Source organism: Dermabacter sp. HSID17554 (genome assembly GCF_003989295.1).
Taxonomy (GTDB): Bacteria; Actinomycetota; Actinomycetes; order Actinomycetales; family Dermabacteraceae; genus Dermabacter; species Dermabacter vaginalis.
The window spans coordinates 57,672-115,342 of sequence record NZ_RBLW01000004.1 but is presented as its reverse complement, the minus strand read 5'-3'; the positions used below and the strand labels follow the sequence as shown (position 1 = coordinate 115,342).

Annotated in this window: 49 protein-coding genes and 1 tRNA gene (2 of these 50 cut by a window edge); 23 read left to right on the top strand and 27 right to left on the bottom strand. The window is 63.8% G+C overall.

The genetic code is table 11. The features are described from left to right. Positions 1-1,599, bottom strand: the 5' portion of a protein-coding gene (locus tag D8M36_RS08305; RefSeq protein WP_065247211.1) for a helicase-associated domain-containing protein. The gene continues 624 nt to the left of window position 1, outside the view; 1,599 of the gene's 2,223 nt are visible here — the first part of the coding sequence; the start codon lies at positions 1,597-1,599; the stop codon falls past the left edge of the window. A 42-nt stretch (positions 1,600-1,641) separates the two neighbouring features. Here D8M36_RS08305 and D8M36_RS08300 point away from each other — a divergent pair. The 4 genes from D8M36_RS08300 (at position 1,642) to D8M36_RS08285 (ending at position 5,000) form a co-directional block, all read left to right on the top strand. Next, positions 1,642-1,717, top strand: a tRNA-Leu gene (locus tag D8M36_RS08300). A 110-nt stretch (positions 1,718-1,827) separates the two neighbouring features. Then, on the top strand, positions 1,828-2,535 hold the full coding sequence (locus tag D8M36_RS08295) for a YggS family pyridoxal phosphate-dependent enzyme (protein WP_065247212.1): 708 nt from the start codon (positions 1,828-1,830) through the stop codon (positions 2,533-2,535). A 63-nt stretch (positions 2,536-2,598) separates the two neighbouring features. Then, complete coding sequence (locus D8M36_RS08290; protein WP_126848166.1) at positions 2,599-3,978, top strand: MFS transporter; 1,380 nt, start codon at positions 2,599-2,601, stop codon at positions 3,976-3,978. A 77-nt stretch (positions 3,979-4,055) separates the two neighbouring features. Continuing rightward, positions 4,056-5,000: a Bax inhibitor-1/YccA family protein gene (locus D8M36_RS08285; protein ID WP_161970239.1), complete on the top strand. Its 945-nt coding sequence runs from the start codon at positions 4,056-4,058 to the stop codon at positions 4,998-5,000. A 77-nt stretch (positions 5,001-5,077) separates the two neighbouring features. Here D8M36_RS08285 and D8M36_RS08280 read toward each other — a convergent pair whose 3' ends face one another. After that, positions 5,078-6,073, bottom strand: coding sequence for a hypothetical protein (locus tag D8M36_RS08280; RefSeq protein ID WP_126848162.1), 996 nt, complete (start codon positions 6,071-6,073; stop codon positions 5,078-5,080). 202 nt (positions 6,074-6,275) lie between these two features. Between D8M36_RS08280 and thiM the strand changes: the two genes are divergently transcribed. Genes thiM through D8M36_RS08250 form a run of 6 tightly spaced genes read left to right on the top strand, consistent with a single transcriptional unit; the run spans position 6,276 to position 12,911 of the window. Then, positions 6,276-7,154 carry a hydroxyethylthiazole kinase gene (thiM, locus tag D8M36_RS08275; protein WP_161970238.1) on the top strand — a complete coding sequence of 293 codons (879 nt, stop codon included), beginning with the start codon at positions 6,276-6,278 and terminating at the stop codon, positions 7,152-7,154. Beyond that, positions 7,151-7,846 (top strand): thiamine phosphate synthase, encoded by a 696-nt coding sequence (thiE, locus tag D8M36_RS08270; protein ID WP_126848159.1) that lies wholly within the window; start codon positions 7,151-7,153, stop codon positions 7,844-7,846. The genes thiM and thiE overlap by 4 nt, the downstream gene beginning before the upstream one ends. A gap of 46 nt (positions 7,847-7,892) precedes the next feature. Then, a complete protein-coding gene (gene thiD, locus D8M36_RS08265) occupies positions 7,893-8,735 on the top strand; it encodes a bifunctional hydroxymethylpyrimidine kinase/phosphomethylpyrimidine kinase (RefSeq protein WP_065247217.1) in 843 nt (280 codons plus the stop codon). 2 nt (positions 8,736-8,737) lie between these two features. Continuing rightward, positions 8,738-9,436 (top strand): TenA family protein, encoded by a 699-nt coding sequence (locus tag D8M36_RS08260; RefSeq protein ID WP_126848157.1) that lies wholly within the window; start codon positions 8,738-8,740, stop codon positions 9,434-9,436. Positions 9,437-9,494: 58 nt separating this feature from the next. After that, on the top strand, positions 9,495-11,564 hold the full coding sequence (locus D8M36_RS08255) for a prolyl oligopeptidase family serine peptidase (RefSeq protein WP_126848155.1): 2,070 nt from the start codon (positions 9,495-9,497) through the stop codon (positions 11,562-11,564). Between the two features lie 9 nt (positions 11,565-11,573). Continuing rightward, the gene (locus tag D8M36_RS08250; protein ID WP_065247220.1) at positions 11,574-12,911 is read left to right on the top strand and encodes an alpha/beta fold hydrolase; all 1,338 of its coding nucleotides are present in this window, start codon (positions 11,574-11,576) and stop codon (positions 12,909-12,911) included. Here D8M36_RS08250 and D8M36_RS08245 read toward each other — a convergent pair. The 5 genes from D8M36_RS08245 to D8M36_RS08225 all read right to left on the bottom strand — a co-directional run bounded on the left by D8M36_RS08245 (position 12,898) and on the right by D8M36_RS08225 (position 19,571). Continuing rightward, the gene (locus D8M36_RS08245; RefSeq protein ID WP_161970237.1) at positions 12,898-14,553 is read right to left on the bottom strand and encodes a DUF2079 domain-containing protein; all 1,656 of its coding nucleotides are present in this window, start codon (positions 14,551-14,553) and stop codon (positions 12,898-12,900) included. The two genes, D8M36_RS08250 and D8M36_RS08245, sit on opposite strands and share 14 nt — an antisense overlap. A gap of 442 nt (positions 14,554-14,995) precedes the next feature. Continuing rightward, complete coding sequence (locus tag D8M36_RS08240; RefSeq protein ID WP_126848152.1) at positions 14,996-17,233, bottom strand: copper-translocating P-type ATPase; 2,238 nt, start codon at positions 17,231-17,233, stop codon at positions 14,996-14,998. Between the two features lie 50 nt (positions 17,234-17,283). Next, positions 17,284-17,610: a heavy-metal-associated domain-containing protein gene (locus D8M36_RS08235; protein ID WP_126848150.1), complete on the bottom strand. Its 327-nt coding sequence runs from the start codon at positions 17,608-17,610 to the stop codon at positions 17,284-17,286. Positions 17,611-17,724: 114 nt separating this feature from the next. Next, the gene (locus D8M36_RS08230) at positions 17,725-18,852 is read right to left on the bottom strand and encodes a sensor histidine kinase (protein ID WP_126848148.1); all 1,128 of its coding nucleotides are present in this window, start codon (positions 18,850-18,852) and stop codon (positions 17,725-17,727) included. After that, positions 18,849-19,571 carry a response regulator transcription factor gene (locus D8M36_RS08225; RefSeq protein ID WP_126848146.1) on the bottom strand — a complete coding sequence of 241 codons (723 nt, stop codon included), beginning with the start codon at positions 19,569-19,571 and terminating at the stop codon, positions 18,849-18,851. The genes D8M36_RS08230 and D8M36_RS08225 overlap by 4 nt, the downstream gene beginning before the upstream one ends. Positions 19,572-19,975: 404 nt before the next feature. Between D8M36_RS08225 and D8M36_RS08220 the strand changes: the two genes are divergently transcribed. The 3 genes from D8M36_RS08220 (at position 19,976) to msrA (ending at position 23,174) form a co-directional block, all read left to right on the top strand. Next, positions 19,976-20,554 carry a CueP family metal-binding protein gene (locus tag D8M36_RS08220; protein WP_126848138.1) on the top strand — a complete coding sequence of 193 codons (579 nt, stop codon included), beginning with the start codon at positions 19,976-19,978 and terminating at the stop codon, positions 20,552-20,554. Between the two features lie 311 nt (positions 20,555-20,865). Beyond that, on the top strand, positions 20,866-22,437 hold the full coding sequence (locus tag D8M36_RS08215; protein WP_238638429.1) for an aspartate:alanine exchanger family transporter: 1,572 nt from the start codon (positions 20,866-20,868) through the stop codon (positions 22,435-22,437). A gap of 56 nt (positions 22,438-22,493) precedes the next feature. Then, positions 22,494-23,174, top strand: a complete 681-nt coding sequence (msrA, locus tag D8M36_RS08210) for a peptide-methionine (S)-S-oxide reductase MsrA (protein ID WP_126848134.1) — start codon at positions 22,494-22,496, stop codon at positions 23,172-23,174. Here msrA and larC read toward each other — a convergent pair. Both larC and D8M36_RS10420 read right to left on the bottom strand, forming a co-directional pair. Beyond that, complete coding sequence (gene larC / locus D8M36_RS10425) at positions 23,171-23,629, bottom strand: nickel insertion protein (protein WP_161970236.1); 459 nt, start codon at positions 23,627-23,629, stop codon at positions 23,171-23,173. The two genes, msrA and larC, sit on opposite strands and share 4 nt — an antisense overlap. Further along, positions 23,622-24,587, bottom strand: a complete 966-nt coding sequence (locus tag D8M36_RS10420; protein WP_148110245.1) for a LarC family nickel insertion protein — start codon at positions 24,585-24,587, stop codon at positions 23,622-23,624. The genes larC and D8M36_RS10420 overlap by 8 nt, the downstream gene beginning before the upstream one ends. Positions 24,588-24,613: 26 nt before the next feature. Here D8M36_RS10420 and D8M36_RS08200 point away from each other — a divergent pair, with 26 nt between their 5' ends. From D8M36_RS08200 to larB, 3 genes are read left to right on the top strand one after another with little or no spacing between them, the layout of a single operon-like run. Continuing rightward, a complete protein-coding gene (locus tag D8M36_RS08200) occupies positions 24,614-25,948 on the top strand; it encodes a lactate racemase domain-containing protein (protein WP_126848132.1) in 1,335 nt (444 codons plus the stop codon). Next, positions 25,945-26,814, top strand: a complete 870-nt coding sequence (larE, locus tag D8M36_RS08195) for an ATP-dependent sacrificial sulfur transferase LarE (RefSeq protein WP_126848130.1) — start codon at positions 25,945-25,947, stop codon at positions 26,812-26,814. Before D8M36_RS08200 ends, larE begins: the two co-directional genes overlap by 4 nt. Beyond that, positions 26,811-27,554: a nickel pincer cofactor biosynthesis protein LarB gene (gene larB, locus D8M36_RS08190; RefSeq protein WP_446717766.1), complete on the top strand. Its 744-nt coding sequence runs from the start codon at positions 26,811-26,813 to the stop codon at positions 27,552-27,554. The genes larE and larB overlap by 4 nt, the downstream gene beginning before the upstream one ends. A gap of 17 nt (positions 27,555-27,571) precedes the next feature. On the opposite strand, the gene D8M36_RS08185 is transcribed toward larB, so the two are convergent. Genes D8M36_RS08185 through D8M36_RS08155 form a run of 7 tightly spaced genes read right to left on the bottom strand, consistent with a single transcriptional unit; the run spans position 27,572 to position 36,105 of the window. Next, positions 27,572-28,882, bottom strand: coding sequence for a TRAP transporter large permease (locus D8M36_RS08185; RefSeq protein WP_126848124.1), 1,311 nt, complete (start codon positions 28,880-28,882; stop codon positions 27,572-27,574). A gap of 3 nt (positions 28,883-28,885) precedes the next feature. Further along, a complete protein-coding gene (locus D8M36_RS08180; RefSeq protein ID WP_126848122.1) occupies positions 28,886-29,521 on the bottom strand; it encodes a TRAP transporter small permease in 636 nt (211 codons plus the stop codon). Next, positions 29,518-30,600: a TRAP transporter substrate-binding protein gene (locus D8M36_RS08175; protein ID WP_126848120.1), complete on the bottom strand. Its 1,083-nt coding sequence runs from the start codon at positions 30,598-30,600 to the stop codon at positions 29,518-29,520. Before D8M36_RS08175 ends, D8M36_RS08180 begins: the two co-directional genes overlap by 4 nt. A gap of 44 nt (positions 30,601-30,644) precedes the next feature. After that, entirely contained in the window at positions 30,645-31,946 is a 1,302-nt protein-coding gene (locus D8M36_RS08170; protein WP_126848118.1) for a TRAP transporter large permease, read from the bottom strand. After that, the gene (locus tag D8M36_RS08165; protein ID WP_126848116.1) at positions 31,943-32,524 is read right to left on the bottom strand and encodes a TRAP transporter small permease; all 582 of its coding nucleotides are present in this window, start codon (positions 32,522-32,524) and stop codon (positions 31,943-31,945) included. Before D8M36_RS08165 ends, D8M36_RS08170 begins: the two co-directional genes overlap by 4 nt. Positions 32,525-32,528: 4 nt before the next feature. Continuing rightward, positions 32,529-33,554 (bottom strand): TRAP transporter substrate-binding protein, encoded by a 1,026-nt coding sequence (locus D8M36_RS08160; RefSeq protein WP_126848114.1) that lies wholly within the window; start codon positions 33,552-33,554, stop codon positions 32,529-32,531. A 34-nt stretch (positions 33,555-33,588) separates the two neighbouring features. Next, positions 33,589-36,105: a TIM-barrel domain-containing protein gene (locus tag D8M36_RS08155; protein ID WP_126848112.1), complete on the bottom strand. Its 2,517-nt coding sequence runs from the start codon at positions 36,103-36,105 to the stop codon at positions 33,589-33,591. 152 nt (positions 36,106-36,257) lie between these two features. Here D8M36_RS08155 and D8M36_RS08150 point away from each other — a divergent pair, with 152 nt between their 5' ends. The 3 genes from D8M36_RS08150 to D8M36_RS08140 are packed head-to-tail and all read left to right on the top strand — an operon-like array spanning position 36,258 to position 40,137. Continuing rightward, on the top strand, positions 36,258-37,295 hold the full coding sequence (locus tag D8M36_RS08150) for a LacI family DNA-binding transcriptional regulator (protein ID WP_126848110.1): 1,038 nt from the start codon (positions 36,258-36,260) through the stop codon (positions 37,293-37,295). Beyond that, positions 37,292-38,734 (top strand): glucuronate isomerase, encoded by a 1,443-nt coding sequence (gene uxaC, locus D8M36_RS08145; RefSeq protein ID WP_126848108.1) that lies wholly within the window; start codon positions 37,292-37,294, stop codon positions 38,732-38,734. The genes D8M36_RS08150 and uxaC overlap by 4 nt, the downstream gene beginning before the upstream one ends. Continuing rightward, on the top strand, positions 38,734-40,137 hold the full coding sequence (locus D8M36_RS08140; RefSeq protein ID WP_126848106.1) for a mannitol dehydrogenase family protein: 1,404 nt from the start codon (positions 38,734-38,736) through the stop codon (positions 40,135-40,137). Before uxaC ends, D8M36_RS08140 begins: the two co-directional genes overlap by 1 nt. A gap of 59 nt (positions 40,138-40,196) precedes the next feature. On the opposite strand, the gene D8M36_RS08135 is transcribed toward D8M36_RS08140, so the two are convergent. From D8M36_RS08135 to D8M36_RS08120, 4 genes are all read right to left on the bottom strand, one after another. Continuing rightward, the gene (locus tag D8M36_RS08135; protein WP_126848104.1) at positions 40,197-41,489 is read right to left on the bottom strand and encodes a class I SAM-dependent methyltransferase; all 1,293 of its coding nucleotides are present in this window, start codon (positions 41,487-41,489) and stop codon (positions 40,197-40,199) included. A gap of 22 nt (positions 41,490-41,511) precedes the next feature. Next, a complete protein-coding gene (locus D8M36_RS08130; protein ID WP_126848102.1) occupies positions 41,512-42,435 on the bottom strand; it encodes a carbohydrate ABC transporter permease in 924 nt (307 codons plus the stop codon). Beyond that, the gene (locus tag D8M36_RS08125) at positions 42,432-43,415 is read right to left on the bottom strand and encodes a carbohydrate ABC transporter permease (RefSeq protein ID WP_126848100.1); all 984 of its coding nucleotides are present in this window, start codon (positions 43,413-43,415) and stop codon (positions 42,432-42,434) included. The genes D8M36_RS08130 and D8M36_RS08125 overlap by 4 nt, the downstream gene beginning before the upstream one ends. 87 nt (positions 43,416-43,502) lie before the next feature. Then, positions 43,503-44,810, bottom strand: a complete 1,308-nt coding sequence (locus tag D8M36_RS08120) for an ABC transporter substrate-binding protein (protein ID WP_126848098.1) — start codon at positions 44,808-44,810, stop codon at positions 43,503-43,505. A gap of 182 nt (positions 44,811-44,992) precedes the next feature. On the opposite strand from D8M36_RS08120, the gene D8M36_RS08115 reads away from it, so the two are divergent. The 3 genes from D8M36_RS08115 to D8M36_RS08105 are packed head-to-tail and all read left to right on the top strand — an operon-like array spanning position 44,993 to position 47,258. Further along, positions 44,993-46,279: a molybdopterin molybdotransferase MoeA gene (locus D8M36_RS08115; protein WP_126848096.1), complete on the top strand. Its 1,287-nt coding sequence runs from the start codon at positions 44,993-44,995 to the stop codon at positions 46,277-46,279. Between the two features lie 41 nt (positions 46,280-46,320). Beyond that, complete coding sequence (locus D8M36_RS08110; protein WP_065247245.1) at positions 46,321-46,614, top strand: DUF6457 domain-containing protein; 294 nt, start codon at positions 46,321-46,323, stop codon at positions 46,612-46,614. Continuing rightward, entirely contained in the window at positions 46,611-47,258 is a 648-nt protein-coding gene (locus D8M36_RS08105) for a hypothetical protein (protein ID WP_126848094.1), read from the top strand. Before D8M36_RS08110 ends, D8M36_RS08105 begins: the two co-directional genes overlap by 4 nt. A gap of 99 nt (positions 47,259-47,357) precedes the next feature. Here D8M36_RS08105 and D8M36_RS08100 read toward each other — a convergent pair whose 3' ends face one another. The 5 genes from D8M36_RS08100 to D8M36_RS08080 all read right to left on the bottom strand — a co-directional run bounded on the left by D8M36_RS08100 (position 47,358) and on the right by D8M36_RS08080 (position 55,137). Further along, entirely contained in the window at positions 47,358-49,064 is a 1,707-nt protein-coding gene (locus D8M36_RS08100; protein WP_126848092.1) for an ABC transporter family substrate-binding protein, read from the bottom strand. 193 nt (positions 49,065-49,257) lie between these two features. Next, complete coding sequence (locus D8M36_RS08095; RefSeq protein WP_126848090.1) at positions 49,258-50,991, bottom strand: ABC transporter family substrate-binding protein; 1,734 nt, start codon at positions 50,989-50,991, stop codon at positions 49,258-49,260. A 76-nt stretch (positions 50,992-51,067) separates the two neighbouring features. Beyond that, positions 51,068-53,143, bottom strand: a complete 2,076-nt coding sequence (locus tag D8M36_RS08090) for a dipeptide ABC transporter ATP-binding protein (RefSeq protein ID WP_126848088.1) — start codon at positions 53,141-53,143, stop codon at positions 51,068-51,070. Continuing rightward, the gene (locus D8M36_RS08085) at positions 53,136-54,137 is read right to left on the bottom strand and encodes an ABC transporter permease (RefSeq protein ID WP_126848086.1); all 1,002 of its coding nucleotides are present in this window, start codon (positions 54,135-54,137) and stop codon (positions 53,136-53,138) included. Before D8M36_RS08085 ends, D8M36_RS08090 begins: the two co-directional genes overlap by 8 nt. Positions 54,138-54,141: 4 nt before the next feature. After that, the gene (locus D8M36_RS08080; protein WP_126848084.1) at positions 54,142-55,137 is read right to left on the bottom strand and encodes an ABC transporter permease; all 996 of its coding nucleotides are present in this window, start codon (positions 55,135-55,137) and stop codon (positions 54,142-54,144) included. 369 nt (positions 55,138-55,506) lie between these two features. On the opposite strand from D8M36_RS08080, the gene D8M36_RS08075 reads away from it, so the two are divergent. Next, entirely contained in the window at positions 55,507-56,676 is a 1,170-nt protein-coding gene (locus tag D8M36_RS08075; RefSeq protein ID WP_126848082.1) for a ThiF family adenylyltransferase, read from the top strand. On the opposite strand, the gene D8M36_RS08070 is transcribed toward D8M36_RS08075, so the two are convergent. Beyond that, on the bottom strand, positions 56,673-56,969 hold the full coding sequence (locus D8M36_RS08070; RefSeq protein ID WP_238638428.1) for a MoaD/ThiS family protein: 297 nt from the start codon (positions 56,967-56,969) through the stop codon (positions 56,673-56,675). The genes D8M36_RS08075 and D8M36_RS08070 overlap by 4 nt on opposite strands. Before the next feature lie 4 nt (positions 56,970-56,973). Next, positions 56,974-57,671, bottom strand: partial view of a GTP 3',8-cyclase MoaA gene (locus D8M36_RS08065; RefSeq protein ID WP_126848081.1) — the 3' portion only. The gene runs 532 nt beyond the window's last position; 698 of the gene's 1,230 nt are visible here — the last part of the coding sequence; its start codon lies beyond the right edge, outside the window; it ends in the stop codon at positions 56,974-56,976.

The following is a 57,671-nucleotide window of genomic DNA, read 5'->3' as shown; positions in this document are numbered from 1 at the left end:
GTCGAGAAGGGCATCGGCGGAGCCGCCCGCACTGAGCCCCCGCGCGATCGAGTCACCCGTCACGCGAGCCACGACTCCCGCCCCGCGCGAGGTCACGTCAGTCCACTCGAGCACCGCTGCCACTCGCGGGCCGGGAAGCCCCGGAACGGTCACGGTGAGGTCGGAATCGAGGAGCACGTGCTCAACGGGCTCCGGCAGTCGCTCGGCAAGAACAGATTCGAGATACTCGAGAGCTTCGACTTCCTCGCACGCGAGAGCCTCGAGCGCCGCGGGAGCGAGGGCGCTCGGCACACCATCCACGAGCAGCCCGAAAGCCTCTGTCTCGCGCGTGAACGCATACGCCTCCTCGATGATCGCCGCGCGCTGCACCGTGGGAAACGCCCACGCGAGCGACTCCGCAAGGCTCGCCGCCCTCGCCTCCCGCTCGGGATAGTCCGCAAGGTGGCGCAGCATGTGGCGCCGCCTCACCTTCACCCCTTTTCTTCCGACGCTTGCCGAGAGCGCAGCGCGCGGACTTTCGCCCGTGCGGGCCTCTCCCTCATGAAGACCATCGAGGCTCACGTCTCCGAAGCGCGTCCCGGCGAGGGAGCCGAGGTAGTTGGAGCGCAAATACGCCAGGCAAAGGTCGGCCCAGCGGCGTGCCGGGGAGGCGTCGGAAAACTCCTCGAATTCGCGCGTGACCTGCCACGTTTCGCCGTCGTTGCCAATGAGCCCGCCCACCCACGAGGCGTGAATGATGCTCGTCCACGTTTCGTGGCTCGTGTGTGCGGCGGCGGCGAGGCGGCGCGCCTCTCGCAGGGGGATGCCGCCGCGCTTGAGCACCGACGGGGGGTCGGCGTGCCACGTGGCGATCGTTGCGGCGATGCGGCTTGCCTCGAGTGCGGCCTCGAGCGCTTGGGCGTCGCGAGCGCCCTCGAATCGTTCGGGCGAAGCTTCGGGGCCAGGGGTTGGGGCGTGCGCGAAAGTGCGGTGAACGACGCCGCTGCGAAGGGCGAGGTGAACAGTGCGGGGAATGAGGAGGCGCGGGCCTTCGGGCCCGTTGACTTTGGTGACGAGGCGCGCTTTGGTGAGCTGCCGTGCGAGCGAGGAATCGGGAGAGCCCGTGAGACGCGCGGGGGCGAACGCGAGAGAGTCGGCGATCTCGCGAAGTTCAGCGGGGAGGCTCTCGACTATTTCACGCGCGTCGTCCGGTGTGGGGTCGCTCGAGAGGCGAGGGGCGAGGCCAGCCGGGTGGGGGAGAGCTTCGGAGAGTGCCCGAACGGGGATCAGAGCTCGGCCGTTTTCGTCCGTGTACACGAGGGCAAGGGTCGCAAGCCGGTACACGTGAGGCGCGATCTGCTCGGTTGAGGCGTTCACGGCATGCGCGAGCTGTTCCGGGGCAACGGGTCCCGCGTAGGCGGCAAAGACTTCGGCAAGCTGAAGTTCGGGAAGAACGAGACTGCCGATCGCTTTGTGGACGCTCCCGGGCTGCGCGGCTCGCGCGGCAAGTGGGCCGATCCCGTGGGGGATCGGGGAGGTGAGATCTTGGCGTGCACGCAGAAGCTCGATGAGCCGTGCATCATCGAACTCTCTCAGGGCATCGGCAAGAGTGCGGGCCATGCCTTCAGCCTATCCCCTAGGATGGAGGGGCCCTTCGGGCACGCCCCCATAGCCCAATGGCAGAGGCAGAAGACTTAAAATCTTTTCAGTGTGGGTTCGAGTCCCACTGGGGGTGCCATGCATGCAGGTCCCGCCCCGTGCATGCGCTCGCGTGATATGACGGAGGCGTGGGCTTATTACGGTCGATGACCCACGCACTAAGCAACGGTGAAAGGGACGTGAACGGTCATGATGAGCGAAAAGATCGACGAGCTTCTTCCTCGGATCGAGGCGGCGCTCGCGCGAGGCGGGCGGTCGATGGACGGCCTCCTCATTTTGCTTGCGACTAAGACGCGCACCGCGCAAGAGATTCGCGAGGCCGTGGAGCTTTTCGAGAAGCGGGGCGTAAAGGTGGATGTGGGCGAGAACCGCCAGCAGGAATTCGCGAAGCACGCCGAGCTCGAGGATCTGCACGAGGCTGGAGTCATGCGCCACTACATCGGCACGATCCAGTCGAACAAGGCACGCGACATTTCGCGCTTTGCGGATCTCGTGCATTCGATCGATCGCGAGAGCGCCCTCACGAGCATCGAGAAGCGCGCAGCGAATGACGGGAAGGTGCAGCGAGTCCTCATCCAGGTGAACACCTCGGGCGAGGATTCGAAGGGCGGCTACGACCCGGATCTCGGCCTGCTCACGGAGATCGCGCAGCGCTGCGACGAGAGCGAGTCGCTTGCTCTCGAAGGCCTCATGACGATCGGGACCAACACGGACGACGAAGTGGAGATTCGTCGCTCGCTGCGACAGTTGAGGGAGCTTCGCGATGGGCTCGGCATCGAGGCTGTCAAGGAGTTGTCGATGGGCATGAGTAACGACCTCGAGATCGCGATCGAGGAAGGCGCCACTATTGTTCGCGTTGGTTCGGCGGTATTCGGCCCGAGGGACTATTCTCACTAGTACATCCGGGCCCGAGGGCGCGCAGCGGATTGGCCCACCCGCCACTTCCGAAGAAGGATCCTCGTGCGCCCTACCTCCTATGACACCTTGACGCCCCTCCAGCGTGCCTTCGCGCTTTTCGCCATTGCGATCGGCGGCTTCGGCATCGGCTCGAGCGAGTTCGTGTCGATGGGGATTCTGCCCGACATCGCCCACTCGCTTCTTCCAGAGCAGATGGCGGCGAATCCCGAGCACGCGATCGCGCAGGCCGGTTGGGCAGTGAGCGCCTATGCGTTCGGCGTTGTCGTGGGTGCCCCCACGGTGTCGCTTCTCGGGGTGAAGATCGCGCGGCCAAAACTCATCATGCTGCTCGCGCTCGGGCTGCTCGTGGGGTCGGTTCTTTCCGCAACGATGCCGGTCTTTGGTCTGCTTGTGCCCGCGCGTTTCCTCGCGGGTCTTCCGCATGGCGCATTTTTTGGCGTGGCCGCCCTGCTCGCTGCCGATGTCATGGGCCCCGGCAATCAGGGCAAGGGCATTGCGCTCGCTCTCATGGGCCTCACCGTCGCGAACCTCGTGGGCGTCCCGCTCCTCACGGCGTTCGGTCAGCAGCTTGGCTGGCGCACGGCGTACTGGATCGTCGCGGGAGTGTTTGCCCTGTCGATCCTCCTCCTGTTCCTCGCGATCCCGCCGCAAGAGGCTCCGAAGGGCCGCAGTGCAAAGGATGAGCTCGCCGCGTTCAAGCAGCCACGCATGTGGATGGTCATCGTGATTGAATGCGTGGGATTCACGAGCTTCTTCGCGATGTATGGTTACATCGCCGACGTCACGGTGAGCGTGGCGGGCATCGATAAGCACCTCATTCCCGTGATTCTCGCGCTCGCGGGCGCCGGGATGACCCTCGGCAATTGGATCGCGGGGCACCTCACGGACTGGTCGTATCGCGCGAGCCTGTTCATCGTGTTCCCGATTTTCATCGTGATGTTCATCGTGCTCATTGCATTCCGCGAGAATCCCGTGGGCTTCGGCATCGGCGTGTTCCTCGTGAGCGCCACGAGCTCGATCACGAGCCCTCTCATGCAGGCCTGGCTCATGACGAATGCCGGCAAATCCGTCACCCTCGCCGCTGCCTCGCACCATGGTGCGTTCAACGTCGCCAACTCCCTCGGAGTGATGTTCGGCGGTTTCGTTTTAAGTGCTGGTCTTGGCTTTTCCTCGGTGCTCTCCCTCGCGGGTGGCCTCGCCCTGTTCGGCATGGTGGTCACGTTCGCAGGCCTGTGGATCGACCGCGACGGTGTGCACGACATCAATGCGCTCAATGAGGAGAGCGAGGATCAGACTTTCGGCGTGAGCATTCTGCGCACGGAAACGGGGGAGATGCTCGCGATCGCGGCGGGTGCGGGCGGCGAGAGCGTTGCGCTCGAGGCCGACGACTCTTATCTGGAATCGCACCACCGCAAGGAATAGTGCGTCCCTGAAAGTCGTTGAAAGAGGTGTAACTAGACTGTGGGCTCGTAGTGATGCCCTCGAGAAAAGGACACCCCGTGGCGAGAAACAACGGAATTTTGAAGAACAGCCCGGCTTTCAGCAATTCGGGCGGATACGCTCCCGCTCCCGAGTACAACCAGGCACCGGGCGCCCAGCAGCAGTGGGGTCAGCCCCAGCAGCAGTGGGGTCAGCCCCAGCAGCAGGCCCCGCAGTACCAGGCACCCCAGTATCAGCAGGACAACTACAGCCAGGCTGATCTCGAGGCGATGTACAACCGCCCGGCCGCCACGGGCTTTGACACGGGCCGCATGACGTGGCGCAACACGATGAATGCGATCACGGCGACCTTCGGCGTGATCATCGCCGTGGCGTTTGTGGTCATGATGCTTCCCACCGTTGCCTCTCTCGTGATCGGCACGGAAGAAGGCCGCCAGATTGGTTTCGCCCTCTCGTCGATCCTCGCGATCGTGGGCGCGATCGGCTCGTTCGTGGCCGTCATTGTGAATGCGTTTAAGAAGCAGCCGAGCATGATCGTCACGCTTGCCTACGCCTTCTTTGAAGGTCTTCTGCTCGGCGGCATCAGCGTGTTCTTCGAGAGTGTGTATCCCGGCATCGTGTTCCAGGCCGTGATCGCGACGCTGGCCGTCGCCGGCGCGATTGCTGTGCTGTTCCGCATGGGGAAGCTGCGCACGAGCCCGAAGCTCACGAAGATCTTCTTCGTGGCGTTCGGTGCATATTTCGTCTTCACGCTCGTGAACCTCGTGCTGGTTCTTCTCGGCGTCACGAATATGCGCACGGGCATGCTCGGAATCGTCATTGGCCTCGTCGCCGTGGCCCTCGCGAGCTACAGCCTCGTGATGGATCTTGAGCAGGTCAAGAACGGGATCGACAACGGTGCCCCGAAGGAGTTCGCCTGGACGGCGGCGCTCGGCCTCGCCGTGACGGTCGTGTGGATGTACACGGAGATCCTCCGCATCCTCGCGATCCTGCGCGACAACTGACCGCGCACAGCCACTACCGGCCCGGGCCTCGCTTTGGAGGTCCGGGCCGGTCCTTTTTGAGGGGCGAGGTCAAATGCTCAGTCGGTGACCTCGAGCGAGGCGATTGCCTCCTCGAGACCTTTCACGTGGTCGGGGTGATCGGCGGCTACGTCGGAAACGAGGGCGCTCGGCCCCTTCGGGGTTTCCACGACAATCGCCGTGACGATTGACGCGTCCGTTGTTTCAAGTGGCATACTCTGGCTGTTCTCATCGAAGCCGTAGGTGGCTTGGACGATCCACGCGGGGTAACCATCGACCGTGAGTGACTCGCTCTTGTAGTTGGTCACGGTGGGGTTCTTGCCGAACTGCTCAACGACATTAAAGTGGGTCGCGTAGCACTGGAACATCGTGACCGCCATCTGCTCGGTGCCGGGGTATGTGCCCTCGATATCTTCCTGCCATTGAACGCGGCCAACGGTCACAACGCTGTACCAAAACGACTCGACCTGCTTCGCGTAAGCGCCCGTGTCATAGAGGTAGGGCACGTTCTCGTTCTGGTACCACGGCGCGTCCCATCCCTTGGGCGTCGTGAATTGAAGCCCGCCGCCCTTGATCCTGCTGCCACGTTGGTCGCGTGACACCGTTGGTTTCGTGGACATGAGGCACTGGCTGGTGGGTGCCTCGGTGAAGATCTCGGGTGGCGGCTCGTTCGGGGCTGCCGGCGTTGGCTGCTCTTCCTTTTTGTTCGGGTCACCCTTGGTGTTGACGCCAACCGTGGAGTCGTGCCCCGCGAGGGGTTCTTGTTCGATGCTGCGCATGGCGACTTGTGAAACGAACAAACCGAGTGCGGCAATGAGTGCGATGCCGCCAATCACCACACCGATGACGACCTTGCGAGAGTTGCTCTCCTCATCACCGTCGTGCATCTGCGCATTGAGTGCAGCGCCCGATTCGGCTCCGAATGATGATTCGCCGGGAGCGCGAGAGGCGTCGGACCCCTGCCCGCCCATGCCGGCCGAGCCTGCGGAAAAATCGGGGAGCCGGGGCTCCGTGGAGCCTTCTGAGCCGGGGCCCTCGTGATCGGGTGTGCTCACGCGCGTCCCTTTCCTTTTCGCCGAGCGTTGTCGTGTGTGCCCTTATTCTCACACCCCGCGCCCATAGGAACATTCAGAAGGCGTCGACCCAGGTCGCGATAGGGTTGAGCACTGTGACTCGGGGTGCCCCGGGCCCAATCGTGGGCCGCGAGGGCTGAGATCAAACCCGTCGAACCTGCTCTGGAAACCTACCTGCGAAGGGATGTCACTCGTGACACAGTCATACTCTGCTGGAATCGAAAAAGCCGTGAGCGCCGCGCGCGAGACCACGCCGCTCGTGCACTGCATGACCAATACGGTCGTTCAAAACATCACCGCGAACGTGCTGCTCGCAGCGGGCCAGGCCCCCGCGATGGTCGATCATCCCGGAGAGGCCGCGACGTTCGCGCAAATTGCGAGTGGCGTGCTTCTCAATACGGGAACGGTCGCGCCGCACCAGGTCGAGTCGATGCCACTTGCCGCCGAAGCTGCGGTAAAGGCCGGTGTCCCGTGGGTTCTCGACCCGGTCGCGATCGGCGCCCTGGAAGTGCGCACCGCTCTCGCGCATCGCCTCCTCGAGCTCGCCCCTACGGCGATCCGCGGTAACGCCTCGGAAATTTCCGCGCTCGCGGGCCTCGGCGCCGGTGGGCGAGGCGTGGATGCGACCGACTCCGTCGAGGAATCCTTGCCGGCTGCCGCGTCCCTTGCGGAGCGCACGGGCGCGGTTGTCGCCGTGTCGGGCAAGCGCGACCTGATCGTGTGGGATCGCGATGGCGAGACGCGTGCGCTCTGGCTCGAATCGGGCCACGACCTTATGCCGCGCGTGATCGGTACGGGCTGCGCGCTCGGCGCCACGATGGCCGGTTATGTCAGCATCGCTCCCGCGCTCGAGTCTCTTTTTTCCGACGCCACCTTCGCCCCCATCGATGCGAAGGCTCTCGCGGTGCTGACTGCCCATGCACACTTCGGCGCGGCCGGTCAGCTCGCAGGTGAGCGCGCGGAGCGTCCCGGCTCGTTCGCGGTCGCCTGGATCGATGCCCTTGATGAGCTCAGCGGCGCCGACATCGCCTCGCGCGTGAGCGTGACCGAGGCGTCGGCATGAGTGTTTCCGCTTCGTGCGAGCGCGCGGCGAAAGCCGATTGGGCGCTTTACTTCGTGACAGATTCGGCGATGGCGGGCGGTGCCGAGAAGGTTCCCGCCCAGGTCGCCGAGGCGATCGAGGGCGGCGCCCACGTGATCCAGGTGCGCGATAAGGACCTCGACGACGCTGCCTACCTCGCGCTCGCGCGCCGGGTGCGCGATGTTGCCCGCGAGGTGGGTGAGCAGCACGGCCGCGACATCATCGTCATCGCGAATGACCGTGTGGAGGCAGCACGCGAGCTTGGCCTCGACGTTCACGTGGGACAGGGCGACATGCCGGCCTCCCAGGTGCGTGGGCTCCTCGGCGCCGAGGCGATTATTGGCGTGAGCGTGTCGAACGCTGAACAGCTCGAGAGCGTCATCGCCGAGGGCTTCGCCGATGTCGTGGGGATCGGCCCGATCTGGAACACCGCGACGAAGACCGATACCGACCCGGCCGTGGGGCTCGAGGGCCTCGCCGCTCTCACCGCACGTGCACATGAAGCCGGTATCGTGGCGGTCGCGATCGGCGGGATTTCGATCCGCAATGCTGGCGAGGTTGCGGCGACGGGTTGCGACGGTATTTGCGTCGTCTCGGCGATCGCCGCCTCTGACGATCCAGCGACCTCGGCGACGTTCCTTCGCCGCGAATTCGTGATGAACCAGCCACTGTAGTTTCGTATCGCTCTGAACAGCGAGCTTTTTCGAGGAGGAAAATCCCATGCGCCCACCCATTGCCCTCACGATTGCCGGAAGCGACCCGAGCGGTGGCGCAGGCATCCAGGCCGATCTCAAGACCTTCACGGCACTTGGAACCTATGGCTGCGCCGTTCTCACGTCACTCACCGCGCAGAATACGCAGGGCGTTGACGGTGTGTTCACGCCGCCCGCGTCGTTTGTGCGCGATCAGCTCACGACCCTGCTCGACGATGTGTACGTTGACGCGACGAAAATCGGCATGATCCCGAACGCGGAGATCGCCGGGGTGATCGCCGATGTCATCGAGGAACGCCGAAGCGATTTTGGCAAGATCGTTCTCGACCCCGTCATGGTCGCGACCTCGGGCGACATGCTCATGGGCGAGGATGCAATGTCGATTCTCCATGATCGCCTGCTTCCGCTCGCCGACGTGCTCACTCCCAATATTCCTGAAGCGGCCCTCCTGCTTGGCGAAAATCCGGCAACCGACGAAGCCGAAATGAAGGAGCAAGGCCTCAAGCTCATTAACCGCGGCCCGAAATCCGTGCTCGTCAAGGGAGGCCACCTTCGCGGCTCCGCACTCGTGGATGTGTTTGTGCAGCTCGGCAATGTCGTGGACGTGCTCACTGGCGACATGATCAACACCCGCAACACTCACGGCACGGGCTGCACGCTCTCTTCCGCGATCGCCGCACAATACGCACGCGTCGCGGGCGGTGCTGACGCAACGGACATCGGCGTTGTGGCGAGTGCACGCGAATTCCTCCAGAGCGCGATCCTCCACGCGAAAGAGTGGGAGATCTCGAAGTCGCCCGAAAGTGGCCACGGCCCCACGAACCATCTCATTACCGTTCAGGGAGTTTAACCATGGCGCTCATCGAACCCGCAGGCGCTCACACCGCCCGAATGTGGGAGGCTACCGCCGATATCCGCGCGCGCATCGACGCCCTGCCGTTTCTCACTGAACTCGGCGCCGGCACGCTTGACCCGGAAAAATTCACGTTCTACATCCAGCAGGACGCGCAATACCTCGTGGCCTACCAAAAGTCGATGACGACTCTCGCGGGCAAAGCACCCGGCGCGGATGAGCTTCGCTTTTGGGCGCAGTCAGCCGTCGGCGCCGTTGCCGAAGAAAAGGCGATGCAAGAAGAGCTGTTCACGAACGACACGCTCGCCGCGCATCGCGTTGAAAGACTCGGCATGAGCCTCCATACCGCTGCCTACAGCAACTTTCTGCTCGCAAGCGCCACCTACGACACGTACGCGGTTGCCGCCGCGGCTGTGCTTCCGTGCTACTGGATCTACGCTGAAGCGGGCGTGGCCGTGCTCGAGGCGAGTAAGGGCGCGCTCGAGGGGCACCCCTACGGTACGTGGGTCGAGGCGTATGCAGACGACTCCTTCACGAGAATCGCGCGCAAAGCCGTGCAGATCGTGGAAGAAGCGTGCGATGCCGTGGGCGTGGCCGAACGCGAACGCGCCATCGAAGCATTCCGCCAGGCCACTCGCTTCGAGGAACTGTTCTGGACGCAGCCCATGGACGATCCGGCAGATCGCATTCTCATTTGAGGCGCGGCGTTTAGGCTTGATCCAGAACTGAACACCGCCGTGGGAAAGAGGAGACTCCATGAGTGACCCGCATCTGTGGCTCGAAGACATCACCGGCGAGAAGCAGCTCGCGTGGGTGCGTGAACGCAACGCCCGCACCGAGGCCGAGCTCGACGCCGATCCACTCACCGCTGAACTCGAAGCGGAGATCCTCGAGATTCTCAACGCGAGCGATCGCATTCCCAGCGTTTCTAAGCGCGGCGACTTCCTCTACAACTTCTGGACCGACGCCGAGCACGAACGCGGCGTGTGGCGCCGCACAACTCTCGAGTCTTACCGAACCGAGAACCCCGAATGGGAAACCCTTATTGACGTTGATGCGCTCAACGACGCCGAGGGGGAGGACTGGGTGTGGCATGGCGCCCACGCGCTGCGCCCCGCCGAGGGAGAGCCGTATCGCCGCTTCCTCGTGAGCCTCTCGCACGGGGGAAGTGATGCCGACGTCACCCGCGAATGGGACCTCGAGACCCGCAGTTTCGTGCCGGAAAGCGAAGGCGGCTTCGTGCGACCCGAAGCGCGCGGCTTCGTCTCGTGGATCGACGACGACACCGTGTGGGTCGGCACCGACTTCGGCGAGGGGACGCGAAGCAACTCCGGCCACCCGCTCCAGGCGCGCGTGTGGAAACGCGGCACGGCCCTCGCTGATGCCGAGCTCGTGTTCGCGGGCGATCCGAGCGACATGCTCGTCTACCCAAGCCACGACCAGACTCCCGGCTTCGAACGCGACTGGGTCACGGTCATGCACACCTTCTACACCTCGACCACGTATGCCGTTGCTCGCGAAGGCGACGAGTTTCAGCTCCTCAAGGTAGACGTCCCAAGCGACATCGACGTGAGTGCGCACCGCGATCTCGCGATCTTGAGGCCCCGCACCGAATGGTCGACGGGAGACCGCACGTACGCCGCGGGCAGCCTGCTCGCGTGCGACTTCGACGCGTTCATGGCGGGAAGCCGTGACTTCGACGTGCTTTTCGATCCCACCCCAACGACGTCGCTCGATGGCCTCACCATTACGAAGGACTACCTCGTTGTGACCGTCCTCGACGACGTCAAACATCGCCTCGACGTTCACTACCGAACCGGCGACGGCACGTGGGTGCGCGAGGACCTCTACCCGGAACTCACAGGCTCGCTCTACGTGGCCGCCGTCGATTCCGACGAGAACAACGACGTGTGGATCACCCGCAACGACTTCCACCTGCCCGCAACCCTCTGCCTCGCGAGCCTTGACGGAATCCGCGAGGGCAGCGGCGCGGGCGAGATCGAGACGATCAAAACGACGCCCGAACGCTTCGACGCGAGCGACGTCACCGTTACCCAGCATTTCGTTGACAGTGCAGACGGCACGCGCATCCCGTACTTTGAGATCGCGAAGGCCCAGGCCACCGTCGGCCCCCGCCCCACCCTGCTGTATGGCTACGGCGGTTTCGAAGTGTCGCTCACCCCGGTCTACCTCGGCGCGACCGGTAAGGCGTGGATCGAGCGCGGCGGCGTGTACGTGCTCGCGAACATTCGAGGTGGCGGCGAATACGGGCCCGCATGGCACCAAGCGGGACTCAAAGACAACCGCCACCGGGTCTATGAAGACTTCTCGAGCGTGGCGCGCGACCTCATCGAACGTGGTGTGACCGATACGAAGCACCTCGCCGTGCGCGGCGGCTCCAACGGCGGCCTGCTCACAGGCAACATGCTCACGCAGTACCCCGAGCTGTTCGGCGCCGTCGTAATCCAGGTGCCGCTTTTGGACATGAAGCGCTACTCGCACCTTCTCGCGGGCGCGAGCTGGATGGCGGAGTACGGGGACCCCGACACCGACGACTGGGACTTCATCAAGACTTTCAGCCCGTACCACCTGCTGCGCGATGACGTGGAGTACCCGCCCACCTTCGTGCTCACCTCGACCCGCGACGACCGCGTACACCCCGGCCACGCCCGCAAATTCACGGCCGCGCTCGAGGAGCTCGGCACTCCCGTCAAGTATTGGGAAAACATCGAAGGCGGGCACGGCGGCGCCGCGTCCAACGCGCAAGCGGCACGCATGAACGCACTGGTCCACGCCTTCTTGTGGGCAACCGTCGGAAAGAAATAAACCGAGCGTATGGACCTCTACGACCGCCCCGCCGCGAACGAGCTTCTCGCCTCCCGCAATGACGTGATGACCGTCTACCGGGAGTTCGAGAACTCCGAAGGGCGCCTCTTCCCGCTCAGGTATGTGCGGGCCGGCTATCAGTCGGAGCTTCCCACGATCATGGTGCTTCCCGACGGGCCGGGCGTGGCGAGCGTGTTCCCGTACGAGATTCTGCGGCGGGACATGGTCAAAAAGGGACTCGACGTCATCATGATGGAGCATCGCGGCGTGGGCATGAGCCGCGCGGATGCGCAGGGCAATGACCTTCCCGTTGGCGTGATGAGTGTGGAGAACGTGCTCGACGATGTGCGTGCCGTGCTCGATCACGCGCAAGTGCCGCGCGTGGTGCTGTACGGAACCGGGTACGGTGCCTACATTGCGCAACGATTCGCGCTGCGCCACCCGGAGCGCGTGTTTTCCATGGTGCTCGACTCGCCGTTTACGGGCGTCCGCGACGGGCGCGCTCTGCGTGAGCTTATGCGAGATTTGTATTGGCGCGGCACATTCGATGCCACCGAATCGATCGCCCGCGCTGTGCGGATGCTCGTCGAGCAGCGAATCGTGCCCGCCGAAGAAACCGGTGCGGTACTGGCCGCCGTCCACGAATACGGCGGCGTGAACTCCGTGCGGGACCTCGTGGATCTTCTCGTTCAGGGGCGCGGGCAGCTCGCGTGGGCGTCGATCCACCAAATCATCACGGGCCGCGAATGGTTCAACACCACGCCATACGTGTACGAAAACGACCTTGCGGGCCGCATCTCCGCGACCGAGCTGGGATTCGCTGAAGCAAGCGACGGCAAGCCGCTCGACCCGCTCACCGTGTATGCGCGGCGCGCCGCGAAGTTCCCGCCATTTACGGGGGAGAGCTTCGATTTGGAGACGGCGCGGCGCTCGATCACGACCCCCACTCTCGTGGTGGGTGGCGCGCGTGACGTGATCGTGCCGCTGTGGCGCTCACGGCTCGCGGCCGAGGAGATCCCCGGGGCACACGTCGGTTCCGACCCCACGAACCCGCGCTTGCGGTTCATCTCCGCGCACAACGTGGGCCACGCGCTCATCGACTCGCACATTGAACTTTCGGTTGTCGCGATGCGCTGGGCGGCCGCTGGCGCGATCGATCCGCTCCTCGACCGCGACATCAGCTCCCTTAATCGCAGCGTGCGCAACGAGGCTTACGGCCGGGGTATCCGTACGGCGCTCCTCGCCGAGCAGTACTCGCCACTGAAGCTTTGGTCGGTGCGCTCGCTCGCCGCGGGGCCGCTTGCCTCAGCCGACGCGCGCGGTCCGCGAGGTCTCACTCGCCGCTAGCGCCGCCCTGGCATGCAACCTGCACGTACGCGTTCGCAAACACCAGATCGTAGGGCTTGCGCGCGCTCGTGGTGACGGATGCGCCGTTGAGTTGCTCAGGTTTTGCGCTTGCGTTCGCGGGCCACTTCTCGTTCGCCCACGCGGCCCAGCCGCCGGGGAACTGCTCCTGCTCGTTTTTTCCATACACGCCCGCGATGCATTCGGGTGCCCGCTTCGTCTCGCCGTGCATCCACTGCACGTCGTTCGTGGGAATGAGCGGCGCCATGAAACGGATATCGGTGGCGACTGTGACCCCTTCGGGCACGTGGGCTTGCGCCTCCCGCGCGGCGTTCGCAAACTCGGAATTCGGGTCGAGGCCGCCGGTCACGACCCACGTGAGGGGCAGCGAGGTTGCGAGATACGCGGTCGAGGCGAGTGAGGCGGCAACGCCGAGGCGTTTCGTCCATAACTTCGCGGTGTTCGGGGCGATGGGGCGTTCGCGCAGCTCACCGAGTTGGGTGAGCAGCGTGCCGTTCACGTGCGGCAAGGTCGCAAGGAGAGCCGCGAATGCGATCGCCATGAGGAACGAGTTGTAGTGCCACTGCCAGGTCCAATAGTGCTCCACGGAGCCAAGGAAGCGCCAGGCAAGCGTCGGAAGAAGACCGAGCGCAAGGGGGCTTTTCACCCCCACGAGCCCCATGAACGCCACGAACATGAGCACGGTTTGCCACTTCACGAGCGGCGTTAGCACCTGCGTGATCGGGGCGAAATTCTCGGTGTACACGTACGCGCTCGCGGGACTGAGCGCCGGCAAAATCACCCACGTGGCGAGGCCAAACCACACGAGACCCCACGCGGCCATTAGCAGCGCGGAGCGGGGTTTCTTTTCCGACGCTAGCTTCGCCACCGACCTGCGGACCTTTTCGGATGAGCTTCCCGCCTTCGGCCCCGGAGTGCGCCACATCCACGCCATCGCGAAGCCGAGCATCATGACGGTAAGGCCTAGATCTTCTTTCACGAATACGAGTGCGCCGATCCAGAGGAGTGCAGCTTTGGGGCGGTCCTCAAGGAAGGCCGCGAGACCGAACGACACGAACAGCACGGCGAACGCATATTCATGGAATTGGACGTTTTGGCTGCCCTGAAGACCGAAGGAGAAGGCGTAGCTGGCGCCTGCGAGCATGCCGAGCCTCGGGCCGAGTTTCGCCATTGCGACGCGTGTGAGCGGGTAGGCGCTCGCTCCGAACATGGCGGCTTGTGCCCACAGCAGCATTGCAGGTGAGGGCCACAGCCACCACAGGGGCGCGAGCAGTGCGAGAACGGGGTGGAAGTGGTCGCCGAGAAGATTGAAGTTGTCACCCTTGATCGGCACGATAGGGGCGTTGAAGTGGGCGTATTCCTTGACGGCTTCGGCGAAGATGCCAAGGTCCCAGCTAGGGAAGAAGAAGGAGTCCCACTGGAGCATCGAGAGCCACCCATACAGTGTCGTTGCTGCAAGGGCGAGGCCGAGTGGGGCGAGGCGGCGTGGATCGAGAACCGCGTCGAGAAATGTATCGATGCGGGAACGTGGCTCGGACACGCGTGGAGTTGCGCTTGGGGTGTCCTTTTCGCGTGTACGTGCGATATCGGTCGTGGTGCTGTTCGCGTTTGAGTTCGCGCTCATAGCATCAGGCTGCGAAGGTGTCACGCGCCCCATTGTGCCAGGCATGCGCTTCGACGGGACCGTTTTCACGATGCGCATGCAGCTAGACCCGGCTCGTGGTGGTCGGTTCTTAGCGTTGGGAGCGCCTCGTTTCTTTTCCGCCCCCTTGCCCCGCTTCTTGCTCTAGTTCAAGCGGCGCTTTTCGCTCTTCGGACAGTCCTCGCGACCGGTTGCGGCGCTATAACGGATTCCTGTCAGGGGCTTTCCCCTTTCCTCAGTGGTGCGACCAGAGGGAGAAGGAACATCTACCCCGGTGCACCCGCTGCGGTGATAACGACCCATCGCCCGCAGCAGGTGGCAATCGTCACGGTTATCCCACTTTGGCGAGAGCGGAAAGAACAAGGGGGCGCTTGATGGTGGAGCCTTTCAGGGGCATATGGAGGCAGTGGAGAGAAGTGGTGGATCAGTGGACGGCGGTGGATGCCGGAGTAGGCGTGGTGTGTCCCTCCTTCGACTCGGTCGGAGCCAGGTGAGCCGGATCCAGATCAATGCGGCGCAACAGCTGGGCGTTCAGGGCCACCACGATGGTCGAGGCAGACATCAAGATCGCGCCCACGGCCGGGGACAGCACGAATCCGATCGGGGCGAGCACTCCGGCGGCCAGCGGCACGGCGAGGATGTTGTAGCCAGAGGCCCAGATCAGGTTCTGGATCATCTTGCGGTAGCTGGCCTGGGACAGCTCAATCATCGACAGCACTGCCCGCGGATCATCACTGGCGAGGACCACCCCGGCAGATTCCATTGCCACATCCGTGCCGGCACCGATGGCGATACCGACCTCCGCGCGGGTCAGAGCGGGGGCGTCATTGACACCGTCACCGACCATGGCCACGCTCAAACCCCGGTCCTGCAGCTGAGTGACCTTGGCGTCTTTGTCCTGGGGCAGGACCTCGGCGAAGACCTCATCAATGCCTAAGTCCTGACCGACAGCGTGGGCCACCTGCTGGGCGTCGCCGGTGATCATCGCGACCTTCACCCCGCGGTCCTGCAGGGCTTTCACGGCGGCGCGGGATTCGGGGCGGATCTTGTCCTCGACGGCCACCGCACCGATGATCTGACCGTCGCGGACAATATGGAGCACACCGGCCCCACGCCCGGTCCAGGTGCTGGTGGTATCGGTGAGCTCGGCCGGGGTGGTGAGGTTGAACTCGCGCAGCATGTTCGGCCCGCCCACGAGGATCTCAGCGCCATCGACAGTGGCCCGGACCCCCCGGCCGGAGGCGGCGCTGAAACCAGTTGCACGGATGTGCCGACGGGAGGCCTCGGGATGGGCGGCCGCGGCCGCCACGATGGCGCGGGCCACGGGGTGCTCGCTGTCGGCCTCCGCGGCGGCGGCCAGGGCCAGCAGCTCGCCCTCGGTGACGCCGACAGCTGCAGCGACACCGGTGACCGCGTGCGCACCCTCGGTCAGGGTGCCGGTTTTGTCGAAGAGCACCACGTCGATGGTGCGCATCCGCTCGAGCGCCATCCGGTCCTTGATGAGCACCCCGGATTTCGCGGCCCGCTCGCTGGAGATCGCAATGACCAGCGGAATCGCCAGGCCCAGGGCGTGCGGACAGGCGATGACCAGCACCGTGACCGTGCGTACCACGGCATCGTCCGGGCTGCCGATGATGGTCCACACCACCGCGGTGATCAGAGCGGAGATCAGCGCGAACCAGAACAACAACGCCGCCGCCCGATCCGCCAGGGCCTGGGCCCGGGAGGAGGACTCCTGGGCGTCGGCAACCATGCGTTGGATCCCGGCCAGGGCGGTGTCCCCGCCGGTAGCCTCCACCCGGATGCGGACGGTGTTGTCGGTGGCCACGGTACCGGCGACCACCTTGTCACCGGTGTCGCGGAAGACGGGACGGGATTCGCCGGTGATCATCGCCTCATCGAATTCGGCGGCGCCGTCGACGATGGTTCCGTCGGCCGGCACCCGGGCACCGGCCCTCACCAGCACGACGTCGTCGACGACCAGCTCCGAGATGGCCACGGTGCGGGTGGTCCCGTCGTCGATGACTTTCTCGGCCTCATCCGGCAGCAGGGCAGCCAGCGCGTCAAGTGCGGAGGACGCGGCCCCGAGAGCGGACATCTCCAGCCAGTGGCCCAGCAGCATGATGGTCACCAGCAGGGCCAGCTCCCACCAGAAGTCCAGCTCAAAGCCGCCCAGCCCCAGAGTGGTGATCCAGGAGGCGACAAACGCCACGGTGATGGCCATGGCGATTAAGAGCATCATCCCGGGTTGGCGGGATTTCAGTTCTTTCCATCCGCCCTTGAGGAAAGGCGTTCCGCCGTAGACGAAGATGATCGTGCCCAGCACCGGGGGGATCCAGGTGGATCCGGGGAATGCCGGGAGGTGGTAGCCGAGCAGCTGGGCGACCATGGGGCTAAAAATAACGACGGGAATGGACAGAATCAGCGACCACCAGAAGCGGTCGCGAAACATTGCGGTGCTGTGTCCGGCGTGTTCGCCGTGACCATGAACGTGGTGGTCTTCGTCCATGGCGGAGTGTGGGTGATCGTGGGGCATCGCCTGGCCGTGGGTGTCGGCATCTGCGTGGTGTTCGTGGCTGGCGTGATCCGGGTGGTAGGTGTGGTCTGTTTCCGGAGCGGGGTGATCACCATGGTGATCGCTGGAATGGTGGGGCGTGCTCATGACGTTCCTTCCGCTCAACCCGGTCGGGTCGAGATGATGGGTAAAACTGATCAGGATGAGACGGTGTAGCCGGCCTCCTCGATGGCCCGGCGAACCATCTCCGGAGGTGCGACACCGGTGACCGTGACGGTGGAAACACCACCAGCAGCGAGATTAATCTGGACGTCGTCGACCTGGGGGAGGTCCTGAAGGGCCTGGGTCACGCTTTTCGCGCAGTGCCCGCAGGTCAGGCCGGTGACCTGGTAGCTAGGGGAGGACCCCCCTGCTGACGAGTCGCTGGCGGCAGGGATGGAGGCGGTGTCGGCACGTGAGGCAGGTCCGCAACAGCTGCAGCCGTGGGAGGCCATCGGCAAGAGGCGGGGCGGGGAGGTAATCATGGGAAAGCTCCTACGGGTCGGTGGGATGAGGCGATGCCGCTCTCGAGCGTATACCCCCCGGGGGTATATTTTCAAGGGGTGGAGGGCGCGGTCCTCACGCGGGGCAGGGTGTGGTCACCGCGCAGCCTCCTCACTGTCGGGAGGGGACAGCGGGAGGCGGAGGGTAAACACCGCTCCGCGACCGGGTCCGGGGGAGGTGGCGGTGAGAGTGCCGCCGTGGGCCTCGATCAATGCCTTGGAGATGGTCAGACCGATACCGGCCCCGCCGTCGTCCCGGCTGCGGGCGGCATCCCCCCGGTAGAAGCGTTCGAAGATGTGTCCGAGCTGGTCAGGTGGGATGCCCTCGCCATCATCGGCGACGTGGATGAGCGCGGTGGACGCCCCCTGTCGGTGGACGCTGATCCGGACCTGCCCGCCGGTCGGAGTGTGCCGTAGCGCGTTCGACAGGAGATTGCTCATCACCTGACCGAAGCGTTGCCGGTCCACGAGCACCCGGGCGGTGTCCGTAATGGTCTCGACCTGTAAGTCGACGCCTTTGTCAGCATAAGCTTCCCCCACGGCAGCAGCGGCGGTATGAAGCAGATCCCCGAGCCCTTCCTCCGCCAGGTCCAAATCGATCCGGTGTTCCTGGGCCCGGGACACATCGTCGATGTCTTCCATCAACCGGGTCAGGCGGGTGAGTTGGTCAGCCATGATCGTGTGGGTGGCATTATTCCAGTCCACGACCCCGTCCTGGAGACCATCGAGGTAGACCGTGAGCACCGATAAGGGGGTGCCCATTTCATGGGCCAGATCAGAGAGCATCTGGCGGCGGACCTGTTCGGTGTGTTCCAGCCGGTCGGCCATGGTGTTAAAGGCATGCGCCAGGGTGGTGACCTCGGGGCCTGCTTGTCCGACGGGCACGCGGATACGGGAGTTGCCGGCGGTCAGGCTGGTAGCGGCGCGGGTGAGATCCTGCAGGGAGGTGCGCAGGCGACGCGATAACCACTGGCTAGCCAGCAGGGCGCTGATTAAGGCGGTGGGCAGGGCGACAGCCAGGGTGATCAAGTTGGCGTCCCGGTAGGCCTGCTCGGCATGGAACAGCTCCAGCGAGGGGTCCTCCGGGCCGGTCATCAACATATGATCATGGAACAGGGTCGGGCCCACCATTGTGGCCACGGCCGCGGCCACCAGCAGGCCAATCACCACGACCAACACCTGGGCGGCCAGGAAGCGGAAGGTCAGGCCGGGTCCGTGATTCATGGCTGCCCCACCCGGTAGCCCACGCCACGCACGGTGTCGATAAACCCCCGGCCCCGGGTGTCGGTGCCGAGCTTGCGACGCAAGTTGCCGATATGGACATCGACGATGCGTTCATCACCGACCCACGTGGTGTCCCAGACCTCGGTGACCAGGTCGCGGCGGGTCAGCACCTGGCCGGGGCGCAGGGCCAGGGCAACCAGCAGCTCGAACTCCGTGCGGGTGAGCTCCACGGTTGTCTCCCCCACCTGCACCCGATGGGCGACGGGGTCAAGGATGAGGTCACCAACGATCAAGGGGGTGGTCACCTGCGGTGGGGTGGTGCTGGTGCGCGGGCGGCGCAGCACCGCATGCACCCGGGTCACCAGTTCCCGGATGCTAAAAGGTTTGGTGATGTAGTCATCCGCCCCCAGGGTCAAACCGTTGATCTTGTCGTCCTCGCTGCCACGCGCGGTGAGCATGAGGATGTAGCAGTCCGAGAAGGTGCGTATCCGTCGACACACCTCCAGGCCGTCGAGTTCGGGCAGCCCCAGATCCAGCACCACAACATCGGGGGAAAAGCGACGGGCCTCGTCCACGGCCTGGGTGCCGGTGTGCGCCTGGCGGGTATCGAAACCGGCCCGGATGAGGTAGGAGGCCACCATCTGAGCCAGGGGTTGTTCATCATCGACGACCAGCACCCGCCTCGGGGGCGTGGCGGTGGTCGGTGTGCGGTTAGCCATAGACCCCAGCATCGCTCCGGCCAGGAGGGAATACCACCCTCGCTTAGTGCCCAGCGGGGAAATCTTCATCAAATCTTCAAACATCACCCTTCGACCGCCGTCACCCCTGTGCCCCACCCCGGGCCGGTGGCATCGCCTCCCCTGGTTGGTTCAGCAGGCGCCACCAGGGATTTCACTGCCTGCATCGCATACCCGGGGTGGGTAGAAGGACATCGCCCACGGCTGTGGGGTGGTGTCTCGGTGGTGACCCAGCCCACCGAATTCACCCCCTTTTCGCCCTGTTATAAGGCTGTGAGCAGGGTTTTTGATTTCTAGTTCGTCAGGCACCCGTGCAAGATAAAGGTATGGCATCGGCCTTGAGGCGGTGTCTTCTCACGGTCTTACCACGATCCAAGGAGATTGACGTGAAAAAACGAGCAGCGATCGCAACCGTCGCCCTTGCCCTCGCCCTCGCGGGGTGTTCGGCCGCCGACCCGGAACCCACCGCCGACGGGACGGTGTCCCAGGATGCATTCCTGGCTACCCATGGCCTGGCCGCCATGGACGGGGTGGAGATCATTGATCACCTCGACCGGCAGAAGGTCAATGAGCGTCCCACGGATCTGATCGCCTCAGTGCGTGCCGATGAACTGCTGCTCTCGAGCGATGACCAGGAAGTCGTGGTCGATCTTCCCGACAATCAGACGTATGTCTCGATCGCACCCTATCTGACCTCCACCCACGACTGCTTCTACCACAGCCTCACGACCTGCCAGGGGGAACTCGCCAATGAGGATATCCAGGTCAAGATCACCGATGAGGCGACCGGTGAGGTGCTGGTGGACGAGGCGACAACCACCTTCGACAACGGGTTTATTGGCTTCTGGCTTCCCGATGATGTCACCGGCCTGATTGAGGTCAGCTACCAGGGGCGTACCGGCACCACGGAGTTTTCCACCACCGACGACGGTGCCACCTGTGTCACAGACCTGCGCCTGACGTGATGGCGCAGTCGGCGATCGGCCAGCAGTTCGTCGACGCCGCCGAGGGCGGCACGGTGGGTCAGGGGGTGTCCCCCGAGTAGTGGACACCCCCCTGGTGCGTCATGAGCGCATCCGGCTCCGACGCTACCCAGGCAACCGTCGGACCGTGCACGTGCACGTATGTGCGCAACCGAAGGTGAAGAAAACCGCAAAGGCACCACCGAATCAGGCTGGATAACGTGGTTGTCTACACCTTGAGGGTGGGGGAGAAGGGCAAGAGCGGGCGCACACGGCCAGCAGTGCCTATTGTGGGAAATATGATCGACCTGCTCGTGAGCTCCCCCCTTTTGACCCTCGTTGTCACGATGGCGCTTGGCACCCTCGTGGGTGCGATTCCCTTCGGTCCGCTCCGCTTTGGACCTGCGGGTGCACTATTTGTGGGGCTCGCGATCGGCGCTCTCGATCCCCGCCTCGGAAGCGGCCTGGACCTTGTGGAATCGCTTGGCCTCGCACTTTTTGTGTACACGATCGGCATCGCTTCGGGTGCCTCGTTCTTTCGGCAGATGCGAGCGCAAGGTTCCCTCCTCGTGGGTGGCGTACTCCTCCTTGGCGTTCAAGCGGCACTTTCGCTTCTCACGGGCTACCTCTTTGGGTTTGGAAGCCCCATGGCCGCCGGCATGTTCGCGGGATCGGGTGCCGCGACGCCCGCGCTGAGTAGCGCCAACGAAATCGTTCCGGGCGACACCAATCCGTCGGTTGGTTTCGCTATCGCCTACCCCCTTGCCGTGGTGCTTGGGATGCTGCTCATACCGAAGATCGCGCGCTCGAAGATGAGCGGCAAGAACGACCCCTCCTCCGTCTCGGCAACGGACCTTCTCGACATCACCGTCGAAGTCGAGAACACGATGAAGATCAGCATGATTCCCGGGATCGCTTCCGTTCCCGGCAAGGCTGGTGGCGACCTGCGCATTTCCTACCTCCAACGAGGCGACGAGATTCGCGTCGCGCACCCTTCGGAAACCCTGCACAAGGGCGACCGCGTGCTCATGGTGGGCGTGCCCGATGCCGTTCACGAGGCTGCCGCCCTCCTCGGCCGTGAAAGCGAAACGCACCTCGCGAATGACCGCACGAAGGTGAACTTCCGCCGTTTCGTGGTCTCGAACCCGCAACTCGCGGGCCGTACCGTTGCGGACCTGCACATTCCCACGCGCTTCGAATCGATCATCACGCGCGTGCGTCGCGGCGACACCGACATGCTCGCCCACGCCGAAATGACGCTTCAGCTCGGTGACCGCGTGCGCGTCGTCATGCCGCAGGACCGCCGCAAGGAGCTCACGGAGTTCTTCGGCGACTCCGAAATGCGCATTACCGAGGTCGATTTCTTGAGCCTCGGCCTCGGCGTCGCGATCGGCATTATCGTGGGATTTGTATCGCTCTCAGTAGGCGGCGCGAGCCTCGCCCTTGGAAGTGCCGCCGGACCACTCGTCGTGGGCCTCGTACTCGGGTACATGGGTCGCACCGGTCCAATTGTGTGGACCCTCCCCACGAGCGCGAACCTCACCATCAGGCAATTTGGCCTCTTCATGTTCCTGACCACCGTCGGACTCAAAAGCGGCCAAGCCTTCGCCGGAACTGCCTTCTCCGTGACGGGCTTGCTCGTGGGGATCGCGACCCTGCTCACCCTCGGAATTGCCCTACTTGCGCTGTGGGGAGTCGGAGCCGCGCTCGGACTCAGCGCGGCACGCACCGCGGGTGCCGTCGCGGGTTTCGTGGGCCAGCCCGTACTGCTCAATCACGTGAAAACCTTTGTGGATGATGAGCGCACTGACCCCGGCTATTCAGCGATGTTTGCGGCGGGAATGATCGCGAAGATCCTTTTCGCACAGGCGATCGTGTTGCTCTAAGGATCTTTTCCAGACCCGTCCATGGGCTGCTCAGCCCTGGCGCGTAGGTTCGCCTCATGTTCCAATTTCTCGAGATTATGAATGCGCACAAGAAGGTCATGGTGAAGCCCGAAGACGCGCTTGCCGGCCGTGACGATTACCCGTTCCCGCTGTCCCGCGATCATCTCGTGCTCGACACGGACATGCTCGGCGAGGGCGCGCCGGAAGGAGCACGCGAGCTGATCCTCGCGGGCGGGTGCTTCTGGGGTATCGAACGCATCATGTGGCAGATTCCCGGCGTGTGGACCACCGCGGCGGTGTATGCCGGCGGCTACACGCCCCACCCCACGTACGAGGAAGTGTGTTCCGCGAAGACGGGCCACGCCGAAGCTGTGAAGGTCGTGTACGAAGATGAGGAAGCGCTCGCGCGCGTGCTTACCGAGTTTTGGCAGCAGCACGATCCCACGACGGAGAATCAGCAGGGCAATGACATTGGCACGCAGTACCGAAGCGCGATCTTTTGGACTGATCCCGCTCAAGAGCGAATCGTGCGTGCGTCCCTCGAGACATATCAGGAGGCTCTCACGGCGGCCGCCCGCGGCAGCATCACGACCGTGGTTGCGCCGCTGAGTGAGGCTGGGGCGGGCAAGTACTACTACGCAGAGCCTGAGCATCAGCAGTACCTCGCGAAGAACCCGGGTGGCTACTGCAATCACGGCTTCAACGGCGTCGCGTGTTCCCTTGAAGGCGCACTCTAAGAGGAGTAGGCGTCCCGGGCGCGCCGCAGCGCTTCGCGTTCGGTGATGCCCAATTTTTGGGCGAGGACCTGCACGTCTCGAAATTCAGGTCCGACGGTTGCCACGGAACCGTCGGAACGCGTAGCGATCTTGAAGGCCACCTCCACGCCCTCAACCTCGATCTTTTCGAACCGCCTGGTGAGGATTCGCCTGTGGAGAGGCGCGTAGCGCACACCGAGCGAGCCAGTGAGATCGAGGAGCCGATCGGCGAGGCGGATTTCCTCGCCCAGCCGCGCGAGGGCGTGCACGGTCACGGCGGGGCGGCCGTGCTTCATGATGATCGGGGTGAGCCAGCAGTCCAGTGCGCCGGCCTCGAGCATCGCGTCGATGATGCCGGGCCAAAGGCGCGGATCGGCGTCGTCAACATTCGCCTCGAGTTGCATGACCTGCTCGGGAGTGTCGTGGGCGTCATGCATGGGGGTAGCGCTCCCCGAGGAAGATGCGCACAACATTCGGTCGACCGGGTGTGTCTTTCGTGCCCGCCCCAATACCAACCGCTCGCGTCACCATTTCCGGCATGGGGCCGTAGCTTTCCGCGAGGCCGCGCATGAGGGCAACACCCGTGGGGGTGGCGAGTTCACCAATGCCTGGGGCGACGCCTGCCGGGGGAAGGGCCGCGGCGTGCGGGCCGCCCGCGGCATGCTCGGGCAGCGAGGCTTCATGCTCGTGCTGGTGGTCGTGATCGTGATCGTGCCCATGAGGATGCGCGTGAGCATGGCCGTGATCGTGAGCGTGGTCGTGAGCGTGGTCGTGAGCGTGCGAACGGGGAGGCAAAAGGTCGCCGGCAACCGTCGGCCATCCTTCCGCCAAATAGGCCGTTGCCGGAACCGGCACCGGAATGTCCCCGTGAGCGGCACGAATGCGGCCCGAGCCGACCGAGATCGTGCTGCCGGTCGCTGAAGCGATCCCGAGTTGACGCCACGCCTCGCACGCGCCGATCATGTCGGCGATCGAATCGAGCGCTCCCACCTCGTGGAAATGGACATCCTCGGGGTCAATGCCGTGGGCTCGGCCCTCAGCGTGGGCGAGCAGAGCGAAAACGCGTAAACCGAGGTCGATCGTGCGTTCGGGGACTGCCCCTCGCGCACCCTCGAGCATGTCGCGGATCGAGGTCCACGTGCGGTGCGGCGGGTTTTCCACGAGCATCTCGACATCGACCTTGACGCTGCGCTGCCCGCAGCGGTCCACGACACGAGAGGAGAGTTTCACGGCGTCAGGGATGAGCGAATCGATCACGGACTGCACGGCATCGAGGTCGGCACCCGCATCCACGAGGGCCCCGAGAAGCATGTCGCCCGCGATACCCGCGGTTGCGTCGATCCACGCGATCGTAGAAGAGGAGGCGCTATTGCTGAAGTGCTCACTGTGTCCCATGGCAACCGATTGTAATCCGCGCGATAATGGACACCATGAGCGAACGAGTAAGTCACGTGAAGCCCATTCCCGCCTCGCTAGTGAGCGCCGCCGCTCGCATTGGTGGCCCCAACGACACCCTCACCGACGAGCAGATCGCAAGGTTTGTGGAGGAACAGCTCGCGAACACCGACCTCGATGGCAAGCGCGTGTGCGTGATTATTCCCGACGGCACCCGGTCAGTACCGCTCTCGCGCGTGATGCCCGCCGTCCACGACGCGCTCAAGGATCGCGCCTCCCACGTGACAGTGCTCATCGCGCTTGGCACGCACGCCGCGATGAGCGACGAGCACATCGAGCGGATGCTCGGCACGGGCCCCGGCAAACTCCGCGAGACTTACCCGGCTTTCGAGATCCGCAACCACGAATGGGACAACGAGGCGGAGATCGCGGACCTCGGCGAGATCAGTGCCGAGACCATCGCCGAGCTCACGGGCGGTCTTCTCGATGATGTGCCCATGCGCGTGCACATCAACCGCCATGTGGTTGAGGCCGACGTGAACCTTATCGTCGGGCCAGTATTCCCCCATGAGGTGGTGGGCTTTTCGGGTGGCAACAAGTACTTCTTCCCCGGCTGCTCCGTGCACGACGTCATCGACATCTCCCACTGGGTGGGGGCGCTCATCACGGCGAGTCGCATCATCGGGGCGCTCGGCATCACGCCCGTACGCGAGCTGATCGATGCGGCGAGCGCGCGCATCGAGACCGAAAAATACTGCCTCGCGATGGTCGTGCGCTCCGCGAGCAGCGACCTGCACGCGATGAGCTTCGGGACCCCTGAGAGTGCATGGGCGGCGTGCGCGCAAATCTCGGCCCACACGCACATTCGCTACGTCGAAAAACCGTACAAGCGGATCGTCGCGATCATGCCGGAGATGTACGAAGACATTTGGACGGGGGCGAAGGGCTTTTACAAGCTTGAGCCGGTGTGTGCCGACGGTGGCCAGGTGATCATCTATGCCCCGCATATCACGGAGGTCGCCGCCATGCACCCGGGCCTTCGCGACATCGGCTACCACAACATCGAGTACTTCACGAAACAGTGGGATCGCTTCAAAAACCACCCGTGGGGCGAGCTCGCCCACTCCACCCACGTCACGGGCCTCGGCACCTACGATGCCGAAACCGGCGAGGAGAAGAACCGCGTGCGCCGCGCGTTCGCCACGCAGATCCTGCCGGAGGTGTGCGCGGAGTACAACGTCGAGTACGTGGATCCCGCCTCGCTTGACCTCGAGGCCCTACGGAACGACCCCGATACTCTCGTCGTCGACCACGCGGGTGAGGTGCTGCATCGCCTCGAGAGCGAACGGCAGCCGCTGTGAGCGCACCGCTCACAACCGTGCCTCAGCTGACCGGAGACCTCGCCGCGCGAGCCGAGGCCGCTATGCGCACGCTCGCCGAACACGAGCGCGTTGGCATCGCCTACTCCGGTGGGGTCGATTCCGCGACCCTCGCCGCGCTCGCGGTGCGTGTCCTCGGCCCTGACCATGTCGTCGCACTCCTCGGCGTCTCTCCCTCCCTCGCACGGCGCGAGCGCCGCACAGCCCACGAGGTTGCCGAGGCCATCGGCGTGCGCGTCCGGGAAATTGAGACTCACGAGGGTGAGCGCCCCGAATACATCGCGAATGCCGCGAACCGCTGCTTCTTCTGCAAGGACGAGCTTTTCACGCGCATCGAGGACGAGGTGCTTGACGAACTTGACCTCGATGCCGTGGCCTACGGTGAGAATGCCGACGATGCGAAGCGCCCCGATCGCCCCGGTGCGGGCGCCGCGACGAACCACGCGGTGCTCCGCCCCCTCGCGAGCGCGGGCCTCACGAAGAGCGATGTGCGCGAGGTTGCGCGAGCCCTCGGCGTTCCCGTTGCGGAGAAACCAGCCGCGCCGTGCCTCGCTTCGCGCATTCCCCACGGCGAGAAGGTCACGCCCGAGAAGCTCCGCCAGGTCGAAGATCTCGAGGATGCCGTGTTTGACCTGGGCTTTAGCGACTGCCGCGTGCGCCACCACGGCCGCATCGCTCGCATCGAAGTGCCGCAAGGCGAGCTTGCGCGCGCCGTCGAACCCGAGACCCGCGCGGCCCTCGTGAACGCGGGTAAGAAGGCAGGGTTCCGCAACGTCACCCTCGACCTCGCCGGCCTCCAATCGGGGGCGTTCACGCTCAGCATCATGAACGCGAAGGGAACGCTGTGAGCGCGGAGCGTGGCGCGGGCGCAGGTTCGGGGAAGGGGCCCGACGCCTCCCTCGCCGCCATCGCCAACCTCGACTTCGATCGTGCCGCAAGGCGGGGCGCCCCCGAGGCGATCCTGTGCGACGCGAAAAGCGTGGAGCAGCTTGTGCGAATCGCCCGCGCGATCCGCGAACGTGCCGAGGCCGACGGTGGCGAGCCCGCGCTGCCCACACTCTTTACCCGCCTCGACACCGACAAAGCCGCCGCAATCGGAGAGGAGCTGCCGGGCTTCTTCCATGAGGAAGAAGCATCGCTCGGGGCGTGGCCAGCGTCGGAACCGGACCCCACGGGCGGGCTCGTGACCGTGGCGTGTGCCGGCACGAGCGACCTCCCCGTCGCGCGCGAGGCGGAACTGACAGCGCGCTACCTGGGCCGCCCCACCCGGCTCATCCCCGATATTGGGATCGCGGGACTGCACCGGTTACTCGAGCGCCTACCCGAGCTGCGGGAATCCGCGTGCATCGTCGCCGTCGCGGGCATGGACGGTGCGCTCCCCACGGTGATTGCCGGGCAGGTAGCGTGCCCCGTCGTCGCGCTCCCCACGTCGGTTGGCTACGGCGTCGCAGCCGGGGGAGTGAGCGCAGCCCTCACAATGCTCTCGGCGTGCGCGCCAGGCATCGGCGTTGTCAATATCGACAACGGATACGGCGCGGGGCACCTCGCCGCGCAAATTGCGCGGTGGGCGCCCCGAGAAACCGAGTAGAAATCATCGTTGGAGCTTTACGAGAGCACGCCGAACACGCCGGGCAGGAACATCGTGATCTGCGGAATGAACATCACGAGCAAAAGCCCGATCATAAGTGCAATCAGGAATGGTACGAGTGCGCGAATCACGGGCTCCACGCGTACTTCGCCCACCTTCGCGCCCACGAACAGCACGTTGCCTACGGGTGGGGTGATCGTGCCGATGCACAGGTTAAACGTGATCATGAGACCGAAGTGAATCGGATCCACACCGAGCTGCTCCGCGATGGGAAGGAAGATCGGCGTGAAGATCAAAATCGCGGGAGTGGGGTCCATGAAGGTCCCCACCACGAGAAGAACCGCCATCATGATGAGAAGAATGAGAGTCTTCGAATCGGCGAGCGACAAGAGTGCGTGGGCAACCGTTTCCGGGATCGTCGCGTAGCTGAGGGCCCAACCAAGAGCTGAGGACACCGAGACAAGGAGCATGACCACGGCGGTCGTGCGCGCCGAGGCCGCGAGGATACCGGGCATGTCTTTGAGGTGTAGCTCGCGGTACACGAGACCAAGGATGAAGCAATACGCGACAGCAATCACGGCTGATTCCGTTGCCGTAAACATCCCCGCGAGAAGACCACCCATGACGATGACGATCATGAGGATTGCCGGCACGGCCTTCACAAGCGTCATCGCGGCTACCGAGAGAGGAATGCGCTCGGTGGTGCCGCGAAGCTCGGTGCGCCTGCGCGCCGCGAGCAGGATGACCGCTATGCACGCGAGCACCCACACGAGGCCAGGCCCGTAGCCCGCGACGAATAGGGCGGCAACGGACGTTGAGGACACGAGCGAGTACACGATGAGCGTGTTCGACGGCGGGATCAGCATGCCCGACGGCGCCGAGGCCACATTGACGGCCGCAGCGAACGCAGGGTCATAGCCCTCGCGACGCTGACGCGGGTTCATCGTTGTGCCAACGGCTGCTGCCGAGGCGACTGCAGCGCCCGACACAGAACCGAAAAGTGCATTTGCCACGACATTCGTGTGCGCGAGTGAACCCGGGAGGCGTCCCACGAGCACTTTCGCCGCGTCAATGAGGCGCGTCGCGATGCCACCACTGTTCATGAGGTTGCCCGCGAGCACGAAGAAGGGAATCGCGAGAAGCGTGAAGGAGCTCGACCCCGTGAATATTCGCTGGGCCGCGACGAACACCGCGGAATCCGCGTCAAGAACGGCGATGAGCGCGATGACCGAAGGCAGGCCAATCGCGACAGCGATCGGAGCGCCAATGAGAATGAGTAGAGCAATGCCGATGACAAGAATGGAACCGGCGAGCATTGCGGGATCCACAGCCTACACCTCCGTCGAGTCTGTCGTGTCACCGGTTGTTCGGTGAGGGAAATGAGGGCCAGCATCCGCGCTCTGGCGAGGAATGGCGGGGGCGGGGATAGCGTCGGAAGCTTGAGGCTCGAGGGAAGTGAGAACGCCGTACCTCGCTGCCTCGATCAGGTCCAAGGCTGCCACTACGAGCACGATCGCGCCGCACACGGGAAGCGCAAGGTACATGTGGCCGATCGTGAGGGGCAGCCCCGGAATTGTCTGGGTCCACGTGAGCCCAACGCCTCGGATCCCGCCCCACACGAGGCCGAGACCCGCGAAAAGAGCGATCGCGAGCTCAACGAGAATGGCGAGGAGCTTTTGCACCGCAGGCGGTGCAAGACGAGAGACGATGTCGACGGCGACATGGCCGCGCTCCGCGAAGACGAATGCCATCGAGAACAATGTGAGCCACACGAGCATGTACTGCGCGACAGTTGTCGACCAAGTCGAGGGCTGACCTAGAAGCTGGCGCGCGATGACCTGCCACAGTACGACGAGCACGAGGATGGTAAAGATCGCGATACTCATCCATTTGAGGGTCTCGATGATGCCGCGGCGCAGCGGGGATACTGGCGCGACAGTGTGGGGAGAAGCGCTCGTGGTACTCACTTTGAGTCTCCCTTCGCCGAGTGGTGTTCGCGAACTTTCGTGTAGAGCTCTTCATCCTCCAAGGTCGAGAGGAACTGCTCGGCGACCGAATCGATTGCCGGGCCGAACACCGAAGGGTCGATCTCGTGGATCGTCGAGCCGGCTTCCTTCATCGTGTCGATGGCCTTTTCAGTTTCCGTCTTCCAGAGCTCAACGAAGTAGTCTTGCGCCTTGGCGAAGCAGCTCAGGAAGGCCTCGCGATCCTCGTTGCTCATCTTCGTGAGTGTGTTTTCGCCGGCAACGACGTAGTCGAGACCCACGAGGTGGTTCGTGAGCGTGAAGTGCTTCGCGACTTCATAGTGGCGCTGCGTGACGTAGCTGATTTCATTGTTCTCTGCCCCATCGAGCACGCCGGCCTGGAGGGCCGTGTAGACCTCGCCGTAGGCCATGGGGGTGGGGGAGGCTTTCATCGCGCGCATGAGTGCGATGAATACATCCGATTCCTGCACGCGGATCTTCTTCCCCACGAGGTCATCGGGCGACGACACAGGCGCATTCGTGTACAGGTGCCGCGATCCCTGGGTGAAACCACCGAGCACGCGCAGATTCTTCGAATCCACAAGCGACTCGAAGAGCTCGCCCACGATCGACTCGTCTTTTAACACGGCTGCCTGGTGGTCACTATCGGTAAAGACCCCGGGCAGGTTGAGTGGGCGGAAGCGAAGCGACAGGTTCTCCATCTGCGGGCTAGAAATGACGGCCATATCCACGGCGCCATCGGCGACGAGCTGGACGACTTCCTGCTGAGCACCGAGGCTCTCGTTCGCGTAGACGCGCGCTCCCCAGCGACCGTTCGTGGCGTTCTCGAGAAGTTCCCCGAATTTCGTGAGCGCGAGGTAACTCGGGTGCGTCTCCGTTTGGTTGAGGGATACGGAAAGGACGTGATCTGTGCTCACGCTGCCCTCCGCCCCTCCGCACGCCGCGAGGGTAGCGGCCGCGCCGGCTGCCGTGACGAAGCCGAGAACGGACCTCCTCGAAACGGGGCGGGAGGGGAGGCGGTGACGCCTATCCACCCTCGAAAAAGGGTGCACTGGTGCCATGGTCAATCTCCTTTGATGTCATGCGCTGCCGATTGGCCGGCAGCTTACAAAAGCCCCATCGCGCCCGGCAGCCACAGGGAGAGCGTGGGCACGAACGTGACGATGAGCAGCATGAGGAACAGCGTCGCGAGGTACGGCAGAAGCCTCGGGATGACCTTCTCGATCGTCGTGCCCGCGAGGCTCGTGCCGATGAAGAGCACCGAACCGACGGGCGGGGTCATCGTGCCGATGCACATGTTGAACACGAGCACCACGCCGAAGTGGACCGGATCCATACCGATGCCCTCTGCGATGGGGAGGAAGATCGGCGTGAAGATGAGGATCGCGGGCGTGATGTCCATGAACGTCCCGACCGCAATGAGAACGACGTTGATGAGCAGAAGAATCACGATCGGGTTATCGGAAACGCCGAGGAGCAGGTCGCTGATCGCTTGCGGCATGCCCGTGTAGGCCATGACCCAGCTCATTGCGGAGCTCGCGGCGATGAGCAGGAGGATCACGCCGGTCGTGGCGATCGTGCGGCCCATAATGGCCTTGATGTCGCCCCACGTGAGGCTCCGGTAGAGCAGCGCAAGGATGAGACAGTACGCAACGGCGATGCCCGCGCCCTCGGTGGCGGTGAAGATACCCGCAACGATGCCGCCCACGACGACGATGATGAGCAGAAGAGCCGGGATCGCGTCGAGGATGGTCTTACCGGCCTGAGCGGCGCTCACGGCACCTGAGGTCGGGTACTTCTTGCGGATCGCATACACGAGAGCAACCGCGATCACGGTCAGCCCCATGAGGAGGCCGGGCACCGCACCCGCCATGAACAGCGCCGCGATTGACGTGCCGCCCGCGATCATCGAGTACACGATGAACGCCGTCGTCGGGGGGATGAGAAGACCCGAGGGAGCCGAAGCAATGTTCGCCGCCGCTGTGAAAGCCGGGTCGTAACCGCGCTCGCGCTGCTGCTTGCTCATCGTGCCGCCAATCGCCGCCGCGGCGGCAACGGCCGAACCCGAAAGTGCACCGAAAAGCATGTTGCCCACGATGTTCGTGTGCACGAGTGAGCCGGGCACGCGGCCCGTCACGAGTTCTGCGAGCGCGATGAGGCGCTTGGCGATGCCACCGTTGTTCATGATGTTGCCCGCGAGGATGAACAGGGGAATCGCGAGCAGGGTGAAGGATTCGAGGCCCGTGTTCATCTTCTGCATGACGACGAAGATGGCCTGATCGGGCGGGAGGATCATGAGGATGCTCGCGAAAGCGGCAACGGAAATGCCGATTGCGATCGGCACGCCGACGGCGAGCAGAACGAAGAAGGTGCCAAACAGGAGCAGGGTGACCGTCATGGTGCTCATGCGCGGGCCTCCTTAGTTTCGATGGTCTCGGTGGGGATGTCGGCGGCGGCTTCGGCGACGAGTGCCTCGTCGTCGGCGCCGAAGTCGGTATCGGGGAGCGTGTTTCCGGTGAAGTCCTCCCACAGGTTGATGATCTGGGCGAGCACCATGAAAATGCCGCCGACGGGGGCCGCACCATAGGAGAGACCACGGGGAATCTGGAGGATCGCGGAAGGTGCATCGAGGGAGACGAGCGTGAGCTGCGTGCCGCCCCACACGATCACGATCGCCGCGAAAGCGAGTGCGAGCGCGTCGACGAGAATCATGATGATGCGCTTACCGCTCTCACCGAGGCGGTCGCGGAAGAACACGAGCGCCATGTGCTTGCGGTTGACGAAAGCGTAGGCGCCGCACAGGAAGCACGCCCACATGAGCGAAACGGTGACGAGTTCCTCGGTCCAATCAGCGGGGTCGGAGAGGACGTAGCGCGTGAACACCTGGATGATCACGAGGAGCGCCATCGCGGCAAGCAGGATGCCCGCAATAGCGAACAGGCACACGGTGATGCCCTTTTTGAGCTTGAGCATGGTGTCGTACATGGCCTTACGCCCCCTTGCGTGCGTTCTCGATGGCGTCGAGCACGGTGCTCACGCCGTCGTAGTGGTCAACGAACTCGGGAACGATCCCCGAGGTGAGTTCGCGGAACGGCTCGCGGTCCACATCTTTCACGAACGTGACGCCCATGGCTTCCGCATCCGTGATGGACTGGGCGATCGCCTCGCTCCAAATCGTCTTGTGCTGCTCGGTGGAGGCAACCGCGGCTTCGGTGAGGACCTTCTGGTAATCCTCTTCGAGGAGCTTCCACGTGGCCTCACTGAAGGAGAGGACGTCGGGGATCATCGTGTGCTCGGTGTAGGTGAACACCTTGGCGACCTCGCCGTGTGCGGAGTCGGTGAGGGCGGTCTCGTTCGATTCGGCGCCGTCCACGAGGCCCGTCTGGAGGCCAGTGTAGATTTCGCCGAACGGAAGAATGAGCGGCGTGCCACCGAGCTTGCTAATGAGCTCCGTTTGCGAGCGGAAGTTCTGCACGCGGATCTTGAAGCCGCGCAGGTCGTCGGGTGTTTCGATCGCCGTATCGACCGTGTAGAACGAGCGTGCGCCCGACGTGTAATAGGTGAGGGTGCGAAAGCCGTCTTCGGTGCTCGAATCGAAGAAGGAGCGCATGTCGCCCGAATCCATCGCGCGATAGTAGTGCTTTTCGTCGTCGAACAGGAACGGCAAGCCAAAGGCGTTGTAGCCCGAGGAGTACGGGGCGATCGACGGCGCCGCACAGCGCACGATGTCCACGACACCGCGGCTCAGCTGCTCGATCGACTCGGTCTCGCTGCCGAGAACGCCGTTGCCGAAAACCTCGATGCTGATCTCGCCGTTTGAACGGCTCTCGACCTCGTCCACAAAGATCTGGAGGGCCTTCGAGGTGGGGTGTTTGTCGCCCAGCGTGTGGGCCATGCGCAGTTTGACCTTGCCGTCCTTCGTGAACTTGCCGGACGAGCATCCGGCAAGCGCAGCGGCGGACAGCGCGGCGGCCCCGAGGCCGAGCGCCGATCGTCGTGTGACGCGACGAGTCATGTTGCCTCCTTGCAACGGTGTAGGGGAGGGGCAGTTACATGCCGATCATGTCGAATTGCTCGAACGAGATCACGATTGTGTGCTCGTTCGAGTCCCAGGGGGTTTTGATGCGGACGGTGGAGGTTTCGAGATCGTAGAGCCACACGGTGGCCTGCGAGTCGAAGTCGCTCGGATGCAGGGCGTGCGGGATATGCTCGCCGTCGATGCTCACCCAGAAGGGTGCCTGGCCAGGGGAAATGGCCTGGAGTTCGAGCGTGGTGATGCGGGTGTCGAGGTCGCCTTCCTTCGTAAAGGTGTAGAGCACTCGGTCACCGGCGGTCATGGTCACGGTTGTCGCGCAGAAGGCGCCGCGCGTGTAGTCCATCGTGGCGCCGTCGTCCTCGTACAGGGTGAATTCGCCGTCGCGGCCCGGCGCGGTCACGAGCGTGAGGGAATCGACCTGCTCCCTCGAGACACTCATGTGGTTCTCGCTCGAAAGCGGGACGATGCCACCTTCGCGCACGAACGTGGGGATCGAGGCGAGCGTGACGGGAATGTCGTAGGTGTTCCCGCCTTCGTAGCGCTCGCGCGTCGCGAAGTCGTAGAACACCTCGCCTTCGGGGAGGGCGAAGGTTTTCGTTTCGGCGCCTTTCTCCACCACGTTCGCGATGAACAGTGAGTCGCCGAGCATGTAGTTCACGTCTTCGTCCCACACCGCGGGATCGTGCTGGAAAGCGCTCACGAGCGGCTCTGCGATGGGCAGGCCCGTGCGGTGCGCGCGCTCCATGAGCGAGTACAAGTACGGGAACAGGCGGTAGCGAAGCTGAATCGCCTCGCGCACGAGAGGTGTAAGGCTTGGGTACATCCACGGCTCGGTCACCGAGTTGTCGGAGTTCACGGAGTGGATCGAGAAGCGTGGCTGGAAGATGCCGTTTTGAACCCAGCGCACGAAAAGCTCACCCTCGGGGGCGGGGCCGTGGAAACCGCCGATGTCGCCACCTTGATTGGCAACGCCGGACAGGCCCATGCCGAGCATTGTCGCGATGTTCGCCTTGAGGGTCTCCCAGCACGTGTGGTTGTCGCCCGACCATGTTTGCGCGAAACGCTGGATGCCCGCGTAGCCCGCGCGGCACACGATGAAAGGCCTCTTATTGGGGTGGGTTTTTCCGATCGCGTCGGCAGTCAGCGAGCACATAATGTTCGCCATGATCGAGCGGGCCTCGGCGAGTGGCGCGCCGTAGCCGTCGAAGTCGCAGCGGGCGTCCTCATCCACAATCGAGTCGTACTCGCAGTTGTCGTTCCAGATCGACGCCGTGCCGTAGTCGAGCATGTTCTCGGTGAGGTCTTTTTCCCAGCGCTCGCGGGCTTTGGGATTCGTGAAGTCCACGAGATGCCCGGGGCCACCCCACCAGCGCGCCGGCGCGGGCTCATCTGAGTCAGAGGAGCGCACGAATACGCCGTCCTTGATCAGCTCGGGCATGCGCGGGTGAACGTTCAAAACGCCCGGCTTCACGTTCGGCGAGACGACGATCCCTCGCTTTTCTGACTCGGCAAAAAAGTTTGCGGGATCCTTAAAGCGTTCGGTGTTCCACGTGAGCACGCATCGCTTGAGGCCCGCCTCGGTGTCCTGCTGGCAGAAGCCGGAGGACAGTTGGAAGCCGTCCATCGGGATTTTCTCGAGCGCGGCGTGCTCGTAGAAGTTGAGAATCGCGTCGTCGGCATCCTTCGGCAGTTCGGGGTAGTACATCGAGCTGCCGAGGTAGCCGAGCGCGGCGGCGGGCAACATCGCCGAGGTGCCCGTGAGGAGCGTGTAGCGTGTGACGACCTCGCGCACGCTCGGGCCCGCGATGAGGAACAGGTCGAGATCTCCGCCGTCGGTGCGGTAGGTCGAGTGGGCGGGCCAATAGTTCGAGTGGGAGCGGCCCATGTCAAAATCGCACGCGAACGTGTTGTGGTAGAAGTATCCGACGGCTGCTCCGCTCACCTCGTTCGCCTTGATGTAGAACGGGATGTGCTTATAGAGGGAATCGGCCTTCTCGGCGTCGTAACCGAGGCAATCCTGGGCCCGCATCGTCATGAACGACTTGGCCTTGTTGAGAGCGCCCGTCTTTTCGCCGAAACCATAGAAGTGATCGCCCGGGGCGATCTCGCTCGTATGGATGCGCCGTTGATTGCGGTCCAGCCGGTACCCGCGATCAATCAGATCGGCGTGAAGCAGGGTGCCGTCGGAATCGAAAACCCGAATTCGGAAGGGCTCGCGATCGATCTCGATTCGCAAGCGCTCGCCCTCAACGGTCACGGTGGGGGAGTCGGGGCCCTCGTCCAGGAGTGTGAGCGGGGATGGTTCGAGACGTGTGCGCTTGTCACCCATGTAGTCATCGAGCTCGTCGCTCCACGCTGTTGTGACGAGACAGTAAGACGCTTCGCGGAACGCGCCGTCATCGGTGAAGCCCGCGCGGATGCGAAGAATCTCGGGCGTGAGGGCAAAGACGCGGATGGGGGCGGCATCCGTGTGGAGGGTGACGGTGGCTCCTTCCTGTGTGCAGGAGAGGAGAGTGGTGGCGTGTCGCATCTGCGGGACCCCTTGTCGCGGCGGCGTCGTTGATTCCTGACGTGATCAGGGTCGCACACATCGGAGAATTGTGCAACCGGTTGCCGTCGCGGTGAACTCGGGGGTAATCTCGACACGACGAGAGAAGACAAGGACGTCGCCGAAAGCCCACAATGCCGAACGAACACTCCGCAACGCCGCCCCGCACCCCTGCGCGCCGCGTCACGATCTATGACATCGCGAAACACGTGGGCGTGAGCCCCTCGACCGCCTCGCGCGCCCTTCACAAGCCCGGCCGGGTCAGTAAAGCGACAGAAGAACGCATCAAGCACGCCGCCGCGGAACTCGGCTACCGCGCGAACCCCGCGGCGCGTGCCCTGCCCACGGGGCGCACCGGCACGATTGCGCTCCTCGTCGCCGACATTACGAACCCCGTCTCCTTCGAGATCGTCCGTGGCGCCGAACGCGAAGCAGAAAAGCATGGGTATGTGCTCGTGACCTCAGAATTTCGCGAGGACCACGTGAAGGAAGCTTCGCGCGCCCATTCTCTCGCCCCGTCGGTGGACGCCTTCGTGCTCGCGAGCTCCCGCCTCGACGACGAAGCGATCGCAAAAATCGCGGCTCTCAATCCCGTGGTCACGATCAATCGCGAGTCACCGTCGGCCTTTTCGGTCCTTGCCGATCATGAGCCGGCCCTGCGAGAACTCGTGCGCACCCTCGCCGCCGAGGGACATGACCGCCTTTGCTACCTCGCCGGTCCCGAGAGTTCGTGGACGGACGCGAGACGCTGGAGCATCATCGAAGCCGCCGCAGGCGATCACGGCCTCGAGGCCGTGAGGCTCGGCCCGAACCGCCCCACCCGCAAAGCCGGCTCCGCGGCGCTCGAAGCCGTGCGTGCCACCGGCGCGAGTGCCGTACTCGCCTACAACGACATCATGGCGATCGGTTTGCTCACCGCCGCGCGCGACGCTCGCCTCAGCGTTCCGGGCGACCTCTCGATCACCGGAATCGACGATATTTTCGGCTCCGACTTCACGGCCCCACCTCTCACCACCATCGCCGCGCCGCTCGAAGACATGGGCGCCGCCGCCATCCGCCACGTTCACGCCGCACTCAGCGGCGAGCGTGAACCTGGAACCGATACCTACCCCACGCAGCTACTTATGCGAGGCTCCGTCGGCCCCGCACCTCGAACGAAAGGGAAAAAGTGACCGCGAAACTCGACCTCAACCCGGACCGCCTCTTTCCCGCCGATCCCGAAACGCGCGCCCTCGCGCGCGAAATCTACGGCGAGGTCAAGGATCTTCCGATTCTCTCGCCGCACGGGCACGTGGATCCGCGGCTTCTGCTCGACAACGAACCCTTCCCCGACCCCACGAACCTTTTCCTCACGTTTGACCACTACGTGTTTCGCATGCTTCACGCGAACGGCGTGGACCTCGCGACCGTGGGCGTGGGCACCGCCGAGCCCGTTGACCCGCGCGAGGCCTGGCGAATCCTCTGCGCCAACTGGCACGTGCTCGAGGGCACCGCGAGCGGATACTGGCTCACCGACGAATTCGTGTCGCTCTTTGGCATCAGCGAGGAACCGAGCGAGGAAAGCGCCGACAGGCTCTACGACCAGATCGCCGCGAAGCTCGCGACCGAAGAATTCCGCCCGCGCGCCCTCTTCGAGCGTTTCAAGATCGCCTTCCTCGCGACGACCGACGACCCCCTCGACGACCTCGAGGCCCACGCCGAGCTCGCGCGACTCCACGAATCCGGCGAGCTGTACGGGCGCGTCGTTCCCACCTGGCGCCCCGACCGCTTCCTCGACCCGAACAAGCCCGGCTTCACCGAGGCCGTGACCGCGCTCGCGGATAGCGTGGGTGGCGACCCGCGCTCGCTTGCGGATTACCTGCGCGCACTCAAGGCTTCGCGCGAGCGCTTCATCAAAGCAGGGGCGATTTCCGCCGACCACGGCGTGCCGACCCCGTACACGATCGATCTTGACGATGACGCGCTCGAGGCGCTCCTCATCAAGGCCGTTGACGGCACCGCGACCGATGCCGAAAAGCGCGACTTTACGGGCGCGATGCTCGTGCGCTGCGCCGAAATGAGCGCCGAGGATGGACTGGTGATGACCCTCCACCCGAATGTGTTCCGCAACCACTCATCGGCGACGTTCGACCGCTTCGGTCCCGATACGGGCCACGACATTCCCGAAGGAATCGAATACACGCGCAACATTCGCCCGCTTCTCGAAAAGGTGGGGCTTGAGGAGGGCTTCCACCTCGTGCTTTTCGGGATCGACGAGACGATGTACTCGCGCGAGGTTGCCCCGCTCGCCGGTTTCTACCCGAGCGTGTTCATCGGTGCACCGTGGTGGTTCATTGACGCGCCCGACGCGATCATGCGTTTCCGCTCGGCGATCACCGAGACTGCAGGCTTCACGCGCGGCTCGGGCTTCATTGACGATACGCGCGCGTTCCTCTCGATTCCCACGCGCCACGATATGGCGCGCCGCTGCGACTCGGCGTTCCTTGCCCGCTACGTCATGGAGGGGCGGCTTTCGAAGGTGAGCGCGCTTCGGATTATTCGGGAACTCACGATCGATCAGCCGACGCGCGTGTTCAAGCTCGAGAGCGTAGTTTCGAAGGGAGAGAAGTGATGACTGTTCTCAGCCGCGACGCTGACATTTGTGCGAAGGGTGGCCTTGAGCCGCGCCCCGTGCGCATCGTCCACCTGGGCCTTGGCGCGTTCTTCCGCGCTCACCAGGCGTGGTACACGAGCGAAGTGGATCCCGAAGGGGCGTGGGGGATCTCCGCCTATACGGGCCGCAGCCCCCGCGCCGCAGAGGAACTCTCGGCCCAGGACTGCCTGTACACGCTCGTCGTGCGCGGTGCCGAGGGGGATGACGCCGAGGTCATGTCGGTGATCTCCGAGGCGCATGCGGCCGGCGACCTCGAAGCACTGTGCAATGATCTTCGCTCCCCCGACGTGTCGCTCGTGACGCTCACCGTCACCGAGGCCGGCTACGGCACGGACGCGAAAGGATCGCTCGACCGCTCGAACAGCGCCGTGCAGGCAGATGTGAAGGCACTCGCGCAAGTGGGCGAGGCCTCGGGTGCGGGGGAGGGGGAGTCCGACGCTTGCCTTCCCCAGCTCGAAACCGCACTTGCACGTCTCGTATTCGGCCTCGAGGCGCGCCGCCGCGCGGGCGCCGCAGCGATCACGATTGTGCCGTGTGACAACCTCCCCGGCAATGGTCCGCTTACGCGCGGCGTGATCGATGAATATGCCGCGTGCCTCGGGAGTGAGGCCGCGGCGTGGATCAAAGAGAACGTGTCGGTGACCTCGACCTCGATCGATCGCATCACGCCTAAGGCCACCGCCGACGACCGGGCGGCGGCGAAGGATCTCACGGGCTTCGAGGACGCCTCGCCCGTGGTGACCGAACCGTTCGCCTCGTGGATCATCGAGGGCGAGTTCGTGGGCGACCGTCCCGCCTGGGAAAAGGCCGGGGCGATCTTCACAGACGATCTTGAGCCGTACGAAAATCGCAAGCTGTGGCTTCTCAACGGCGCCCACACGCTCCTCGCGAACGCTGCCGTGAACCGCGGCTATGAGACCGTCGCCGAGGCGATTGGCGACAGTGAGGTGCGCGCCGAAGTGGAGGCACTGTGGGACGAGGCCTCACGTTACCTGCCCGATTTTGTGGAGGCGAGTGCCTACCGTGAGGCTCTTCTCGAGCGGTTCGAGAACCCCCACATCAAGCATCTGCTGTCGCAAATTGGCAACGATTCGCTCGCGAAGCTGCGCATTCGCATCCTGCCGATCGCCCTCAAGGAGCTAGAGGCGGGACGCGACGCAAAAGGCGCCGTGCCCGCGATCGCCGGATGGATTCGCCGTCAGCGCGATGGTGTTGCCTCGCCCGATGCGCAACAGAGCGCGATCGATGAGGCCAAGGCGAAGACCGGCGACGGGGGCGTGGAGCGCGCCCTCCTTGCGCTTCTCGAGCCCGAGCTCATGAACTACCCGGATTTTGTGGAGCGCGTGCTCGAGGCGGCCTAAAGCTTCCCGACGGGTGGCGCGCTCGCGATGAGGGTGGAGAAAGGGAGCAGAGAGGGCGGCTAGCAGGGCTCGGCGATGATCGCGACCCTTTGGCCGCCGGCCCGCGTCGCGATCAGGGTTGCCGAGCCCGGCGCGCGGCGATCGAGCTTGAGGTCCTTCCTCAGGCGCGCCGGATCGATGTCCATGCCGCGCTTTTTCACCTCGAGCGTGCCCACCTCGAGCTCGCGCAGCCGCGCCGCGATTTTCTTGACCGTGAACGGCATGACCTCACGCACTCGGAATGCGCGCGCGAGGGGCGAGGAGAGTGCCGCTTCGGAAGCCACATCGCTGCTGAGGTAGGCAATCGACTCCTCGATCGTGTGCGCTCCGAGCTTCCTCGCGAGAGTTCCGAGCAGACCCGATCGGATCACGGCGCCGTCGGGCTCCCACAGGAACGCCCCGACCTCGCCCACGGGAGGGTTGCGCAGCTCAGCCTCGTCACATGAATCGGGCACGAGCTGGGCCGGGCCACCGTCGGAACCGAGCACGAGGGTGGAGCGGGTGATCACGGCGCCCTCGGGGAGGGCGCCCGAAGGTCCGACGGTTGCCTCGCCCGGCACCGCGAGCTTCCCGTCGCCGACGCGCCTCGCGAGCGGGCCAAAGTACATGCAGGCCTCGAGAACCTGGCCGCGCCAGCTGACCCATTGCGTCTCGGTTCCCTCGACTAGATGCTCGTGGTCGATCGCGGGTGCGAGTTTCGCCCCCACCGCGCCGATCTGCTCGGCAGCCGCACGCACGAACGACAAAGGGGGTGCGGCCTCCTCGGGATCGTGCATGCGGGCCGTGCGGCCGCGGCGAGTTTCGCGTCGAGCAGGATCGAACCACGCGGCATCCACGCGCGAGAAATCGAAATCTTCGGCGCGACCGAGTTCGATGCGCGCATTCGGAAAGGGCCGCACGTTCACGGTCGCGAACGCGGCCGTTTCCTCATCGCACTCCACTCCAAGGACACCGAGGCCGAGCCCGGCCTTCGCGATCGTGTCCCCGCCAAGCCCGCAGCCAAGATCCGCCACGCTCTGCACGCCCGCGTCGCGAAAACGCGCCGCGTGATGCGCGGCCACCTCGAGGCGCGTGGCCTGTTCGAGACCGTGCGCCGTGAAAAGCATGCTGCCGGCGAAGTCCCCGAATTTCTCACGGGCCTTTGCCCGCAGGCGTGATTGCGTGAGGGCCGCCGCGACGAGTTCGGCGGAATAGCCTTCGCCTCGCAATCTCGCGGAGAGCGCAAGAGAACCCTCCTCGGTGTACTCGGGAAGAGAATCGAGGAGGGCCATGCCCTCGGGCGTGAGGAGCTGCGAAAGACCGGAAGAACTCATGCCCTCCAGGCTACGCGACCGACTACTTGAGTGAGCCTGCGCTGAGGCCGCCAACGATGCGGCGCTGGAACACGAGCACCATGATGATGAGCGGAACGGTGACGATCACGCCCGCCGCCATCTTCGTGCCATACGGGGTGTCGAACTGCGAGATGCCCGAGAACTTCGAAATGGCGACGTTCGCGGTTTGCATCGCGGGATCGTTCACCATCGTGAGAGCAATGAGGAACTCGTTCCACGCGGCGATGAACGTGATGATCGCCGTCGTGAAAATGCCCGGCGCGGCAAGCGGGAGGATGATGCGCGTAAACGCCCCGAGGCGGGTCGTGCCATCGACCATTGCGGCCTGTTCGAGTTCCACGGGGAGCTGGCGGAAAAACGCGTTGAGATTCCACACGGCGAGCGGGAGCGCGAAGCTGATCGTTGGGAGGATCATTGCCTGGTAGGTGTTGATCCAGTTGATCGGCGCCCAATCGTAGCCGCCGCTGAACAGCTTCAGAAGCGGAACGATGAGCGTAATCACGGGGAACATCGAGGTCGAGACGATCGCAAACATCACGAGCACCTTGCCCCAGAAGTTGAGGCGCGCGAGGGCGTAGGCGCCCGCGGTGCCGAGCACGAGCACGAGGAGGGTCGTGCCGCCCGCGACGATGAGCGAGTTGAGGAGCGCTCTCCCGAAACTATTCGCCGGGTCGAACACCGCCGCGAAGTTCTCGAACGAGATCGGGTTCGGGATGAGGTCGGTCGAGCGGCCCATTGTGGGAAGGCGCAGCGAGCTCACGAGCATCCAGTAGAACGGCGCGAGGCAGTACACGAGGATGAAGGCGACGCCGAGCCCCACGGTGATCTTCGCCCACACATTGCCCTTCTTTTTCTTGGGCGTGACGGGCGTGCGCGGTGCTTCAGCGGTGGTCGTCGATGCGGTATGGGTAGCGGCAGTACTCACGGCATGCTCCCCTCGGTCACGGTGGCGTTCTTATTGGCGAGCAAGCTCGGTCGTTTCTTCTTCTTGGGTTTTTTCTCAGCGCTCTCACCGAGCACATCCGCGCCGAGGAGCTTGATGAACACGAAGGCCACGAGGCAGATGTAGCAGAACAGCACGATCGAATACGAGGACGCCATGCCGTAGTTCGTTTTCGTTGCGGCATCCTGCGCGAGCATCGAGAGAGTTTGCCCGGATTCGAGCCTGCCGAGGAGCACGTAGGGGAGGTCGAACATGCGCATCGCATCGAGCATGCGGAACAGCACGGCCACCACGAGCACGGGGCGAATCATGGGAAGCGTGATCCGCCAGAAGGTCTGCCAGCGATTCGCGCCATCGACTTTCGCTGCCTCGTAAACCTGCTCATCGATCGTTTGGAGGCCCGCGAGGGTCAAAAGACCAATGTAGGGAGCTGTTTTCCAAATATCGGCGATGAGCACCGCAGCTTTTGCGTGCCACCCTTCGGTGGTCCACAGCACTTGATGTTGAATGAGCTTGTTCGCGATACCGTTCGCATCAAAAATGAGCTGCCACATGAGCGCCGACACCACCGTGGGGATCGCCCACGGCACGAGAATCGACGCGCGAATGAGGCCCGTTGCCCGCATCGCGCGCGCCATGATGAGCGCCATCGCGACGCCGAGGACGGTCTCGATGCTGACGCCGATGATCGTGAACAACGTGGTGTTCCAAAAGGCATTCCAGAAACCCGCGCCCGCGCCTACGGACGTGAAGGCATCGAGGTAGTTCTGGAATCCCACGAACGTGTCGCCTTGCTTGATGAAGCCTGTTTCGGGATCGATGCCGCCGCCTGCGACGAAGAACGACTGCCACACGGACAGCACGAGCGGAAAGCCTACGACGATCGCGAGAAGAAGCAGAGTGGGTAACAGAAGCACATAGGCGAGGCGGCCCTCGCCCTTCGAGGTCCTTGAGCGTGACATGCGGATATTCCGTCCTGTGGCTGAAAAGAATGCCGGGCCCGCAGCGAGCGCGTGGCGGCCGCTGCGGACCCGGTTCGTGGAGATGGGTTAGGCCTGGAGTTCCTCGAGGGTCTTTTGGAGGGCGTCGAGCGAAGCGTTGACCTCCTTGGATCCGGACAACACGTCGTAGGCTGCTTCCTGGATCGCCTGGGTCACATCACCGTACTTGACGACCTGCGGGCGGGCGGTGCCGGCATCGACGGCCGCCTTGAGGGTCTTGTAGTACGGGTACATCTCGAGCACTTCGGGGTCGTCGTAAACGGCGGAGTGCGCGGGCGCTTCGCCGGTTGCGAGTGCTTGGGCCTTCTGCTGCTCCTCGCTGGCGAGGAACGCGATGAAGTCGATCGCCGTGCCCTTGTTCTTCGCGAACGCCGAGATGCCGTAGTTGAGACCGCCAAGCGCGGTCGCGCCCTCGCTCCCGCCGATACCGGGGACCGGGCACACGTCGAACTTGCCGTTGACGGAGGAAGAGCCATCTTCCGCGTTCGCAAGGTTCCACACGTAAGGCCAGTTCTGAAGGAAGGCGAGGCGGCCATCCTGGAAGGCCTGGCGGCTTTCTTCTTCCTTGTAGGTGAGGGCTTCCTTCGGGATGTAGTTCTTGTCGAAACCATCCTTGACCGCCTGGAGGCCGGCCTTCGCCTCGTTGGAGTTCGCCTGCGGCTTGCCGTCCGCCCCAAATAGGTCCTTGCCCGCGGACTTCGCAAGACCCGTGAGCTGCACGGTGAGACCCTCGTACTTCGAGTATTGCGAGCCAAAACCGAGCGTGTCCTTGCCCTCTTCGGTGCCGCGCATCGACTCGATCAACTGGTACATCTCTTCGAAGGTCTTGGGCGGCTCGTTCGAGCCGGCGGCCTCGAGGAGGTCCTTGCGGTAGTAGAGCAGCTCGGCGTTCGTCGTGTAAGGAACGGCGTAGAGCTTATCGAAGTACTTGCCGGTCTCGACGGTCGAGGGGAGGAGCTTATCGAGCTCGAACTTCTCCTCGGGAAGCTCGACGACCCACTGCTGGGCCGCGAACTCGGCCGTCCACACAACGTCGAGGCCAAGAACCGTGTAGGCATCCGACTTCGCCTGGGCGTTGTTGATGAGCTGCGAGCGCTGCTCGTCTGCCGATTCGGGAAGCTCGATGAGCGTGACTTTTTCGTCGGGGTGCTTGTCGTTCCACTGCTTGATGAATTCCTGGAACTTACCGGTGTTGTCCTTGCCGCGCACGACGCTAATCGGGCCGCGCTCCTCAAAATCGGCCTTCGCCGCGCCACCGGCGCCGCCGGAGGAATCATTGGAACATGCAGCGAGCCCCGCGGCGGCGGCACCAACCGCGGAGGCAGCGAGAACTGAACGACGGGTGGGTTTAAACATGGGAATCCTTCCACTGCGTTCCGAAAGCATCGATGCATTCGGGCCCGGGCTTCGTCACTCCGGGTGTTGCCTTCATTGTAGGGTACGTGCGGCTCACCTCACACATGGGTTGGTAAGTGCGTGGCGTGTCGCGGGCGTGTACGTTGGTGAACAATGACTGCCTCAAGAGGAAAGCCCTGGTTATGCATGTAAGCCTCGACGAATGGCGCGCCACGGTTCTTGGCCTCGCCGCGCTTGCCCCCGACCGCACGGAAGAAGCCCCACTCGAGAGGGCTCTAGGCCGAAGGCTTGCCGAGCCTCTCACCGCCCGCCTCCCCGCGCCGGACTTCCGCATGAGCGCGATGGATGGTTTCGCGGTGAGCACGCGAGAACTTGGTCTCGGGGAGGGGGATTCCGACGCATGCCCCGCGCACCTCGAGGTCACGTGTGACATTTCTGCGGGCCGAGCAGCCGTCGGCAACCGCCGCCCGGGAACTGCCGCACGCATCATGACGGGCGGGCTCATGCCCGACGATCTCGACACCGTGATCCCGGTCGAGTTCACTGACGCCGACCCCACCGCCGCCGAAGCCCCCGCCCGCATCGCCCTGACGATCCCCGAAGCCGAGCGAGCAAAGGCCCTCACGCCCGGACGGCACGTGCGTAAGGTCGGCGAGGAGATTCCCGCGGGGGACCTCCTCGCGCGCAAGGGGGATTTTGTGACACCCCAGATCATCGGCATCGCGCTTTCGGTGGGCGTCACCCACGCGAGGCTCACGAGGCCACGCAAGGTCGCGATTGTCATGACGGGCGATGAACTCGTGACCGACCTGCAGGCAGGCGCGGGCGCACGCCCGGGCGCCGTGCTCGAATCGAACGGGCCCATGCTCCAGGCCGCGTGCGCAAGGCTTGGCGCAGAGGCGAGCATCCACCACGTGGGGGATGATCCCGCAGAACTCATCGCTCTCGCGCGGTCGATCGCCCCTCGCCACGATCTCATCGTGACGACGGGAGGGGTGGGCTCCGGGGCCCGCGACGTCGTGAAGGCCGCCTTCGGTGAGGGCTTCGGCGATACGCCGGGTCTTAACTGTTCGCGGTTCGAACACCTCGCGATGCGCCCCGGCGGGCCGCAGGGCGTGGGGCGACTTCCCGTCGATCATGCCGAAGGGGGCAACACGACCCCCATGGTGCACCTGCCAGGAACACCGGTGGGAGCTTTTACGGCGTTCCACCTGTTCATCGCGCCGCTTCTCGGCTCCCCCTCGCGTCCCCTCACCCTCCCGGAGAGGAATGTGCGCCGTGAAGCACAACCTCTCAAGACGGGCGCAACCGTGAAACCCGCCCACCTCGCCATCGAAAACGGAAGCCTCATCGCGACCGAATGCGAGGGGTCGCGCCTTCGCCCCTTTGCCGAGGCCAATGCCCTCCTCATCCTCGAAAAAGACCGTGTGCGCGTCCTCTCGCTCGCCGGGAGCCTTCGCGCCCGATAGGCAATAATGGGCGCAAAGACCCCGCACAAAGGAGAGACAGCATGAGCCCCAAGGCCGATGACCCGAAAATGATCGAAGCCCTCCAGCGCTTCATTGATGCCTCCGCGAACGACGCGGGCTTCGAACCGCCGTTCACTGAGGCCGATCGCGACCTCATTCTCTCCCTCACCGGCGTCGCCGCCCACACCGTCGTGCGCCCCGCGGGCCCATTCGCCTCGATGGTGGTGGGCTACCTCGTGGGTTCCGGCAAGGCCGAAAGTTGGGCCGACGCTCACGATCAGGTCAAGCGTTTCGTGCGCGAGTACATCGGCGATCCCGTCGAAGGCGACAAGTGACCCCCGGATTCGACACGAACGGCGAAAAACCACTCACACTTCGGCCCGCAAGCGCGCTGTGGATCCCCACGGTGACGTGGGCAGTAATCGCTTTTCTCCTCGTCGATGCGATCATCAAGAACCGCTGGGACACCGTGCTCCAGTTCGGTCCGTGGCTCGGCCTCGCCGCCTCCCTCGTGTGGCTCGTCCTCTTCTCACCCGCGACCCTCGTGTACCCCGCCGGCGTGGTCGTGCGCAACGTTTTTCACGAATACAGCGCCCCCTACGCCGCGATCGATCACATCGGCCTCGGCGCCATGGTTTCGATTCGCGCGCGCACCGAAAGCGGCACCACCCGCACGGTCACCGCATGGAACGCCCCGGGCATTGGCCGCGACAAACCCGCTGACGCGCACGTACGCATCTCGGGCCGCGACCGCTATGCCGACCGCGGACACGTAGGCCCCGCCGAACGCCTCCGCAACGACCGAGAACGCTCGCCGTCACGCGTGCTCGTCCACGCGTGGGAAGCATGGCAGGTCAGGCACGAAAAAGATTCCGACGCCGGCCCGGGAACCGGCGTGCTCCACACCAAACCGAGGATCACCGCCCTCGCCATCCCAGCCGCGTTCCTCATTCTCGGGATTCTCACGTCGGCCCTCTAGCGTCGGACCCCAAAACTCCGCGTTAACGAAACGGGCCGGGCCCCACCCCACCCCAACGCTCGGGGGAGAGCGGAACCCGGCCCGAAGCCGGAAAACCGATCAGGCCTTCTTGCCCACGGCCGTCCAGTCCGTCGTCTCGAACTGCGCAGCGCCAACGTTCACGAAGCCCTCGGTGAGGCCGATGATCGTCGGAGTTGCGTAGAACGGAAGCACCGTAAACGCGCCAAACTGCTCCTTCGAGAACTTGTTGGCGATCTCCACGCGCTTGCTCGGGTCAAGCTCCGAGTGAAGCTCCTTGTTGAGCCCCTCGAGGCTCTCCGGCGCGAAGCCCGTGAAGTTCTGCCCCGAATCCTTGAGGAACACGTTCGTGCCCGACTGCTCCGCAAAGAGCGTGCCGCGCCATCCGAACGAGACCGCAGCGAAGCGGCCCGGGATCACGTAGTCGTCAAAGTACTTGTCCGCCGGAACGGTCTGAAGATCAACCTTGAAGCCAATGGCGTTGAGGTTCGTCATCATCTGGCGTGCACGATCCTCGCTCGACTTCGTCTCCGCCGGAATGATGATCGAGAACGCGAGCGGCTTGCCGTCCTTCTCGTACACATCGCCATTCTTCTTGTAGCCGGCTTCTTCGAGGAGCTTCGCGGACGCCTCCGGATCGAACTTCAGGTCGCCGAAGGAATCTTCGTAACCCTCCTGGCCAGGCATGTAAATGTAGTTGTTCACGAGGATCACGGGCGACTCGAGCGGCTCCATGACCGCACGAGCCACGGCGTTGCGGTCGATGCCGCGGAAAATCGCCTCGCGCACCTTGACGTCGCCGAGCGCACCCTCGCCGCCGCCCACGTTGAGCGTGAGGTGCGACCACGAAAGACCGTTCGACTTCTGAATCACGGCGTCCTTGCGACCCTTCGCCTGACCGTAGGTATCGCCATCGGAAATATCGATGTAGTCGAGCTCGCCGTTCACGAACGCCTGCGCCTGGTTCTGCTGGGTCGTCACCTTAAAGACGATCGACTCGAGCTTCGGGGCGCGGCCCCACCACTTGTCATTACGCTTGACGGTGATCACGCCGCCGGTCGCGTCGATGTTGTCAATCGCGAATGGACCGCGCGTGAGAGTCGGCTCGGTCGACAGGCCGTTAAACGCCTCGGGCGTTGCTGTGACTGCCTTCGGCAGGCTCGGGTACAGGTACACGTTCCAGAACGGGAACGTCTCCGCGTACTCGACCTCCGCCTCGAAATCGCTGATCTTGCGGATCTCTTTAATCGAGCTCCAGCCGGTCGTCGAAGCGGTCTGGTACTTGTCGTTTTGCCCGTTCTGGGCCTTCTGCTGAGAAATCAGGTCATCGACCGTCACGGGCGTGCCGTCGCTCCACACGGCCTTCTCATTGAACTTCACGGTGACGATCTGCGGATCCTCACTCGTGAGCTCAGCCGACTTAATGTAGTCGGGATCAGGCTCGACCTCGCCGTTTTCTGAAGCCTTGAGCGGAGTCTCCGGGCAGACGGTCTCCATGATCGCGGAGAGAGAAACCTCGTTGCCGTCAATGTGGCTTTGGTTCCAGTTCGCGGGAACCTGCGAAATGGCGATCGTGAAGGTGCCGCCGTCGGCGACCTGATCGTACTCAACGCGCTCCCACGCGGTCGAGGGCAGCTTCATCTGCTCCTCGACTGCCTTGTCGTTAGCGGCGCCTGCCTGCTTTGCCTGTTCCTCCGCGCTCTTTTGCGAGCACGCCGTGAGGGCTGCGGCAGCGCCGGTGAGCGCGGTGCCCTGGAGGAAGAGACGACGGGTGCTAGTGAAAGCCATGATGGCCTTTCTCGAGAGGGGGTAATTCCACGTTAATGTTATCCACGTTTCATCGGTATTTCGGACATAAGGCCTGTTGAGAGGGGTAGTTGTGGGGCAACGAACATTGGAGATGAACAAAAGTGACCCCGCTTTTGCGCGTATGCACAAAAGCGGGGCCACATCGTGTGCGGCGCGCTAGCGCGACGAAGGCTTAGCCCTCCATGCCCTTCTTGTAGCCCACCGCCGTGTAGTCCACCTTCTCAAACTGCGCGGAGCCGATGTTCACGAGGCCTTCCTTCAGGCCGGTGATGTTCGGCGTCGCATAGAACGGGAGAACCGTGTAGCCCGAAGCGACCTGCTTCGAGTACTCGTTCGCGACCTCGCGGCGCTTGTCCTTATCCAGCTCGGTCTGGAGGCGCTTGTTGATCTCGTTGAGCTTCTCATCCTTGAAGCCGGTGTAGTTCTGGTTCGAATCCGGCAGGTACGTGTTCGAGCTCGACAGTTCCGCAAGGAGAGTACCCACCCAACTAAACGTCGCGAAGTCGAAGTTCTGCTTGAGAATGTAGTCCGTGAAGTACTTATCGCTCGGAACCGTCTTGAGGTCGACCTTGAAACCAGCCTGGTTGAGGTTCGTCATGACCTGGCGGGCACGGTCCTCGTTCGACTTCGTCTCTGCGGGGATGACGATCGAGAACTTGAGCGGCTTGCCGTCCTTCTCGTACACGTCGCCCTTGAGCTCGTAGCCGGCGTCCTCGAGGATCTTCTTTGCCCTGTCGGTCTCAGCGTCGCCCGAAAGGTCGCCATCGAACGAATCCTCGTAGCCCTCTTGGCCAGGCATGTAGACGTAGTTGTCCTTGAGAACAACGGGCGCCTCGAGGGGCTCAACGACGGAACGGCCCACCGCGTTGCGGTCCACGGCGGCGAAGATTGCCTTGCGTACCTCGACGTCTTCGAGAACCCCGCCGCCACCGTTGACGTTCATCGTGAGGTGGGTCCAGGTGAGACCATTCGAGCGCTGGATTTGAGCACCCTTACGGCCCTTCGCCTGACCAAGCGTGTCGCCATCGCCGATGTCGATAATGTCGATCTCGCCGTTCGCGAACGACTGCGGCATGTTCTGCTGAGTCGTGACCTTGAAGATGACCTTCTCAAGCTTCGGGGCGCGGCCCCACCACTTGTCATTGCGTTCCAACGTGACAACGCCGCCGTTGCGGTCAATGTTCGTGATCGTGAACGGGCCGCAGCCAGGAACCGGGTCGTTCACGTAGCCGGTGTTGAAGGCCTGAGGCGTCTCGAACAGTGCCTTCGGGCCCGAGGGATAGGTGAAGCTCAACCAGTCGGGGAACGCAGTCTTGTACTCGATTTCCGCGGTGAAGTCATCCTTCGCGCGGATCTCCTTGATCGAGTCCCAGCCCTGGGTCGTCACAGTAGCGAACTCTTCGTTCTCGCCGTTGCAGGCCTTCCACTCGGCGATGAGATCGTTCACCGTCACGGGAGAGCCGTCGTTGTCCCACACGGCCTTCTTGTTGAACTTCACGGTGACGATCTGGGGATCCTCGCTCGTGATTTCAGCCGACTCGACGTAGTCGGGATTCGGGCTCATCTCGCCCTTCTCGTCCGCCTTGATATTGGCGTCAAAGCCCTTCCATTTCGAGATATCCGTCGTGGATACTTCGTTGCCATCGATGTGGCTGGGGTTCCAGTTCGCGGGGATCTGACCGATCGCGATCATGAGCGTGCCACCGTCGGCAACCTGCTCATAATCGAGTCGATCCCACGCGGTCGAGGGAAGCTTCTCTGCTTCCTTCGCAGCGGCGTCATTCTTTTTCTTGTTGGCGTCCTTCTGCTCCTCGGCGCTCTTCTGCGAGCAACCGGCCACGGCCGCGGCCACACCGGTGATAGCCGTGCCTTGGAGGAAAAGTCGGCGAGTACTCGTGATCTTCATGGTTCTCTCACTTCCTGTGGGAAGCCGCGGCCCGTTTTAAGGGAAAAGGGGGTTTGAGGCTCGCGGCAAAGGGTTTTTACTGATCGTCCACTAGACGCCAGGTCTCCTCGGCATGATGGCATTCCACGCGGGAGGTTCCGAGCTGCGTGCCCTCGGGGTCCGCAGTTCGGCACAGGTTCTGCTGCTCTTCGCTCAGCATCCCGATCAGGGGGCAGCGCGAAGCAAAATTGCAGCCGATGATCTCTTCAGTGGGGCTTGGTTGGTCCCCTTCAAGAAGAACTCGCGTACGGGCGCGCTCAAGCTTCGGATCCGGAACGGGAACCGCGGACATGAGAGCACGCGTGTAGGGATGCTTCGGGTTCTCAAAGACATCCTGGACAGGGCCGTATTCAACGATGCGACCCAAATACATCACCGCGATCTGGTCGGCGATCTCGCGCACAATCGCGAGGTCGTGAGCCACAAACAGATAGCTCAAACCGAGTTCATCGCGGAGATCCTCGAGCAGGTTGATCACGCCGGCCTGGACGGACACGTCCAGCGCCGAGACGGGCTCATCGAGCACGAGAAGCTTAGGTTCGGTGATGAGCGCGCGCGCAATACCAATGCGCTGGCGCTGGCCACCGGAAAATTCGTGGGGGTAACGATCGGCCATTTCCGGGTCGAGGCCCACGCGTTCGAGGAGTTCATACACGCGCTTGTAGCGTTCATCCTTCGGCACCTTGTGAACGGTGAGAGGCTCGGCGATGATGTCGCCCACAGGCATGCGTGGATCGACGGCCGCCATCGGATCCTGGAAAACGATCTGCACGTCTTTTCGCAGGGCGAGGCGTTCCTTCTTGTTCTTGAGGGTCGACACATCCACGCCACTCACCTCGAGAGTGCCGTGCTGCGGCGCAACAAGCTCGAGAATCTCGAGGCTTGTCGTGGACTTACCCGAACCGGATTCGCCCACGAGGCCGAGGGTCTGGCCCGGCTTGATCTCGAAGGACACGTTATCCACGGCCTTCACGACGCCCACCTGGCGGCGGAATACGGCACCCTTATAGAGCGGGAAGTGGCGCTGAATCTCGGTGGCCTTCACGATCGGCTTTTCGGCCGAGTGATCCTTGATCGCGCGCTCCACGTGCGGGGGGCGGGGGAAAATATCCGACGGCTTCAGGGTTCCCGCCGCGATCTCCTTTGCGCGGTGGCACGCGACCTCACGGCTCGCATCGCCAACATGGGTCGTGAGCTCCGGCTCCTCCGTGCGGCAGATATCGATGGCTGCGGGGCAGCGGTCCGCGAACGGGCAACCGGGCTTGAGGTTGGCGAGGCTCGGCGGGCGGCCTTCGAGGGGCACAAGACGATCCTTGCCAGCCGTGAGCATGTTCGGAACCGAGCGGAGCAAGCCCATCGTGTAGGGCATGTGGGGCTCGGCGAAGATCTCGTCGACGCCGCCTTTTTCCACGAGCTTGCCGGCGTACATGACCGCGACGCGATCAACATTGCCCGCAACAACGCCAAGGTCGTGCGTAATGAGCACGACGGCAGCACCCGTGACTTCCTTGGCCTTTTGAAGAACCTCGAGAATCTGCGCCTGGATGGTCACGTCGAGAGCGGTCGTCGGCTCGTCGGCGATGATGAGCTTCGGGTCGTTCGCCATCGCGATCGCGATCATGGCGCGCTGGCGCATACCGCCCGAGAACTCATGGGGGAACGCCTTGACGCGTCGCTCGGCGGCGGGGATACCCACGATCTTCAGAAGCTCGATCGAGCGCGCACGCAGTGCCTGCGAACTCATATTCGAGTGGTGAAGCGTGAGTGCTTCCTCGATTTGCTGCCCGATCGTGTACACGGGCGTGAGGGCACTCAACGGGTCCTGGAAGATCATCGAAATCTCGCGACCGCGAAGGTCGGAGAGCTGGCGATCGGACTTACGCAGGAGCGACTCACCGCGATAGGTGATTTCGCCCGTAATTTTCGCCGAGGAGGGCAAAAGGCCCATGACGGCCATCGAACTCACGGACTTGCCCGAGCCGGATTCACCAACGATGCCGAGGAACTCGCCCTCGTTGACGTCATAGTTCACGCCACGCACGGCGCGAACATCGCCGGCGGCGTTCGGGAAGGTGACCGTGAGGTCTTTGACGGAAAGAAGTGGTTCAGGCACGGTTGACCTCGCTCGTGGGATCGATTGCGTCGCGAAGAGCGTCGCCAAGAAGGTTCACGGCGGTGAGCAGGGCGACAAGGAAGGCTGCGGGAATCACGAAGAGCCACCAGCGGGTAAGAACCGCGTTCTGGCCGTTCGCGATGAGAGTTCCCAGCGAGACGTCGGGCGGTTGAATACCGAGACCGAAGAAGCTCAACGAGGTTTCGGCCAGGATCGCACCGCTCACGCCGAGCGCCGCGTCGATGATGAGCAGCGACGCCACGTTCGGGATGATGTGGCGCGCGAGGATCGTGGTGGTTCCCACGCCCATGTAGCGCGCGGCCTTCACGTATTCGCGGTCTTTGAGGGACTTGGTCTGGTTCTTGACAATCTGCGCCATGACCATCCAGCCGAAACCTGCGATCGCCACGACGATGACGATCCAGCTCACGTTGGAAAGGAGCGGCGAAATGATCATGAGCACGTAGAACACGGGCAGCACGAGCAGGAGGTTAATGATCCAGTTCACGAAGGTCTCGAGCTTGCCACCGATGTAGCCGGCGAGCGAGCCCACGAACGCTGCAATAAGCGTTGCCGCGGGCGCGGCCAGAAGGCCGATGAGAAGCGACTTTCGCAGTGCCTCAACCATCGACGCGTAAAGGTCAACGCCGATCGCGTCGGTACCGAACCAGTGCTGGCCGCTCGGCGGCGAATTGTAGCTGTACGAATCGGTTTCGCCGAGTTCGTACACGTTCGGAATGTTGCCGAAGATCGCAAACAGGACGATCACGCCAAGGACGACTGCGCCGATCCAGAAGTTCGGTTTGCGTTTGAGGCGGCGCCACACGAGAGCCCACCTGGAAAGCGGCTTCTGGCGCTTCTTTTCGCCCTTATTCTTCTTGCCCTTTTCCGGGCCCGCAGCGGTGCCCGCTGCCTCTTCCGCTTCCGTCATGGGAACGGCTTCCGGAGCTTCGGTCGCGTCGCTCACGGGGGGAACTGGATTGCTTGCGCTCATGACGTCACACCCTCACTCGCGGATCAAGCGCCGCGTAAAGAACTTCGGAAAGCATCGAGGAGAACAGAATCACGATCGACGTGAAGCACACGTTGCCCGCGAGGGCGTTCACATCGGATTGCTGAACCGCGTTGATGCCGTACTGACCCATGCCGGCCCACGAGAAGATCATCTCGAGGAACGCGGCGCCTGCGACGAGAGTGCCGAAGGAGTACGCGAAGTAGGTGGACATGGGAATGAGCGCCACGCGCACGCCGTGCTTCACAAGAGCGCGGTTACGCGTTGCACCCTTCGCACGGGCCGTGCGAATGAAGTCGCTTCCGAGAACGTCGAGCATGATCGAGCGTTGGTAGCGCGAGTAGCTCGCCGCGCCGAAGGCCGCGAGGACGATGGTCGGCAGAATCAAGTGATTGACGCTGTCGAGGAAGGCTGTCATGCCGCCCTGGGCTCGGAAAGTCGGCGAATAGGAGCCGCTGAAGCGGATGAGCTGCGTGCCGAGCGCCTGGTTGAGTTTGGTCGCGACGACCATCATCAAGAGGCCGCCCACGAAGGTGGGGGTCGAGATCAGAATGTACGAGGCGTATGAGACGACCTGATCCGAAAGCTTGTACTGCCGAACAGCGCCCCACACGCCGAGGGCGACACCGATGATCGCACCAAGAAGCGCACCGGCGATCAGGAGGCGCAGCGAAACACCCGCGCGCATCGCCATTTGGTCGATGACCCACTGGCCCGAGATGTCCTTGCCGAGCTTCTCGCTCCACGGCTTGACAACGATGTTCGAAAGCCAGGTCCAGGTGCGCTGGAGGATCGGCACCTTGTCGTTCATGTTGAGTTCGTTGAGGGCAGCGTCAATCGAGGCCTCGGGGATCGGGGGGTTTTGCCCGAGCCAGCGGCGACGCGGATAGAAGAAGCTGCCGGCCGCGATGTAGGCGAACACGGTAGCCACGACGGTGAGGATCGCGTAGTTCGCGAAGCGGCGAAGAAGATACTTTGTCACGAGAGTGCTCCGATCAGAGCGGTCTTACGCTCGTCGACATCCTTAGCGCTCCACTGGCGGCGCGGGGGTGCTGCGGCGCGAGGGTCGCTGAGGTTGGTGGACATAAGGGACACGTGCGTTTTCCTTATTTCGTATCGCCGCCCGTGGGCGGTGGGACCGGATGCGCCCTGGGGCGCGGGGATGCTTCAGAGTAGTTCAATTCGCGAACTGGGGCGCCTATTCTCGTAATGTGAACAGTGGCGTCACGGAAAGGTCATGAACTATTCATGGAACGGTTGAACTGTACCCCATGTGAGGTGGTTCACCACGCCATTCTTGTGGATTATTCCGATTCGCCTCATGTGAAGTCAAACTCTGAGACTGGAAGTCATGGTTAATTATGCACCCGAAGGTTCGGGCTCCGCACTGAGCGGTGCGGACTATCGGCGCTACTCGCGGCACCTTCTCCTGCCGGGCTTCACGCCCGAGAGTCAACAAAGACTAAGTTCAGCGAAGGTCGCAGTCGTGGGAGCCGGTGGTCTCGGGGCGCCAATCCTCCAGTATCTCGCCGCGGCCGGAGTGGGCTCATTGACCGTCATCGATGCAGATTTCGTGGATAGTTCCAACTTGCAGCGTCAGGTTATTCATTCCGAAGCGGCCGTCGGAACTCCAAAAGTTTCCTCCGCTGCCAAAGCCGTGCACGCACTCAACCACGCGGTTCACGTGCGCGAAATCCGAGAAGTGCTCACTCCGACCAATGCGCTTGAGATTCTCGCGGGCCATGACCTCGTGCTCGACGGCACCGATAATTTCCCGACTCGTTACCTTGTGTCCGATGCATGCGAGATCCTGAATGTGCCTCTGATCTGGGGATCTATCCTCGCGTTCGACGGTCAGGTCGCAGCGTTCTTCGGCGACGAAGGTCGCGGCGTCACCTATCGCGACGTGCATCCGCGACCGCCGGAGCCTGGCGAGGTTCCAAGTTGCAGTGAGGCCGGGGTGCTCGGGCCACTCGTGGGCGTGATTGGCTCGACGATGGCGATGGAAGCCCTCAAGGTGCTTACGGGACTCGGGTCCCCGCTCTATGGGCGAATCCAGCTCTATAGTGCCCTGACCGGCGACTGGACGCGCATCGACGTCGCACGCCGAAAGGACCGTGCGCCCGTCACCGAAATCGAGGACCTCGTTGAGACGTGCGGCTTCCCCGCAGTAGAAGCCTCCGGGGCCGCGCCGGTGCGGGCGGAGGTTCTTTCGCCAGCGGAGGCACTGCGGGAGGCCGCGACCGGCCGACTCCTCATTGACATCCGCGAAGAGTCGGAGGCAGCAGAGGGCATGCTGCCTCACGCCGTCAACATCCCAAAGACCCAGCTCATGGAGTTTGCGCGAGGGGAGCGGGCAGGCGTCGGGCCTTTGAGCGAGGTAGGTGATCTTCGCGGTGCGATCCTGCACTGCGCGGGTGGTGCTCGATCGGCAGCGGCCCAGGCCGAGCTCGCGACCCTCGGGATTGAGGTTGCGAACATGGCGGGCGGCTACGTGGCTTCGGTGACGCTTCGCCCTTAGCCTCCCGCGAAGGGTGGCAGCACGTCGACGCGCAGCGTGCCGTCTTCCCCAGGGGAAAGCTCTGCCGACGGGTCGTTCTCGCTCACCGTGTTCACGAGGAAACTGCATCGCCTGAGCACCGTAGCGGAGTCGGGCCCTGCCGACTCGACGGCTCCCGCACGCAAGGCCTCGAGCAAGTCCCCGAGAGTTGTCCCCTCGAATTCGACCGTGTGCTGGCTCGTGCCAAAAGCATGGGCCGCGCCGGCAAAAAAGCGAACGTCGGCGCTCGTCATCTCGCCGCTCCTTTCACTCATGTTTCTATCCTCCGATGGCGCTCATGGGCCGCTCGGGCTGCACGAAATCGCTGCGATCCATGCCGTGGCCTGCCTGCTTGCCCCATTGGGCGGCGCGCCACCGCTCAGCGATGGCTTCGTCGCTCGCGCCTTGGCGCATGAGGCTGAGCAGGTCGGTCTCGCTGTGCGAGAACAGGCACGTGCGCACGCGCCCCTCGGCGGTGAGGCGGGTGCGGGTGCAGTCCGCACAAAAAGGCCGGGTCACGGAGGCAATGATTCCGACGGTGCCCAGCGCCTGCTCGTGCGGCCTTTCGCCGGCTTCCGCAAACGGTTCACCGGGGGCGGGAGGCAGAACGCCGCGCACCGCTTCCGTGTTCGCAGGATCGATGCCGCGTGCCTTGAGCTCTCCCGCGATCGTGCCCGGAGCACCGGGGGCCGCAACGGCGGGCCTAGGCCACACGTCGAACTTCTCGGCGGGGGCGCCGCCGCGTGCTTCGCGCACGGGGTGCATCACGTAGTAGGGGCTGAGAAGCTGCCACACATCGCTCGCCGTGACCATGCGTTCGCGGTTCCAGCGACCCGCGCCATCGAGAGGCATGTATTCGATGAATCGAAGCTCGAGTCCCCGCTCGAGGCACCACGCGAGGAGCTCTGCGGCTTCGTGTTCATTGGCACCGGGCTGGAGAACCGCGTTGATCTTGATGGGGCTCAGCCCTGCGTCAC

Bases quoted from the DNA above. Each gene is read 5' to 3' on its own strand.
- D8M36_RS08295 (WP_065247212.1), top strand. From the start codon at position 1,828: ATGATGAGCGAAAAGATCGACGAGCTTCTTCCTCGGATCGAGGCGGCG.
- thiM (WP_161970238.1), top strand. From the start codon at position 6,276: ATGTCACTCGTGACACAGTCATACTCTGCTGGAATCGAAAAAGCCGTG.
- thiE (WP_126848159.1), top strand. From the start codon at position 7,151: ATGAGTGTTTCCGCTTCGTGCGAGCGCGCGGCGAAAGCCGATTGGGCG.
- thiD (WP_065247217.1), top strand. From the start codon at position 7,893: ATGCGCCCACCCATTGCCCTCACGATTGCCGGAAGCGACCCGAGCGGT.
- D8M36_RS08260 (WP_126848157.1), top strand. From the start codon at position 8,738: ATGGCGCTCATCGAACCCGCAGGCGCTCACACCGCCCGAATGTGGGAG.
- D8M36_RS08255 (WP_126848155.1), top strand. From the start codon at position 9,495: ATGAGTGACCCGCATCTGTGGCTCGAAGACATCACCGGCGAGAAGCAG.
- D8M36_RS08250 (WP_065247220.1), top strand. From the start codon at position 11,574: ATGGACCTCTACGACCGCCCCGCCGCGAACGAGCTTCTCGCCTCCCGC.
- D8M36_RS08245 (WP_161970237.1), bottom strand. From the start codon at position 14,553: ATGAGCGCGAACTCAAACGCGAACAGCACCACGACCGATATCGCACGT.
- D8M36_RS08240 (WP_126848152.1), bottom strand. From the start codon at position 17,233: ATGAGCACGCCCCACCATTCCAGCGATCACCATGGTGATCACCCCGCT.
- D8M36_RS08235 (WP_126848150.1), bottom strand. From the start codon at position 17,610: ATGATTACCTCCCCGCCCCGCCTCTTGCCGATGGCCTCCCACGGCTGC.
- D8M36_RS08230 (WP_126848148.1), bottom strand. From the start codon at position 18,852: ATGAATCACGGACCCGGCCTGACCTTCCGCTTCCTGGCCGCCCAGGTG.
- D8M36_RS08225 (WP_126848146.1), bottom strand. From the start codon at position 19,571: ATGGCTAACCGCACACCGACCACCGCCACGCCCCCGAGGCGGGTGCTG.
- msrA (WP_126848134.1), top strand. From the start codon at position 22,494: ATGTTCCAATTTCTCGAGATTATGAATGCGCACAAGAAGGTCATGGTG.
- larC (WP_161970236.1), bottom strand. From the start codon at position 23,629: ATGCATGACGCCCACGACACTCCCGAGCAGGTCATGCAACTCGAGGCG.
- D8M36_RS10420 (WP_148110245.1), bottom strand. From the start codon at position 24,587: ATGGGACACAGTGAGCACTTCAGCAATAGCGCCTCCTCTTCTACGATC.
- D8M36_RS08200 (WP_126848132.1), top strand. From the start codon at position 24,614: ATGGACACCATGAGCGAACGAGTAAGTCACGTGAAGCCCATTCCCGCC.
- D8M36_RS08175 (WP_126848120.1), bottom strand. From the start codon at position 30,600: ATGGCACCAGTGCACCCTTTTTCGAGGGTGGATAGGCGTCACCGCCTC.
- D8M36_RS08170 (WP_126848118.1), bottom strand. From the start codon at position 31,946: ATGAGCACCATGACGGTCACCCTGCTCCTGTTTGGCACCTTCTTCGTT.
- D8M36_RS08165 (WP_126848116.1), bottom strand. From the start codon at position 32,524: ATGTACGACACCATGCTCAAGCTCAAAAAGGGCATCACCGTGTGCCTG.
- D8M36_RS08160 (WP_126848114.1), bottom strand. From the start codon at position 33,554: ATGACTCGTCGCGTCACACGACGATCGGCGCTCGGCCTCGGGGCCGCC.
- D8M36_RS08155 (WP_126848112.1), bottom strand. From the start codon at position 36,105: ATGCGACACGCCACCACTCTCCTCTCCTGCACACAGGAAGGAGCCACC.
- D8M36_RS08150 (WP_126848110.1), top strand. From the start codon at position 36,258: ATGCCGAACGAACACTCCGCAACGCCGCCCCGCACCCCTGCGCGCCGC.
- D8M36_RS08140 (WP_126848106.1), top strand. From the start codon at position 38,734: ATGACTGTTCTCAGCCGCGACGCTGACATTTGTGCGAAGGGTGGCCTT.
- D8M36_RS08135 (WP_126848104.1), bottom strand. From the start codon at position 41,489: ATGAGTTCTTCCGGTCTTTCGCAGCTCCTCACGCCCGAGGGCATGGCC.
- D8M36_RS08125 (WP_126848100.1), bottom strand. From the start codon at position 43,415: ATGTCACGCTCAAGGACCTCGAAGGGCGAGGGCCGCCTCGCCTATGTG.
- D8M36_RS08120 (WP_126848098.1), bottom strand. From the start codon at position 44,810: ATGTTTAAACCCACCCGTCGTTCAGTTCTCGCTGCCTCCGCGGTTGGT.
- D8M36_RS08115 (WP_126848096.1), top strand. From the start codon at position 44,993: ATGCATGTAAGCCTCGACGAATGGCGCGCCACGGTTCTTGGCCTCGCC.
- D8M36_RS08110 (WP_065247245.1), top strand. From the start codon at position 46,321: ATGAGCCCCAAGGCCGATGACCCGAAAATGATCGAAGCCCTCCAGCGC.
- D8M36_RS08100 (WP_126848092.1), bottom strand. From the start codon at position 49,064: ATGGCTTTCACTAGCACCCGTCGTCTCTTCCTCCAGGGCACCGCGCTC.
- D8M36_RS08095 (WP_126848090.1), bottom strand. From the start codon at position 50,991: ATGAAGATCACGAGTACTCGCCGACTTTTCCTCCAAGGCACGGCTATC.
- D8M36_RS08085 (WP_126848086.1), bottom strand. From the start codon at position 54,137: ATGAGCGCAAGCAATCCAGTTCCCCCCGTGAGCGACGCGACCGAAGCT.
- D8M36_RS08075 (WP_126848082.1), top strand. From the start codon at position 55,507: ATGGTTAATTATGCACCCGAAGGTTCGGGCTCCGCACTGAGCGGTGCG.
- D8M36_RS08070 (WP_238638428.1), bottom strand. From the start codon at position 56,969: ATGAGTGAAAGGAGCGGCGAGATGACGAGCGCCGACGTTCGCTTTTTT.